The 57,148-nt window shown below is 56.7% G+C and carries 52 protein-coding genes and 6 pseudogenes (1 of these 58 cut by a window edge); 39 read left to right on the top strand and 19 right to left on the bottom strand.

Annotation, left to right across the window (positions count from 1 at the left end; all coding sequences use genetic code 11):
- Positions 1 to 308 (bottom strand): annotated as a pseudogene (locus D460_RS34120) (SDR family oxidoreductase); it reaches 477 nt to the left of the window's first position.
- A gap of 419 nt (positions 309 to 727) precedes the next feature.
- Here D460_RS34120 and paoA point away from each other — a divergent pair.
- From paoA to D460_RS34115, 4 genes are read left to right on the top strand one after another with little or no spacing between them, the layout of a single operon-like run.
- Positions 728 to 1,369 (top strand): aldehyde dehydrogenase iron-sulfur subunit PaoA, encoded by a 642-nt coding sequence (gene paoA, locus D460_RS0129165; protein ID WP_026283673.1) that lies wholly within the window; start codon positions 728 to 730, stop codon positions 1,367 to 1,369.
- Entirely contained in the window at positions 1,366 to 2,316 is a 951-nt protein-coding gene (locus D460_RS0129160; protein WP_018902153.1) for a xanthine dehydrogenase family protein subunit M, read from the top strand. Before paoA ends, D460_RS0129160 begins: the two co-directional genes overlap by 4 nt.
- Before the next feature lie 5 nt (positions 2,317 to 2,321).
- A complete protein-coding gene (gene paoC, locus D460_RS0129155; RefSeq protein ID WP_018902152.1) occupies positions 2,322 to 4,526 on the top strand; it encodes an aldehyde oxidoreductase molybdenum-binding subunit PaoC in 2,205 nt (734 codons plus the stop codon).
- Between the two features lie 47 nt (positions 4,527 to 4,573).
- Entirely contained in the window at positions 4,574 to 5,506 is a 933-nt protein-coding gene (locus tag D460_RS34115; RefSeq protein ID WP_037112326.1) for an XdhC family protein, read from the top strand.
- A gap of 303 nt (positions 5,507 to 5,809) precedes the next feature.
- On the opposite strand, the gene D460_RS0129140 is transcribed toward D460_RS34115, so the two are convergent.
- Complete coding sequence (locus D460_RS0129140; RefSeq protein ID WP_018902149.1) at positions 5,810 to 6,733, bottom strand: LysR family transcriptional regulator; 924 nt, start codon at positions 6,731 to 6,733, stop codon at positions 5,810 to 5,812.
- Between the two features lie 89 nt (positions 6,734 to 6,822).
- On the opposite strand from D460_RS0129140, the gene D460_RS34710 reads away from it, so the two are divergent.
- The gene (locus tag D460_RS34710; protein ID WP_155947885.1) at positions 6,823 to 7,329 is read left to right on the top strand and encodes a DUF1772 domain-containing protein; all 507 of its coding nucleotides are present in this window, start codon (positions 6,823 to 6,825) and stop codon (positions 7,327 to 7,329) included.
- 58 nt (positions 7,330 to 7,387) lie between these two features.
- On the opposite strand, the gene D460_RS0129130 is transcribed toward D460_RS34710, so the two are convergent.
- Positions 7,388 to 8,641, bottom strand: a complete 1,254-nt coding sequence (locus D460_RS0129130; protein WP_018902147.1) for an ROK family transcriptional regulator — start codon at positions 8,639 to 8,641, stop codon at positions 7,388 to 7,390.
- A gap of 232 nt (positions 8,642 to 8,873) precedes the next feature.
- Here D460_RS0129130 and D460_RS34705 point away from each other — a divergent pair, with 232 nt between their 5' ends.
- From D460_RS34705 to D460_RS34100, 5 genes are read left to right on the top strand one after another with little or no spacing between them, the layout of a single operon-like run.
- Entirely contained in the window at positions 8,874 to 11,447 is a 2,574-nt protein-coding gene (locus tag D460_RS34705) for an ATP-binding cassette domain-containing protein (protein WP_026283670.1), read from the top strand.
- The gene (locus D460_RS0129120; RefSeq protein WP_018902145.1) at positions 11,444 to 12,454 is read left to right on the top strand and encodes an ABC transporter permease; all 1,011 of its coding nucleotides are present in this window, start codon (positions 11,444 to 11,446) and stop codon (positions 12,452 to 12,454) included. The genes D460_RS34705 and D460_RS0129120 overlap by 4 nt, the downstream gene beginning before the upstream one ends.
- Before the next feature lie 49 nt (positions 12,455 to 12,503).
- On the top strand, positions 12,504 to 13,511 hold the full coding sequence (locus D460_RS0129115) for a rhamnose ABC transporter substrate-binding protein (RefSeq protein WP_018902144.1): 1,008 nt from the start codon (positions 12,504 to 12,506) through the stop codon (positions 13,509 to 13,511).
- 52 nt (positions 13,512 to 13,563) lie between these two features.
- Positions 13,564 to 13,752, top strand: a complete 189-nt coding sequence (locus tag D460_RS36980) for a hypothetical protein (RefSeq protein ID WP_245267834.1) — start codon at positions 13,564 to 13,566, stop codon at positions 13,750 to 13,752.
- A 5-nt stretch (positions 13,753 to 13,757) separates the two neighbouring features.
- The gene (locus D460_RS34100) at positions 13,758 to 14,327 is read left to right on the top strand and encodes a glutamine amidotransferase (protein WP_348625664.1); all 570 of its coding nucleotides are present in this window, start codon (positions 13,758 to 13,760) and stop codon (positions 14,325 to 14,327) included.
- A 98-nt stretch (positions 14,328 to 14,425) separates the two neighbouring features.
- Here the strand turns inward: D460_RS34100 and D460_RS34095 are convergent.
- The 3 genes and pseudogenes from D460_RS34095 to D460_RS0129090 all read right to left on the bottom strand — a co-directional run bounded on the left by D460_RS34095 (position 14,426) and on the right by D460_RS0129090 (position 17,073).
- Positions 14,426 to 15,394: pseudogene (locus D460_RS34095) on the bottom strand (flagellin).
- A 595-nt stretch (positions 15,395 to 15,989) separates the two neighbouring features.
- On the bottom strand, positions 15,990 to 16,220 hold the full coding sequence (locus tag D460_RS0129095) for a hypothetical protein (protein ID WP_018902139.1): 231 nt from the start codon (positions 16,218 to 16,220) through the stop codon (positions 15,990 to 15,992).
- A 319-nt stretch (positions 16,221 to 16,539) separates the two neighbouring features.
- Positions 16,540 to 17,073, bottom strand: coding sequence for a GXWXG domain-containing protein (locus D460_RS0129090; RefSeq protein ID WP_018902138.1), 534 nt, complete (start codon positions 17,071 to 17,073; stop codon positions 16,540 to 16,542).
- Between the two features lie 236 nt (positions 17,074 to 17,309).
- Here D460_RS0129090 and D460_RS0129085 point away from each other — a divergent pair, with 236 nt between their 5' ends.
- Both D460_RS0129085 and D460_RS35600 read left to right on the top strand, forming a co-directional pair.
- Positions 17,310 to 17,516, top strand: a complete 207-nt coding sequence (locus tag D460_RS0129085; protein WP_018902137.1) for a hypothetical protein — start codon at positions 17,310 to 17,312, stop codon at positions 17,514 to 17,516.
- Positions 17,517 to 17,521: 5 nt separating this feature from the next.
- On the top strand, positions 17,522 to 17,728 hold the full coding sequence (locus D460_RS35600; protein WP_081620006.1) for a hypothetical protein: 207 nt from the start codon (positions 17,522 to 17,524) through the stop codon (positions 17,726 to 17,728).
- A gap of 54 nt (positions 17,729 to 17,782) precedes the next feature.
- On the opposite strand, the gene D460_RS0129080 is transcribed toward D460_RS35600, so the two are convergent.
- A complete protein-coding gene (locus D460_RS0129080; protein WP_018902136.1) occupies positions 17,783 to 18,475 on the bottom strand; it encodes a hypothetical protein in 693 nt (230 codons plus the stop codon).
- Between the two features lie 245 nt (positions 18,476 to 18,720).
- A complete protein-coding gene (locus D460_RS0129075; protein WP_018902135.1) occupies positions 18,721 to 19,761 on the bottom strand; it encodes a phosphatidylglycerol lysyltransferase domain-containing protein in 1,041 nt (346 codons plus the stop codon).
- Positions 19,762 to 19,763: 2 nt separating this feature from the next.
- Here D460_RS0129075 and D460_RS0129070 point away from each other — a divergent pair.
- A pseudogene (locus D460_RS0129070) lies at positions 19,764 to 20,781 on the top strand (NAD(P)/FAD-dependent oxidoreductase); the annotation flags it as partial.
- Positions 20,782 to 21,393: 612 nt separating this feature from the next.
- Positions 21,394 to 21,798: a VOC family protein gene (locus D460_RS34090; RefSeq protein ID WP_018902133.1), complete on the top strand. Its 405-nt coding sequence runs from the start codon at positions 21,394 to 21,396 to the stop codon at positions 21,796 to 21,798.
- 218 nt (positions 21,799 to 22,016) lie between these two features.
- On the opposite strand, the gene D460_RS0129060 is transcribed toward D460_RS34090, so the two are convergent.
- Positions 22,017 to 23,369, bottom strand: coding sequence for a pilus assembly protein (locus D460_RS0129060; RefSeq protein ID WP_280741339.1), 1,353 nt, complete (start codon positions 23,367 to 23,369; stop codon positions 22,017 to 22,019).
- 1,149 nt (positions 23,370 to 24,518) lie between these two features.
- Here D460_RS0129060 and D460_RS0129050 point away from each other — a divergent pair.
- Positions 24,519 to 25,715 carry a DUF2252 family protein gene (locus tag D460_RS0129050; protein ID WP_037112318.1) on the top strand — a complete coding sequence of 399 codons (1,197 nt, stop codon included), beginning with the start codon at positions 24,519 to 24,521 and terminating at the stop codon, positions 25,713 to 25,715.
- Positions 25,716 to 26,033: 318 nt separating this feature from the next.
- On the opposite strand, the gene D460_RS0129045 is transcribed toward D460_RS0129050, so the two are convergent.
- Together D460_RS0129045 and D460_RS0129035 are read right to left on the bottom strand one after the other, a co-directional pair.
- The gene (locus D460_RS0129045; RefSeq protein ID WP_026283666.1) at positions 26,034 to 26,288 is read right to left on the bottom strand and encodes a hypothetical protein; all 255 of its coding nucleotides are present in this window, start codon (positions 26,286 to 26,288) and stop codon (positions 26,034 to 26,036) included.
- Positions 26,289 to 26,478: 190 nt separating this feature from the next.
- Positions 26,479 to 27,390, bottom strand: coding sequence for an EamA family transporter (locus D460_RS0129035; protein WP_018902128.1), 912 nt, complete (start codon positions 27,388 to 27,390; stop codon positions 26,479 to 26,481).
- 75 nt (positions 27,391 to 27,465) lie between these two features.
- Between D460_RS0129035 and D460_RS35595 the strand changes: the two genes are divergently transcribed.
- On the top strand, positions 27,466 to 28,065 hold the full coding sequence (locus tag D460_RS35595) for an ABATE domain-containing protein (RefSeq protein WP_081620005.1): 600 nt from the start codon (positions 27,466 to 27,468) through the stop codon (positions 28,063 to 28,065).
- Between the two features lie 732 nt (positions 28,066 to 28,797).
- Here D460_RS35595 and D460_RS0129025 read toward each other — a convergent pair.
- Positions 28,798 to 29,661 carry an SDR family oxidoreductase gene (locus tag D460_RS0129025; protein WP_018902126.1) on the bottom strand — a complete coding sequence of 288 codons (864 nt, stop codon included), beginning with the start codon at positions 29,659 to 29,661 and terminating at the stop codon, positions 28,798 to 28,800.
- A gap of 203 nt (positions 29,662 to 29,864) precedes the next feature.
- On the opposite strand from D460_RS0129025, the gene D460_RS0129020 reads away from it, so the two are divergent.
- Positions 29,865 to 30,977 carry an NADH:flavin oxidoreductase/NADH oxidase gene (locus D460_RS0129020; RefSeq protein WP_018902125.1) on the top strand — a complete coding sequence of 371 codons (1,113 nt, stop codon included), beginning with the start codon at positions 29,865 to 29,867 and terminating at the stop codon, positions 30,975 to 30,977.
- Between the two features lie 312 nt (positions 30,978 to 31,289).
- Entirely contained in the window at positions 31,290 to 31,766 is a 477-nt protein-coding gene (locus D460_RS34700) for a hypothetical protein (RefSeq protein ID WP_018902123.1), read from the top strand.
- A gap of 361 nt (positions 31,767 to 32,127) precedes the next feature.
- Here the strand turns inward: D460_RS34700 and D460_RS0129005 are convergent, their stop codons facing one another.
- A complete protein-coding gene (locus D460_RS0129005) occupies positions 32,128 to 32,712 on the bottom strand; it encodes a TetR/AcrR family transcriptional regulator (RefSeq protein ID WP_026283665.1) in 585 nt (194 codons plus the stop codon).
- Between the two features lie 134 nt (positions 32,713 to 32,846).
- On the opposite strand from D460_RS0129005, the gene D460_RS0129000 reads away from it, so the two are divergent.
- The gene (locus tag D460_RS0129000) at positions 32,847 to 33,869 is read left to right on the top strand and encodes an NADP-dependent oxidoreductase (protein WP_155947884.1); all 1,023 of its coding nucleotides are present in this window, start codon (positions 32,847 to 32,849) and stop codon (positions 33,867 to 33,869) included.
- Positions 33,870 to 34,004: 135 nt separating this feature from the next.
- A pseudogene (locus D460_RS35590) lies at positions 34,005 to 34,194 on the top strand (SDR family NAD(P)-dependent oxidoreductase); the annotation flags it as partial.
- Positions 34,195 to 34,282: 88 nt separating this feature from the next.
- On the opposite strand, the gene D460_RS36590 reads toward D460_RS35590, so the two are convergent.
- Entirely contained in the window at positions 34,283 to 34,684 is a 402-nt protein-coding gene (locus tag D460_RS36590) for a hypothetical protein (protein WP_113237717.1), read from the bottom strand.
- Positions 34,685 to 35,037: 353 nt separating this feature from the next.
- Here D460_RS36590 and D460_RS0128980 point away from each other — a divergent pair, with 353 nt between their 5' ends.
- The 8 genes from D460_RS0128980 to D460_RS0128945 all read left to right on the top strand — a co-directional run bounded on the left by D460_RS0128980 (position 35,038) and on the right by D460_RS0128945 (position 43,664).
- Positions 35,038 to 35,658 carry a DUF1684 domain-containing protein gene (locus D460_RS0128980; RefSeq protein ID WP_018902117.1) on the top strand — a complete coding sequence of 207 codons (621 nt, stop codon included), beginning with the start codon at positions 35,038 to 35,040 and terminating at the stop codon, positions 35,656 to 35,658.
- Positions 35,659 to 36,972: 1,314 nt separating this feature from the next.
- Positions 36,973 to 37,260 (top strand): PRC-barrel domain-containing protein, encoded by a 288-nt coding sequence (locus D460_RS0128970; protein ID WP_018902114.1) that lies wholly within the window; start codon positions 36,973 to 36,975, stop codon positions 37,258 to 37,260.
- A gap of 949 nt (positions 37,261 to 38,209) precedes the next feature.
- Entirely contained in the window at positions 38,210 to 38,668 is a 459-nt protein-coding gene (locus D460_RS36975) for a CorA family divalent cation transporter (protein ID WP_245267833.1), read from the top strand.
- A gap of 17 nt (positions 38,669 to 38,685) precedes the next feature.
- Entirely contained in the window at positions 38,686 to 39,186 is a 501-nt protein-coding gene (locus D460_RS36970) for a CorA family divalent cation transporter (protein WP_245267832.1), read from the top strand.
- A 135-nt stretch (positions 39,187 to 39,321) separates the two neighbouring features.
- Entirely contained in the window at positions 39,322 to 40,770 is a 1,449-nt protein-coding gene (locus tag D460_RS0128960) for a hypothetical protein (protein WP_018902113.1), read from the top strand.
- Positions 40,748 to 41,578 carry a hypothetical protein gene (locus tag D460_RS0128955; RefSeq protein ID WP_026283664.1) on the top strand — a complete coding sequence of 277 codons (831 nt, stop codon included), beginning with the start codon at positions 40,748 to 40,750 and terminating at the stop codon, positions 41,576 to 41,578. Before D460_RS0128960 ends, D460_RS0128955 begins: the two co-directional genes overlap by 23 nt.
- Positions 41,578 to 42,729 (top strand): hypothetical protein, encoded by a 1,152-nt coding sequence (locus D460_RS0128950; RefSeq protein ID WP_018902111.1) that lies wholly within the window; start codon positions 41,578 to 41,580, stop codon positions 42,727 to 42,729. Before D460_RS0128955 ends, D460_RS0128950 begins: the two co-directional genes overlap by 1 nt.
- Positions 42,723 to 43,664 carry an OmpA family protein gene (locus D460_RS0128945; RefSeq protein ID WP_018902110.1) on the top strand — a complete coding sequence of 314 codons (942 nt, stop codon included), beginning with the start codon at positions 42,723 to 42,725 and terminating at the stop codon, positions 43,662 to 43,664. Before D460_RS0128950 ends, D460_RS0128945 begins: the two co-directional genes overlap by 7 nt.
- Before the next feature lie 816 nt (positions 43,665 to 44,480).
- Here the strand turns inward: D460_RS0128945 and D460_RS0128935 are convergent.
- Entirely contained in the window at positions 44,481 to 45,080 is a 600-nt protein-coding gene (locus D460_RS0128935) for a J domain-containing protein (protein ID WP_018902108.1), read from the bottom strand.
- A gap of 634 nt (positions 45,081 to 45,714) precedes the next feature.
- On the opposite strand from D460_RS0128935, the gene D460_RS0128930 reads away from it, so the two are divergent.
- The 6 genes and pseudogenes from D460_RS0128930 to D460_RS0128905 all read left to right on the top strand — a co-directional run bounded on the left by D460_RS0128930 (position 45,715) and on the right by D460_RS0128905 (position 51,001).
- Positions 45,715 to 47,373 carry an alpha-amylase family protein gene (locus D460_RS0128930; protein WP_018902107.1) on the top strand — a complete coding sequence of 553 codons (1,659 nt, stop codon included), beginning with the start codon at positions 45,715 to 45,717 and terminating at the stop codon, positions 47,371 to 47,373.
- Between the two features lie 202 nt (positions 47,374 to 47,575).
- On the top strand, positions 47,576 to 47,923 hold the full coding sequence (locus D460_RS0128925; protein WP_196809388.1) for a transposase: 348 nt from the start codon (positions 47,576 to 47,578) through the stop codon (positions 47,921 to 47,923).
- On the top strand, positions 47,920 to 48,264 hold the full coding sequence (tnpB, locus tag D460_RS0128920) for an IS66 family insertion sequence element accessory protein TnpB (RefSeq protein WP_018902105.1): 345 nt from the start codon (positions 47,920 to 47,922) through the stop codon (positions 48,262 to 48,264). Before D460_RS0128925 ends, tnpB begins: the two co-directional genes overlap by 4 nt.
- 104 nt (positions 48,265 to 48,368) lie before the next feature.
- Positions 48,369 to 49,625 (top strand): annotated as a pseudogene (locus tag D460_RS34065) (IS66 family transposase); the annotation flags it as partial.
- Positions 49,626 to 49,844: 219 nt separating this feature from the next.
- Positions 49,845 to 50,186, top strand: coding sequence for a hypothetical protein (locus D460_RS0128910; protein ID WP_018902103.1), 342 nt, complete (start codon positions 49,845 to 49,847; stop codon positions 50,184 to 50,186).
- Entirely contained in the window at positions 50,186 to 51,001 is an 816-nt protein-coding gene (locus tag D460_RS0128905; protein WP_018902102.1) for a nucleotidyl transferase AbiEii/AbiGii toxin family protein, read from the top strand. The genes D460_RS0128910 and D460_RS0128905 overlap by 1 nt, the downstream gene beginning before the upstream one ends.
- A gap of 367 nt (positions 51,002 to 51,368) precedes the next feature.
- Here D460_RS0128905 and D460_RS0128900 read toward each other — a convergent pair.
- Positions 51,369 to 51,631 (bottom strand): annotated as a pseudogene (locus D460_RS0128900) (transposase); the annotation flags it as partial.
- A 685-nt stretch (positions 51,632 to 52,316) separates the two neighbouring features.
- Between D460_RS0128900 and D460_RS0128890 the strand changes: the two are divergent.
- The 3 genes from D460_RS0128890 (at position 52,317) to D460_RS36580 (ending at position 53,708) form a co-directional block, all read left to right on the top strand.
- Positions 52,317 to 52,595, top strand: coding sequence for a DUF1778 domain-containing protein (locus D460_RS0128890; protein ID WP_026283661.1), 279 nt, complete (start codon positions 52,317 to 52,319; stop codon positions 52,593 to 52,595).
- Entirely contained in the window at positions 52,592 to 53,119 is a 528-nt protein-coding gene (locus D460_RS0128885; RefSeq protein ID WP_018902100.1) for a hypothetical protein, read from the top strand. Before D460_RS0128890 ends, D460_RS0128885 begins: the two co-directional genes overlap by 4 nt.
- 133 nt (positions 53,120 to 53,252) lie before the next feature.
- Positions 53,253 to 53,708 (top strand): hemagglutinin repeat-containing protein, encoded by a 456-nt coding sequence (locus D460_RS36580; RefSeq protein WP_196809387.1) that lies wholly within the window; start codon positions 53,253 to 53,255, stop codon positions 53,706 to 53,708.
- Here the strand turns inward: D460_RS36580 and D460_RS34690 are convergent.
- A complete protein-coding gene (locus tag D460_RS34690; RefSeq protein ID WP_018902098.1) occupies positions 53,656 to 54,459 on the bottom strand; it encodes a GAF domain-containing protein in 804 nt (267 codons plus the stop codon). The two genes, D460_RS36580 and D460_RS34690, sit on opposite strands and share 53 nt — an antisense overlap.
- Before the next feature lie 184 nt (positions 54,460 to 54,643).
- Between D460_RS34690 and D460_RS0128870 the strand changes: the two genes are divergently transcribed.
- Positions 54,644 to 54,940 (top strand): hypothetical protein, encoded by a 297-nt coding sequence (locus D460_RS0128870; protein WP_018902097.1) that lies wholly within the window; start codon positions 54,644 to 54,646, stop codon positions 54,938 to 54,940.
- A 7-nt stretch (positions 54,941 to 54,947) separates the two neighbouring features.
- On the opposite strand, the gene D460_RS0128865 is transcribed toward D460_RS0128870, so the two are convergent.
- Together D460_RS0128865 and D460_RS0128860 are read right to left on the bottom strand one after the other, a co-directional pair.
- On the bottom strand, positions 54,948 to 55,556 hold the full coding sequence (locus D460_RS0128865; RefSeq protein ID WP_348625663.1) for an SDR family NAD(P)-dependent oxidoreductase: 609 nt from the start codon (positions 55,554 to 55,556) through the stop codon (positions 54,948 to 54,950).
- 172 nt (positions 55,557 to 55,728) lie between these two features.
- Positions 55,729 to 56,541 (bottom strand): DUF1206 domain-containing protein, encoded by an 813-nt coding sequence (locus D460_RS0128860; protein ID WP_018902095.1) that lies wholly within the window; start codon positions 56,539 to 56,541, stop codon positions 55,729 to 55,731.
- 470 nt (positions 56,542 to 57,011) lie between these two features.
- Here D460_RS0128860 and D460_RS35585 point away from each other — a divergent pair.
- On the top strand, positions 57,012 to 57,148 hold a 137-nt coding region (locus D460_RS35585; RefSeq protein WP_155947883.1), incomplete at its 3' end, for a helix-turn-helix domain-containing protein.

The raw sequence follows: 57,148 nt of genomic DNA, 5'->3' as shown, positions 1-57,148 counted from the left end.
GACTTCGTCGCTGGCCTCGAAAAAATCGAGGGGCTGGAAAATGCCAGCGTTGTTGATGAGAATATCAACCTGCGGGACCTTGGAGAACAAAGCTGTGCAGCCTTCAGCGGTGGCTATGTCAGCAGGAGCGGCCAAAACATTGCCCTTGGCACCTTCGCCTCGCAGACGCTCAGCTGCTGCCGCAGTCTTGCCGTCCGAACGGCCATTCACAATGAGTCCGCACCAGCCCTTGCGAGCTGTCGCGCGATCGCATAACCGATGCCTTCGGTTGACCCGCTTATGAGTGCTTTTTTGCCTGTAAGATCAATTCAACATATCAGCGCTTACTGGCATCCCCAAGTGGGATCCCTGAAAAAGCGCTAATGCCTGCCCGCGAGCTCGCTGCGATGGCGTTCTCGGGTCAGCGCTTTTTGCGAGCTGGTCTTCGCGCGAGCGCGCATTGGCGCTGTTCTGGAGCGCGCTCAATCCGCTGGTACCCAGAAGTGGTTCTGCTGCGAGACACTTATCGCGTGCGACATTAGGCGGAAATCCCTCCTACTTTGCGATCGCCTTAGCCGCGTCTCGTGGCCTAGGCCTTTGGCCCGTCATCGAGAGGACAAATGACCTATGTTCAGGAACGAATCAGTCCAGTCGCTCGTTCAGCAATGACGATCTGTTTTGACGGCGATGCGCTTAAGGTGGTGCCGCTCAAACCGCCTTCTGCCCACCTGTCGACCCGGAGCTTGCCATGCGAACCACCAAGCAACTTGAAATCTCTCGACGAGACTTATTTATCACGTCCGCTGCAACTTTGGCAGCGACCAGCGTCGTCGCACCGCTTGCGGCGGCAGCACAATCTTCGGGGAGTACGATGGACCTCACCACCTCTGTGGCATTTTCGGTGAACGGCGCGCAACAGACATTGGTTGTCGACAACCGAACAACCTTGCTTGACGCCTTGCGCGAACACCTGCATTTGACCGGCACGAAAAAGGGCTGCGACCACGGGCAATGCGGCGCCTGCACGGTCATGGTCGACGGCCGTCGCATTAATTCCTGTCTGACGCTTGCCGTCATGCACGACGGCGCCTCAATCACGACGATCGAGGGGCTCGGCCAGCCTGGCAATCTGCATCCAATGCAAGCCGCCTTCGTCAAACATGACGGCTTCCAATGCGGCTACTGTACACCCGGACAGATCTGTTCGTCCGTGGCTGTGCTCGAGGAGATCAAAGCCAACATTCCGAGCCATGTAACCGAAGATCTGACCGAGCAGGCGGCCCTTACATCCGCCGAAATCCGCGAGCGCATGAGCGGCAATATCTGTCGATGCGGGGCATACTCCAACATTCTCGATGCGATCAATGAAGTTGCAGGAGTGCCGGCATGAAGGCCTTTACATATGAACGCGCCTCCTCTGCGGAGGCCGCGGCCAAGGCGGCCGCAAATAATCCCGAAGCCAAGTTCATCGCCGGAGGTACGAATCTTCTCGACCTGATGAAGTTGGAAATTGAGAAGCCGACGCATCTCATCGACGTCAATGATCTCGGACTGGACAAGATTGAGAAAACCACCGAAGGGGGCCTACGCATCGGCGCCCTGGTGCGCAATACCGACCTGGCTGCAGACCAAGTGATCCGTCGTGATTACGGCCTTCTCTCTCGAGCTCTTCTGGCAGGCGCTTCGGGACAGCTGCGCAACAAAGCGACGACCGCGGGCAATCTTCTACAGCGGACGCGCTGTCCGTATTTCTACGACACTGCCCAGCCTTGCAATAAGCGGTCGCCGGGAAGCGGCTGTTCCGCCATTGGCGGCTTTAGCCGCCAACACGCGGTGGTGGGCGTCAGCGACGCTTGCATTGCCACGCATCCAAGCGACATGGCGATCGCGATGCGCGTGCTCGACGCGGTCGTCGAGACAGTCAAGCGGGACGGGACCCACCGCTCGATCCCGATCGCCGACTTCCACCGGCTGCCTGGCGATACGCCACATATCGAGACGGTTCTAGACCAAGGAGAGTTCATTACCGCAGTCGTGCTGCCACCTCCAGTCGGCGGCAAGCATATCTACCGCAAGGTCCGCGACCGCGCGTCATACGCGTTTGCCTTGGTTTCTGTTGGCGCCGTCATTCAGTCTGACGGAACGGGGAGGGTGGCGGTTGGAGGCGTTGCCCACAAGCCGTGGCGCGTCGACGCGGCGGACGCAGAACTCGGTAAGGGAGCAAGAGCGGCCGCCGGGATCCTCCTCGCCGACGCCCGTCCGACCGAAGAGAACAAGTTCAAAGTCGATCTCGTCGAGCGCACGCTCGGTGCCGTGATCGCCGAAGCGAGAGGCTGATCGCCATGAAGTTCGACACACCAGTAACCACCAATCCGATCGATCAGCTCAAGGTGGTTGGCAAGCCGATCCACCGTATCGACGGCGAGCTCAAGACCACCGGCAAGGCGATGTATGCCTATGAATGGCATGATCCGAACACGCCCTATGTCTATGGCTATCCTGTGGGGTCAACCATCGCCAAGGGACGCATCAAGACGATGAACGTCGATGCCGCAAAGCGCGCCCCCGGCGTTCTTGCCGTCGTCACCACCCTCGACGTCGGCAAGCGGGAGAAAGGCAAGTTCAACACCGCTAGCCTGTTCGGCGGTGACGAGATCCAACATTACCATCAGGCAATCGCGGTGGTCGTCGCAGAAACCTTCGAGCAGGCCCGTGCTGCGGCAAATCTTGTGAAAGTCGATTACGCCGAAGACAAGGGCGTCTATGACCTCGCCGAGGCTATGAAGTCAGCGGTGAAGCCGAAGGACGCGGGCGGCGCTCCGCCCGATACGGCGGTGGGCGATTTTGAAGGGGCCTTCAAGTCCGCCCCGGTCGCCTTGGACGAGACCTATTCGACGCCGGACCAGTCGCATTCGATGATGGAACCGCATGCGTCGATTGCCGCATGGGACGGAGAAGAAATCACTGTCTGGACGTCTAGCCAGATGATCGACTGGTGGCGGTCCGATCTTGCAACCACGCTGGGCATCGATAAGGAGAAGATCCATCTGATGTCGCCGTTCATCGGCGGCGGCTTCGGCGGCAAGTTGTTCCTACGAGTTGATGCCGTTCTTGCAGCTTTTGGTGCCAAGGCCGCAAAGCGTCCAGTCAAGGTCGCTTTACCTCGTCCCTTCATCCCCAATAACACGACGCATCGTCCAGCTACGATCCAGCGGCTCAGGATCGGTGCGAGCCGCGATGGAAAGATCACTGCAATCGCGCACGAGAGCTGGTCAGGCGACCAACCCGGCGGCCAGCTTGAGACGGCGGCGATGCAAACCCGCCTTCTGTACGCTGGCGAAAACCGCATGACCGCGATGCGCCTGGCTACGCTGGACCTTCCCGAAGGCAACGCTATGCGTGCGCCCGGCGAGGCGCCGGGCCTTATGGCTCTCGAAATTGCCATGGACGAGATGGCGGAAAAGCTCGGCATGGATCCTGTGCATTTCCGCATCCTCAACGATACTCAGGTCGATCCGGAGAAACCGGAACGTCCATTCTCTCATCGCGATCTTGTCGGTTGTCTCAAGCTGGGCGCTGAACGCTTCGGTTGGGGCGGCCGCGGCCGCCCTGGGACACGTCGCGAAGGGAAATGGATGATCGGCACCGGCGTTGCCGCTGCCTTCCGTAATAATCTGTTGATCCCGTCCGGCGCGCGGGTACGTTTGGACCGGCAAGGCATCGTCACCGTCGAGACCGACATGACGGACATCGGCACTGGCAGCTATACGATTATCGCTCAGACCGCAGCGGAGATGATGGGCCTGCCGATCGACAAGGTCGCTGTGCAACTTGGCGATTCCCGCTTTCCGGTCTCCGCGGGCTCTGGCGGACAGTTCGGTGCAAACTGTTCGACCTCGGGTGTCTATGCCGCCTGTGTTAAGCTGCGCGAGGCAGTCATCGAGAGGCTTGGGCTCAACGCAAGCGACGTTGCCTTCGAAAACGGTGCCGTCCGCTCCGGGACCAGATCGGTCTCGCTGGGTGAAGCTGCCGGTCCAGACGGACTTGTCGGCGAAGACAAAATCGAATGGGAGAAGCTGTCTGAAAGCCATCAGCAATCGACCTTTGGGGCGCATTTCGTCGAGGTTGGCGTCGATGTTGCCACCGGTGAGACCCGTATCCGCCGCATGCTCGCCGTCTGCGCCGCAGGCCGTATTCTCAATCCGATCACGGCGCGAAGCCAAGTGATCGGCGCGATGACGATGGGTGCAGGTCTGGCTTTATCGGAAGAACTCGCGGTCGACACCAGCCTTGGCTTTTTCGTCAACCACGACCTTGCCGGGTACGAGGTGCCAGTGCATGCCGACATACCTTATCAGGAAGTGATCTTCATGAATGAGACCGACCCGATGTCTTCGCCGATGAAGGCGAAGGGTATAGGTGAGCTTGGCCTGTGCGGCGTTTCGGCAGCGATCGCCAACGCGATCTATAATGCGACGGGAGTTCGCCTTCGGAATTACCCGATGACCCTCGACAAGCTGATCGGCGGGTTGCCGGACGTCGCCTGATCAGAGCGGTGGCCCGGTTGGCCACCGCAACCCTTCGAGGACCCGACTTGAACAAGCCTTTAGTCACGACAATACCAGTCCCCGTCAGGGCGAGCTCGATCGACGATCCCGCTTACATCCTTGGCTTTGCAGTCAAGGCCGCGGGATGCGGTGGCGCGGCTCTTGCAACCCTGGTGGAGATCAGAGGCGGAGCCGCTCGGGCTCTTGGCGCGCATGTTGCCGTTGCGGCAGATGGTCGATTTTGCGGATATGTTTCGGGCGGATGTGTCGAGGCGGCAGTGGCGGCCGAAGCTTTACAAGCCATTTCGGAAGGCCGCGATCGGACTGTCAGGTTCGGTGAGGGCTCGCCGTTCTTCGATATCGAACTTCCCTGTGGTGGGGGCATCACCGTTGCTATTCATGTCATCCGCGACACAAGGATTTTGGCTGATGCGCTTGTTGATCTGGCCAACCGTTGCTCAGCCGCTCTAGCTTACACACCCGTATCGCAAACGCTATCTCGGGCTGACACGGTTCCTCGACGATCGAAGTGGTTTGAAGGTACGTTCGTGTCGGTCTATCGTCCCCGGACGCGGCTCGTCATATCCGGTCAAACGGGTGAAGCCGAGGCAGTTTGTCGTCTTGCAGACGTGTCAGGCTACGATGTTCAAGTGGCAGAAAGCACTCGGCTTCGAGTGGATAAGGGCGCTATTCTTATGGATGCGTTTACGGCTGTCGCACTCCTCCATCATGACTTGGATTTGGAAGCAAATGTGCTGAGCGAAGCCTTGGCATCTCCGGCATTCTATATTGGTGCTCTTGGAAGCACTCGGACACATCGCAGCCGCATCGAGCGGCTGCGGTCGCGCGGTACCCCTTCAAAATCCCTCGATCGGATCAAGGCTCCGATCGGGCTATTTGGCCCGACCAGGGACGCCACTTCGTTAGCGCTCTCGGTTCTCGCCGACGTTGCCGCTGCCCGGCTAGAGGTGTTCGGATGACCGTGACACTTTCGCAGAAGTTGCACTAGAATCCTATCCGGTTTTACCTCGATAAAAAGTAGCTCCTATGGTCGACCCGTTCGGGCGCGCGGTGACTTAGCTGCGCGTCTTGAAAGGATTAATCCCGTCATCCCTAACTTCGGTTGCCAGCAACCACCGGCATCTCGGTGTTGGACGGGTTAAGCCCTGCGTAGGGACCGCGCGCCTCCCTGTCACACAGCAGGTGTTACCCGGATGAGGAGATGAGGCGCGAAGATTCCGCCCAAACGGGGAGGGGGCGGTTCGAAGCGCGTTTTAATGGGTTCAAGGACAAGCCGCGCTAGTCATCAGCGGTTCTTGAGACAGTCGCGGCTTCGTGGTCGCGGCGATATAGTTGCGGATGGACTCCATCAGGCTGCGGACCGGCTCGGAGCTTTTGAGCCGCTTGTGGCATACGATCCAGAGCTCAAACTCTGGTACCGGAAGTGCCAAAGGAGCGGCCACCAAGGTATCGTCTCGATCGCAGAGGAATTGCGGCAGAACAGATATCCCAAGGCCGCTACGCACCGCACTCAAGGTGCTGGCGAGCGTGTCCGGCTGGAGAACAATCCGATGTCTCGGCACGTTGCGTTGAAACCAATCGCCGAGCACTTCCGAGAGATTGCTGGTCAAGCTTACAAAATCATGATTGGCGAACTCTGCTTCTGTTGCTGGAAGTCGATGGCTCTCGACGTATTTCTTGCTGGCAGCCAGCATCGGCCGCTCGTAGGCAACCCGCCGGCCGAACAGCGAGGCGTCTGTCCACAAAGGGTTTGTTCGCAAGGCGATGTCGGCCTCGCCCGCCGCCAGATCTAACTTCCTGTCTGAAGCGATCAGCTCGACTTGGGCTTCTGGGTGCTTCTCACGAAACGTGCCCATGATTGTGGGCAGCAGAAATTCCATCGTCACGTCGGGCGCGGAAAACCGGATGACCGTCGTCTGTCGTCTGCGTTCACTCGCCGCAGCCTGGCCAAAGATACCCATGGCCGCTGCAGCTTCCTGAGCAAGTGGCAGCAGTTTGATCCCCACCGAGGTCAACCGATAGCCGGACGCATGCCGATCAAAGAGAGTGACGCCCGTAGACTGTTCCAGCGATGCGATCCGGCGAAACACCGTGCTCTGGCTGGTTTGGCAGACAACGCTTGCCGCCAGTGTGCTGCCGTGCTCCGCCACAGCCAGAAAAAACCGCAGATCGTTCCAATCTTGCATGTGCCCCTTATCCATTTGTGGATAGCCCGCGAGCAAACTTAGTGTTTTTTGCAGGAGAAGCTAGCTGGTAAATCACGCAGCATCAAAGCGTGCAGACCATCACGAAGCGCCGACGGCCGGGTTTGGTGCCGGCTGCCAACGAAAAGGAACCTGAAACAATGTGCCCGTTTCCTGCATGTGTCGAGTTTCTGACGGGCATATTGGCTGGCGTCTTTGTTGGCTCTGCGATGATGGAGCATGCAGCGCGAAAAATGGATGCGACGGCATGGATCTCCTACAACCAGGCCAAGGACGCCGTCTACGGACCAGTAATGCCGGTCTTCTTCGGTGTTACCCTTGTTGTCGTTCTGGTTGGCGCTGTGCTCAGCGGAGGTCAAGTCGAGCAGGTGTGCGCCGCTCTAAGTCTGTTTTTTGCTGGCGTGATCACCGGGCGTATTCACTTGCCGCTCAATAAGGTTTTCGCCGGGTGGTCGGCATCTGCGCACCCACACGGTTGGTCTGCGCCACGTCATCGTTGGCGAGCCTGGAACTTGGTTCGAACGACCTTTGCCATTATTGCCTTCGCGCTGACGATTGTAGGGCGCTTCTGTGCGTAACGGGGTGACCAAGGCCAAATCGGCGAGACCAGTTGAGCGCAGCTTTGTAACATTGGAGTTAGCTGCTGCGCCGCCCATATTCTGACCCAATCATAAGCGGCTTCTTATCCAGGCCCTTTTTCATGAGCACACCCGTGTCTGGTCCGAACATCGAATAAATGGGAAGTAGGCTCGCACCGAGGGCGGACCCACGAGCGCCAAGTGCGCCTGCAGTAATCTTCGGTGGAATAAGTCCAGGCGGTAACATTTCCGAGAAACGCAGCCTTACTCGCTCAACCGTGTCTAAAAGCAGTGGCTCTGGCAGCAGCCCATCTATGACGACGGTCTCAAGGTCGACGACAGCAATGGTTCCGATAATCGCCTGCGCGAGAGCATCTGCGCAATCATCCTGCCACTCTGCAACGAGCAGGCGCGCCGCCTCTGGCATGGGATCGAGATCACGTACCCTGATTATCGGGAATCCGTTATGCCGCAAATGGTGAACCAACGTGTAGATAGAGGCGCGATGAAGCAGCACCTCGAACCTGCCGGCTGGTTTGGGAACCGAATTTAAGTTCGAATGTGTGACGGGGAACGGGCCGTAGGCTGCCGTGTTTCCGTTTGGCCCCGTTTGTAGCGTGCCATCGAGGACGAGGCCTGCACCGACAAATGTTGTCAATGAGACGTGCAGGAAATCGGAAAACTCTTTACCTAAGCCGTAAACCAGCTCAGCCACAGCCGCGGCTGACGCGTCGTTTTCGATGAAGACCGGCAAACCTAAGGTTTCTGAGAAATGCGACCTCAGATCAAAGTTGCGCCAAGCCATCTGAACGTCGGATGGAAAGCCCAACTCCGCATCCCAACCGCCTATGAAGTAAGGTGCGGAGATTCCAATGCCCACAAGGCGGGTCAATTTTTCCTCTCCTAACAGACTCTTAAATCGAGAAATCGTGCCCTCCCCGAGATCTCTAATGCTCTTTGGATCGGGGTGGTCGTACTCATGAGTTTCGAACGCCACAGTGCCACCAGAAAAGTTTATCAAGATGGCATCCATCGCGCGGCGACCGATGTGAACTCCTATTGCATACGCACCGTCGTCAGCCAGTCTATAGAGAGCGGAAGGCTGGCCCCGCTCGCCGAACCGCTTTCCGTTTTCGCTCAGGTAGCCCGCAGCAACGAGAGAATCGACGATGCCCGCGACAGCTGGCGGGGTGAGATGAGCGAACCGGGCGATCTCTGCCTTTGATGCCTCTCCGAAACGACGGACCGCATCTAACACTACACGCTCGTTATAGTGGCGTAGTTGAACAGAATTGCTTCCCTTTCCCGCCATCCCCTCGCTCCGATCTACACGTAATCCTAAAAGTTCCGCTCTTTTACGCGGCCCTCGTTGATTGTCAAAACCATGAATATTACCCCGCTTGACGAGCCGCAAGATAAATTATAGTAAACTGCTTTAATTAATCGCGTGCCAGTGGCGGTTGGTTTCGGGTGAGGAGGCTCCCAAATGAACTATGCAGCGTCGTGCGGAGCCAAATGCTCCGCAGCAATTGGGATCAATCACCATGCCTGATGCTGCTTCCATTTCGCCCGGTGCCGTTCCGGCTAGCAACGATGTTGTCGCGACGTTGTCGAACGTGACGAAGGTTTTTGGTGGAACTGTCGCTGTGTCTGATGTGACAGTCGAGCTAAGGGCAGGGGAGGTTCTGGCGCTTCTGGGAGAAAATGGTGCAGGCAAGAGCACCTGTGTGAAGTTGCTCGCCGGAGTTTATCGTCCCGACAATGGTGCGGTCATTATTGGCGATCAGCCAATTCGCCTCACCTCACCGCTAGAAGCACAGCACGCTGGCATCGCCGTGATGCATCAGCATCCTGGCCTGTTTCCCGATCTTAGCATCGCGGAGAATATCTTCATCGGCCAGACAGGGACGAAATGGAAGCTCGATCACGCAGGGATGCAGTCTGAGGCTAGGCGCCTTTTGAAGACCGTTGGCCTCAACGCCGACGTGAGCATGCCCTTGGGCAAGCTTCGGACCTCAGAACAGCAATTGGTCGAGGTGGCTCGGGCGCTATCGCTGAATGCCCGTGTTCTTATCATGGACGAGCCGACCGCGGCTCTCTCTCAGAGAGAGGTTGAACGGCTGTTTTCGGTGGTCGAGCAGCTGAAGAAGCAGGGCGTGGCCATGATGTTTGTCGGCCATCGAATGGATGAGATTTATCGCGTCGCAGATCGGATAACCGTTTTGAGAGACGGCCGGTTAGTCGGAACCGAGTTGACGGCAAATCTGTCCGGAGAACGTGCGATCCAAATGATGGTCGGTCGTGCTCTGGAGAACCTCTATCCGCGTCACACCAACGTACCTGGTAATGTCGTCCTTGAGGTCCAAGACTTGTCGCTTGAAGGGGTGTTTGAGAACATCTCGTTCCAGCTGCGCGGCGGTGAAATCCTGGGGTTTGGTGGTCTTGTCGGTAGCGGGCGCACAGAGATCGCTCGGGTGTTGTTCGGGATCGATCAGCCCACAACAGGGACAATTGTTTTGGATGGTGAGGAGGTTAAGTTCTCATCTCCACGCGACGCAATGGACCAAGGCATCGCCTACGTTTCCGAGGACCGGCTTGGCCAGAGCCTCGTCATGGACTTCTCCATATTGAACAACGCTTGCCTGACCGTACTCAGTGATGCAACTCGAAATGGTTTGATGTCGCGAACGAAGGAGCTTCAGCTGGCCGAGCCGTCACTGGACCGGCTTCGTCTCCGCTTCAGCTCATACGACCAACCGGTCAGTTCTCTGTCTGGCGGAAACCAACAGAAGGTCGTCTTGTCAAAGTGGCTGGCAACCAAGCCACGCGTGCTCATTTTAGACGAGCCGACCCAGGGCATCGACGTGCAGTCCAAAGCTGGTGTCCACGAAATGATGGCAGACCTTGCAAACCAGGGAATGGCCATCATTCTGATCTCGTCGGAGCTTCCAGAGTTGCTTGGCATGGCCGATCGAATGATCGTCCTTCGCGAGGGTAAAGCCTCGGCTCATTTTGACAGGTCGGATGCGACGCAGGAAAAGATCATTGAGGCCGCCACGGACGCCATTGTGCGCGAGGTCGACGGACAGGTCGTTCCAAAGCCAGCACATCCTCTTGATGGGCAAACAGTGGAATTGCCCGACAAGAGCCCTATAAGAAAGGTCTTCGCTCGCCGTGAGTTCGGGCTCCTTGCGGCGATGCTGGCCGTGATTGTGCCGATCTCGCTCATAAATGTTCGAATGTTAAGCGGATCGAACCTTTCGGCGCTGGCAATGGATGCTGGATTGCTGATGATCGTCGCCGTTGCCCAGATGCTCGTTCTTGTGACCCGAAGCATAGATTTGTCGGTCGCCGCAATTATTGGGCTCGCGGCCTACGGCGCGGCGTCCACGCTGCACTCGCATCCGGAAATCGGAGTGATCGGCGGAGTGTTGCTGGCCGGTGGAATTGGACTGACCGCCGGATTGCTAAACGGCGCAATCATCACTTACGGTCGAGTTCCCGCGATTGTTGTAACGCTTGGCACGATGTCGATTTTCCGGGGGCTTAACAGCCTCTGGGCCGGAGGTACCCAAGTCAGCGCTGACCAGGTGCCACAAGCTTGGCTGGATATGACGAGCGCAAATGTCCTTGGCGCCCCCGCTATTATTCTCATTGCAATCGTTACCCTCTCGGTCGCTGCATATTTCCTTCGATACACGACGCTTGGCCGTGAGCTTTACGCGATCGGGTCTAATCCTGACGGAGCTCGGCTGGTCGGAATTCCAGCTAGGTCGCGGATCCTTCTGGCTTTCGGCGCTGCTGGGTTGTTGGCTGGCTTTGACGGCGCACTGTGGGCCTCACGCTACGCAACTGTTGACGCGCGAGTTGCATATGGCTTTGAGCTGACGGTCATCGCTGCCGTGGTGGTAGGGGGGGTAGCAGTGCGGGGTGGCTCGGGAACCATTCTCGGTGTGGCAGCCGGGGCACTGCTCCTGCTTGTCATCAATAATGGTCTGACCTTGGTTCGAATTGACCCGCTCTGGCTTCAAGGCGTGTACGGGTTGGTCATTCTCGCAGCTATCGCGATCGATGCCTATGTCGCTCGTCGCGCATCCGCTGGAGGAGCAAAGCGATGACATCTAAGCCCAAGCAAACGAAAGACTTTGTCGCGCGGATTGGCAACTGGGATAATTTTCTCGCAGCCATCACCATCGCGGTGATCCTATATGCCGTGTTCGCAGTGCCAAACTTCGCATCGCCCTTCAATATTTCGCAGGCCGTCGCGGGCATATCGGAACGTGCACTGATCGTCTTGCCGATGGTGTTCCTTATCATCGCACGGGAAATCGACCTTTCTGTTGGAAGCATTTTGGCGCTGACGAGTGTGGTCTTCGGCCTCTTAGTCCAAGCGGGAATTCCACTTTCCCTCGCTATACCGCTTACGCTTATAGCTGGCGCGGTGTGTGGGGCGTTCAATGGAATCCTGGTGACAAGGTTGGGTCTTCCGTCTCTCGTCGTCACTTTGGGAACGATGGCGCTTTACCGAGGTGTAGGTTACATCCTTCTCGGCTCCGACTCGATCAACGATTTTCCAGATAGCTTCCTAGATTTCGGCATCGATACCGTTGGCGCAACCCCTATTCCCTGGACAATCGTACCCTTTATTTTCCTTGCGCCGATGTTTGCAGTTGCTCTGCAACGGATGCCGCTTGGACGCCGAATATACGCCATAGGCGGGAGCCCGGAAGCGGCAAGGTACTCCGGGATTGGTTTGGCCCGAACGGTGTTCGGCTTATTCGTCATGTCAGGGGTCGTTTGTGCTGGGGCTGGCATGGTCTACGCTGCACGCCTTGCGAATGCCAGAGCAAACAACGCCCTTGGGATTGAACTTGACGTTATCACAATCGCGCTGCTTGGGGGCATCAGTGTTTTCGGTGGCAAGGGAAAACTGACTGGTGTGCTCTGGGCACTGCTCTTGTTTGCGACGCTTCGCAATGTTTTGGGCCTTCTACAGATCGGGGGCGACGCACAGGGGACTGTCATCGGTCTACTTCTGATCGTCTCACTTCTCATCAGCAACGCGGCCGAGCGCATCTTCGCAGGCGTCAGGATGCGCTACTTTCAACGCAAAACAAACGAGTAGCCCGGCGCCTCGTTTGTCATTGAAGCCGGGTCTTTGGAGGAGAAAATCAATGAGAATAGCTATTCTGACATCAATGCTTCTTGCGACGACACTCTCGGTAGGCGTTGCGGCGGCAAGGGCGGCCGAAGAGTGCGCGAAAGCCCCTGTGACTGTCGGCTTTCTTCCGAAGCTCGACACCGACCCCTACTTCCAGGTAGCTCAGACCGGCGCTGAAGAAGCGGCGGGCGAAGTTGGCGGCAAAGCGATCAAGCAGGCTCCGTCGCAAGCAACCGCTGAAGCCCAGATCGACTTCATCAATAATCTCGTTTCGCAGAAGGTCGGCGTGATAGCGATTTCGGCAAACGATTCTAACGCCGTTGCTCCAGCGTTGCGTCGGGCGCAGAAGCAGGGTGTGAAAGTCGTCTCATACGACTCTGACGTTGCGACGAACGCTCGAGCAGTCTTTCTCAATCAAGCGGCAGGCGACAGCCTCGCTGAGATGATGCTGGAATCCATGGGGCAGCTTATCAATTACGAGGGAGAGTTCGCAATTCTCTCTTCGACCCCAACAGCTACCAACCAGAATGCCTGGATCGACTTCATGAAGAAGAAGATGGCCTCGGAGTCAAAATACTCGAAAATGAAGCTTGTTCAGGTCGCCTACGGACAAGAAAGCGAGCAGGTCAACCAGCAGCAGGCTCTTGGACTTGCGCAGGCCTTTCCGAACCTGAAAGGCATCATCATTCCCGCCGGTATTGGCCTACCGGCCGCCGCTCGCGCTATGGATCAGGCTGGCCTCCTAGGCAAAATCAAACTGACTGGTCTGGCTCCCGCGACCCTGATCAAGAAGTACATCCAGAACGGTTCCGTCCAGGATATCTGGTGGAATGTTAAGGACCTTGGGTACCTGACCTATTACGCAGCCCAAGCGGTCGCCGAGTGCAAGTTAACCGGTAAAGAAGGCGAAACCTTCAAAGCTGGTCGACTTGGCGATTTCAAGGTTGGGCCGAAGGGTGAGGTTCTTCTTGGACCAGCGAAGATCGTAACTCCTGCGAACGTTGAAGAATTCAAGTTCTAAATCTTTCGGGCAACGCTGTCGGCGTTGCCCATCCACCCCAGGAAACGGAACCATGAAACCGGTCTTACTCGCAGGTGAAACTTTCCATGTGACGTCTTTCGCCTCAAAGGGGCATGAGGTAGGTGCGTCTTCCCGCTACTCCAATGGCGCGACGCGCTTTATTCAAGCGCTTGCCGACCACGGTATCGAGGTCACGCAAATTGGCGGTGAGCGTTGTGAAGCAGATTTCCGAAGTCGCTAGAGGCACTGTCTAACTATTCCGCCGTTATCCTCTCAGATGTCGGTGCTTTGTCGCTCCTATACACGCCCGAAACTCGCGCGGGGAAGCGTTCGGTCAATCGCCTTGAGCTTCTTCGAAAATGGGTTGAGGCGGGCGGCGCATTAATGATGGCTGGTGGCTACACCAGTTTCCAAGGGATCGATGGAGCCGCGATGTTTCATGGGACCCCCATCGAAGACTGTCTTCCGGTCCAGATTCAGTACACTCCGGATGGTCTAGAAGCGCCTGAGGGTCTCGATCCGGTGACCTTAAACACGGATCATCCCGTGTTGGCGGGACTAACCACCGCCATGCCCTATGTGCTCGGAATGAACCGTGTCATTCAAAGGACCGATCCGTCATCACAAACCTTGGTTGCGTGCAACCACCGGCAAGCGCAGTTTCCTCTGCTCAGTGTGCGCGAATATGGCGCCGGTAGAACACTCGCATGGATGACAGACATTGGACCTCATTGGCTATCAAGCGATTTCATGGCCTGGGAGGGCTATGATTTGCTGATGGTCAACATGGTCCGGTGGCTTCGATCGAGGTCTTGAGGCGCTCGGAACGGGAATTCATCACGCGAGCTGCTCTCAAGGATTGGCTTACTGGAGGGCGAACGGTTCATCGTCGCAATTGCGAGGCCTGCTAAGCGTTATTGGCCGAATAGACTGAGAAGACTTCTGGGCGAGCTATTTGCGATCGAAAGTGATTGGATCGCTAGCTGCTGCTGCGTCTGTTTAGCAGTTAGTTTTGACGACTCTTGTTCCATATCTGCGTCCACCAACCGCCCAACGCCAGAAGACAGCGCGTCCTGGAGGTCAGCAGCGAAGTCCGCTTGCATGCTTATGCGTGATGATAGCGATCCTAGACGGGAGCCCACCTGGACCATCTTTGACGTCATTGCTTCCGCGACGAGCAGCATCTCCTGGATCTCGGCGTCTGTCGTGTCTGCCGACAAGGCCATTTAGCGATGGGATTGGTGCCTCGCACCGTTGAACAGGACCCAATCGCTTGTGGTCCCAAGCCTGTCGGCAAAAGCCGAATTTGTTGTGATCCCGGAGTCCCCACTCTCATCGTCGATCAGAAAGGAAACGTCGGGCGTGTCCCATAGGGAATATAGCTCAAAGGAAATCGTTTGGACTGCGACCCCGCCATCTTCGTCACGAGTAAACCCAGCGGCTATGGAACGGTCGACGTTGTCTTCGTCGGAGTTCATGTACAGCCAGTTTTGCCCGGAGAACGATCCGGAAACGGCGATACTGCGTAGCTGTTGCTTGCGTTGTGTTAGCTCATCGTTGACCTTAACCTTGTCAACGCCGCTTTCGGTAGCCGCAACGAACTTCGCCTTGATATCTGACATGATGTCGATCGCCTGGCTCATTCCCGAGTAGGCAGTGTCGACCATGGCGGCGCCCAGGCCGAGAGCGTCGCTGGCAGCGGAAAGCGCCTTGTTGTCCGAGCGCATTGTTGTGGCGATCGACCAATAGGCTGCGTTGTCCGCGGCTTGCTCAACACGTAGGCCGGTTGAAAGCCTTTGCTGCGTGCCGGTAAGGTTGGCCCCAGCTTTTCTAAGTGTCTGGAGAGCAACAGTGGCAGACGTGTTTGTAATGATGGATGACATCCGAAGCCCTGATGAAAAAATTGAAATCTTGCGGGGAAGGATGATGCTTCATGCACCTTTGCGGTGAATCTTATCGCGGTTAGTTGCTTAACGTATTCCTACCTGATTAAGCAAAAAATCATGAAAATTTTAAATTAGTAGCTTGAGCTTGCTCATGGCCTTGACCGAGAGTGTCTCGTACACTGACGTCCATACACGGGAGCTCTTCCAGCAGCGTCCTGGGACAGTTTTCCTTACACCCACCCTTGGCGCCGTTGAGGAAGAAGGTATGAAAGGGAGGGTCAAAACTGATGATGGCAGCGCCATCACGCTATTCCCATAAATAATGGATCGCTGGAGACAGCGATTGAGCTGCGGAGGTGATGGCGCAAGCAGGCGCGCCGTGCAGGCCGGTCTTGATTTTGGATACCTCTCTTACCTAGTCGGAATTGGCCGCTCGCGGGACCCGCGTGGTGTCTTCCGCTTCATCGTTCGTGGCATGGGAAATGGTCTTGCGCCCACTTCTGCTTCCGCCATCAGACGGCCGAGGCGAAATCTTCGTCGTCCGCCTGCAGCTCGTCAGTGTTCAAATGTTCTTGGCGTTCGTTCATCGCCTTCAGTCTCGGTTCGCGGTCTGAGGAGCCGGGATATGGCCCTTTGCGTCAGCGCGACCTGTTTCAGGGTCGGCATCGGTTATGTCATCGCCGGCCTCGCGACTACCACCCATGTTGACCGGCGGAGCGCGCCGGTCGTCGATATTGCTTTCGGGAAGCTCGTCATCTTGGGCGTCTTCATTGAGGGACTTCGGAGGAAGCTTTGCCGAACTCGGAATGGTATTGGATGTCATTTGTGTTCTCCTTTTGAAAAAGGGAACTCGCAGCTGCCGCAGCGGTTCCCACACGCTAGAGGGCGTTTGCCAGTTTTAGGGCCGCCCCGTTTCTACCCGTGTTGCAATATACCGATACACATCGATGCGAAGAGCGCGGCACCCCAACAGAAGATTGAAAGCCCTCTCGATTGCGCCACGCTTCATGCAACGGCCCAAGCGAACGCATTCGTGATACCAGTTCGCGTACTGCGTCGTCATCTTGCCATATGGCGCTTGAGGTCGGGCGCTTCGTCCGTCCGCCAAACCGCGCCCATCGGCGTTTCCAGTGTCGCACCGCTCAAGGTCTGGCCTTCTCATCTGGAGCATCCACGCGCCGAAGCCGAAAGAAATACCGCCGCTGGTCGCCTTCGACGACCATCATGCCAGCAATTTCGTCGTCTCCGATCCGCCGAAAGAAGTCGGCGATCGGCTGCCGGTCGTAGACCATGGCCGCCGTCTGATCTTCACCGAACGACCTTAGTGTGACAAAGGCGGTGGTGTCGCGGGCGCGCACAAGCTTGCTCAAATGGGAAAACAACTGTCGAGCGACCGACGTCCTGCCGAAGGCCGCAAAGCGGATCACGGTCCGGATCGGAAAAAAGGACGGCTCGGCGGGTACGAGGCGTCGCGGACGCCATTGAAATAACAGCGCGTCCGCCCTGAAATCGGGGTGAAATTTCTTGCCAAACCACTGCAGGTTTTCCAGCACGCCATCTAACGGATGTCCCGATGGAATGCCTTCGCCGCACCACACGCCAATCAACTCGTCCGGCATGACGGGCGGCAGCGAGGCAAACCAGGCGATCTTTTCAGACTGCAGGCCTCCCGACATGGCAACTCCTGCTGTTGATAGGTGAGGGCGAAGCCGAACAGGTGGTCGCTCGTCTGCCGTTTCATTGGCCATCGCGAGAAATCGGAAAAAACCGCGATGTTCGTCATCCCTGTTGCGTCCGATCGACACGGAGCGCGCCAAAAAACAAATGTCGAACGTTCAAGATGGTTCCCGCAACCGCCCAAGGAACAACGGCGCACTCTCAAGGTTAATCTAAATCAAGAGGAGAATCGATCATGGGTATAGACAAGCCGAAGGACGGTGCGCCAGGCACCACCGACCAGTCGCCAAGATGGGAAGGCCCGCAAGAGAATATACCACCGGGCTACTTGCCTGCTAAGGACGACCCGGACCGGGCGAAGGACGCCAACGGCGAAACCAATAGCGATCCCGAGGTGAAAAAGGTCTCGGATGGCCGCAAGCAAAAGGGTGAGAAAGGGTGAGTGAGATGTCAGATGTTAAAAAGGATGCCAAAGGACAGTTTGCCAAATCGGTAGCGGATAGAAGATCGAGCGGCGTCCACAGTGCCAAGCCGACAGTGATAACCGGGTCGGAAGATGCGACCGAACACAAGACGCCGCCAGGGAAGAAGCCCGTCAAGGATTGGGACATAAATTATGATCCGGCGGATGAAAACGAAGGACAGATGCGATAGCATCCATCGAGTTGAGCCGCGCGATCAGGCGCGGCTCCGGATTGCCTCGGTCGCTCAGCGGCTGCCAGGCAGCATCTGGCTTTGTCGCAGGTCGTCAATAGATTGCTCCTGAAAGGCCCGTTCGTCTAGGGGGCGATCCCCTTCGGACACATCGCGCTGATGCCCAGTCGGGACAACGTCGTCTACGATATCGTCGGGAAGGTTTCCGACCAGATCGTACGCACGCACGCGCGGCGACGTCGCCTGCGAGCTTCTCGCATAGCGTCCAACGCCTGTAGCGCTCACGGCAGCCTCGTCAGCCTGGAAGACGTCCTCCTTCGACGCGCTGGCCTGCTGGTTGCTTCCCGTCGCCCAGCCTTCCTCTCGCCAACGATCCGCACGCTCGTCCATGTCGATCGAGCCTTCAGCATCGAGGATGTCATGCGCCTCGTCGTAGCGCGCCTGGTCAACGGAAACGCAAACGAGAAAACCACCGCGGCGGAGACCTTCCGCGTAGACATCGCGATCCTCGTCCGGGAAGAACCAGTCGCTAAGACCGGACCAGAATCCTGTTTTTTCTGCCGCGGCCGCAGGGCCGTCACCGTTGGCTTCGTATCCTGGCATCAGGCGAACGTCGGAAACACCGGCCGACTTTAGCTTGTCGATGGCCGCCTCGGCATCGCTTCGGCTGTCGAAAAACGCGGTGAGTGTGCTCTTGGCGAGGCCTCTGGCAGCGGTTGGCACGCCTTCATTGTAGATGTTGGTCATCATGCTCCTCCTGTGTCTGGTGAGCAGCCAACGGCTGTCGAAGCTGAATGTTCCGGCAGGCTATATCGCTCGATCATGCTCCTTTGCAGACCATATAGGTCAGGCGCGAAGCGTCGGCAAAAGCTCCACAACCTGTAATCGTCCAGCACGTGCCGGCCGATCTCGTCGAAGGTCGATGAGGCAGGATTTTCCTACCTTCCCAGCTTCCCTGGGCGCCGGAAGCGGCTTCAAACGTTCTCCGGAGCTTAGAGGGTCTTCAGCAACCTCAGAAGGGCTACGATCTCCAAAGGGGTTCTCCGTTTGGAAGCGATATAGGTGGGAATTTCATCGCCATGAAAGCGGCGTTTGAACGCGGCTTGGCCTTTCAAATTGAAGATGTGGGCATTCACCCTCTCCGACTGAAACGCCCGTTGGAAAAGTCCACGCCATATGCGGCTCTCTGTGAACCCGCTGGCCGAAATGGCAGCAAGAGGAGACAGGCCGAGCGTTACGCGTGCGCGGCCTTCTTCTCGAAACCTGTCCGCCGCGAATTTCGTCAAGCCGATTTCTGCATGCGGGGTGGTGCCGGGAAGCTTTCGTTTGAAGGCCGCGGTGTAGCCCGTCACAATGCCACCTTCGAAGATGGGGTCGAAATCCAAAAGCGCGATGGCAGCCCCTTCTGGGCTAAGGATTACAAAGCGTCGCATGTGGGGCGACAGGTCCGGAAAGAAAGGCCGGTTCAAGAAACACATTTCGCGACGGCTGACGATGCGGCCCGATCGCCAGCCGTCGGAAATTGACTTGATCTGGTCCGCTTGTGTCTTCGTGCCATCGCATTCGATGATCGCGTAACCCTGCTTTATCAGCCAGCGCTCCGAGTATCGCACCGTCTCGTTCCGTTTGCCGGAAAAGCTGTGTCGGTCAAACGTAATATGGGTATCCACACCCATGTGATTGACGCGATAACCGAGGGTAGATAGGACGGCTGCGGTCTCTTTGCTGACCTGGACGAAACACGGGCTCGCCGCAGCCTCGATGAACTGGCGAATGTACCGCTCCCGCTCGGCCTTCGGTGCGACTGGATCGCCAAGGACGAATGCGTGTCCCATTTTTGTCGCGTATGCCAAATAACCTGTATCATCCCCAAAGTACTTGAGGTTTGCCTGGACAGCGGTGGAATAGGCAACAGCGAAGTCTCCATGTTGGCGACAAAGGTCGAGCTTTTGATCCGAGGTAGCTTCGAGCGCGGGGATGTGCGCGATCCGACGCTCCATAAAGCTATCGAAAATCCGTCTGATCTTTGGCATCTATGATTCCCCACCTGCATGGGACACTTGCACATGGTTTGCGAAGATGGCACAGCGAAAAGCACGATTTGGCGAGCGCTTGTGTAAGGTTCGTCGGCAGGTGTTGCCATCGGGCATTGTTTTGCCCATGGTCCACCCATGGAAAGATCGAATCCCGAAAAGGCAGTCATTATCGGTGCCGGCCTCTCAGGTCTGTCAGTCGCATATCAGTTGGTCAGGAGAGGAATAAGTCCGCTCCTGCTGGATCAGGGGGTGTCTGTGGGCGACACATGGCGAAGCCGACATCCCCAGCTCTCTTTGAACACCCACCGCAGTGTCTCTCACATGCCGGGCTTTACCTATCCCGACAAGACCCCAGCGTTTCCGAGGCGGGATGACGTCGTGCGCCATCTCGGCGACTTTGCGCGAAAACACGAATTCCGCGTACGAAACGGCGTGGAAGTTGTTTCCGTTGCGCAAGATGGCGTGTTTTCTGTACAGACGATGGAAGAGACGGTCTTTGCAAGGAACGTGATTGTCGCTACCGGACGCGACAGACGTCCGGTCGAACCAGCCATCGATGGCTTCGACACTTTTTCGGGACAGAAGAACCATTCGTCGGCATTTGGTGATGCCACTGCCTATGCCGGTAAGCGCGTGCTCGTGATTGGAGGCGGGAATTCAGGATTCGATATCGTCAACCACCTGGCGCGGGTCCCGGGGACGCGAATATGGCTATCCGTCCGGTCTGGGTCGGCGATCCTGCCCAAGCGCTTTAACGGCCTGGCAGTCCATCGTTTCTCGCCTCTCATGGACATCTTTCCGGCGGTCCTGTCTGACTTAGCGATAAACCTGATCCAGAAGATGGCCTTTGGCAATGTCTCAGAACTAGGCCTTCCAAGGGAAACGAGGGGCGCAGCCACCAGGTTGCGTAACGAGCAGATCGCCATTCCTGTCGATGACGGTGCGATCAGATCGATCAAAGAGGGAAAAACACTGGTCGTTTCCCCGGTATCCCGCATCGACGGTAAGTACGTTAAACTTCGTGATGGGACGCTAATCGAGCCCGATATCATCATTTCTGCTACTGGGTACTCCGCTGGCCTTGAAAGCTTGCTTGGCGGTCTAGGCGTGGTTGACGCAGTGGGAAATGCCGTTCGCCGTGGCAACGGCAGTGGCAGCTCAATTCCCGGTCTTTTCTTCGCCGGCATGACGCCTGGGCTGGTGAGCTATTTTCACAACGCGGGAAAAGAAGGCCGCGATATTGCTAGGGTGATCTCGGCGCGTTGACGAAATGCCCGCTGCTGGCTTCAAAGGCCCATGAAACATCCGCTAAGAGGTCGGCATCTAAAATTTCGTGAGAGGGATGGTGGACGATTCTAGCAAGTGGAAATCACGGTATGAGAGCCGTTACTACTGACATAAATATACCGTTTTGCATAGATGGAATGAGCATTGGAGCAAGAAGCAGAGCTGTGCGGCCCGAGACGAAGATGGTGATCTCGCCTTGCACATGCCGAGACCTCAAGGTTCTTGCAGGTCCGTTACAATATTAAAGCCTGCATGAGGTCAGCCCATTGTATTTTGTCGCCGCACACCGGCGTTTACAGTTTCTAGAGACAGGCCAGTAGGCTGATTGGGTGGAGCAATGTCATGGAACAGCATCTCGGTCGATTGATAGACCATGTCCACATCAGGACTAGAAAGTTTGCTGAGTCCCAAGCATTTTATGAAGCTGTCCTTGGGGCCTTGGGCAGGCGGATTACCAGCAAGGGCGACGGGTATTTCTGCTCGGACGAGCTTTATGTAGACAGGTCAGATGACTACGAGAGCCGAATTTATCTCGCCTTCCAAGCTGAGGATCGTGCTGCAGTTCAGCGTTTCCATGCTGCTGGACTTGCAAGCGGGGGGCGAGACAACGGGCCTCCAGGGGAGCGTCCCTACCACTCGGGCTACTACGCCTCCTTTCTACTGGACCCAAGCGGAAACAACATCGAGGCGGTTTACCATGGTCCGCAGACCCGATCTGCCAGCGATGTAGTCACAATTCGCTCGTGAGTCGCTTGCTGCCTTCCGTGCAAGATCAATAAGGATCAACGTGCACGCTGAGGCACGTCGCTTTAAGTTCGGCAACAGCACAAGGGCAGCCCGCCTTAGAGCCTGCCCGATGTCTTCGCTCATGACCACCACCTGTCAGAACGTCAAACCGTCCGTGAATATCGTGGCCCTGGCCAAGCTGCGCCTTAGTTGGATCAACTTTCGCCTCGATGCGGCAGTCACATAGTAAGCCTAGGCGTCAAAATCTGTCCGGCTATCTTTTTGAAGACCTCCACCAGCTTGGCCGAGTCTTCAATGTTGAAAGCCTTGCCATTGTCGTTCGCACATGTGGCAAGCCCTTCCGCAGTCGATCCGCTGACACCGACAGCAACGGTGTAGATTGTCAGGCCTGCGTTTTTCGCATTGCTACATACAGTCGTCATGAGGCTGTCGGCCTTGGCTGTGTCGGTCCCTGTGTGAAGCATGTAGTTCGATTTATTCGGCGACAGAGTATTGGTGCCATCTGTCATGATGATCAAGAACTTGCTGATGCCAGTTGCCTTCGGCTCTCCCTCTGTGAAGGGTTGCGTCGGCGACAGCATGTTCCAGCCCCACAAGACGCCGGCGGGAATGTAGGTTTCATTGTTCGCGACCATCTTCGAAATGGCGGTCCGTAGGGTTGAATAGTTCGTCGTCAGTGGAACCACCGCTGACCCACAGCTTGTATTGAGTAGTCCTGTGTAGCGAATTGTTGGCTCCGTATCGCTGACGTCAAGCGGGCTGTTTCGTGACCCCACGCATCCAGTCCACGTGTAGGTGCTGGTCTTGTCACTGCACGACGTCACTGGTTCGCCGTAGGTGTAACTATCGCATTGCTCTTTGGTAGACGTCGTCTTCACGCCATCGTTGGTGCCGGTCGTCGTGATAGTCTTGCAGCCGGACTTTGAAACCACCGGCTTCGAGGTGGTGCAGGAATTTTTTGTCGTGGAATAATCGTCCGGAACCGTGAGCCAAAGCTGATTGCGGTTCGCGGTGCCGACATTCACATAGCGGGAGAACGGGACAAGCGCGAACCTGACGTTCGGGTTCTTGCTCTTCTCGAATACGTCGAGAAGGGCGTTGGCCGCGGTCTTGAGGTCTGCAAGCTTTTGCCCTGTCATCGAGTACGTGTTGTCGAGCACCATGGCGACCTCGACCTTCTGGTAATCGGACCGGACCGCTTGTGCGGCTACCTTCAACTGCCAGGAATCCTTAAAAAAGAAAGCCCCGAGCGTCAATGGAATGGAGCTCTGCGCGTTGATCGTGATGTAGTTATCAGCGGAGATATTGATGTCTTCAACGGACGCCGATCCGGCCAAGGCTGGTGAAAGGTTACCCTTGAAAACCTTCGTCAGCTCGGCTCTCATGGTGTCGTTTGACGTCTTTGCCATCGATACCGCGGACAAAACGGCGGAATCAGCGGCGCTTTGAAGCTCGGCTTTACTCACCATGGCTTTAGAAAAGTCGACAGCCAGTCCAGCACATGCGAACAACGGGACGACCAGCAGCGCCGTCATTACTCCAAAGTTACCTGACTTGTCTTTCCACAACACTGAGGAACCCCCATGATTTTAGGGGAATGTGGTGGATAATAATTAAGTAAGCATGAAATCTTTAAAGATTTAATCAAAATATTAATATCAGTATACGTAAATATACTTTAGGTTGCTTGGTGCTAATGGTTCGCTTGGTTGCTTAGCAGCTGCTCGTTCAAGCATTAACCGAGACGTTTGGCGAGGAATCTATAATGGGGCTAAGGGCGTTTTCAGCAGACTAGGTAGCGCGATCATTTCGGGCGGACTTCCTCGGTGAAACCAATGTAGGTCGGCACTGCGTGGCCATGGCAACGACGCTTGAAGTACGCTTGAAGTACGCTTGGCGCTAAAAATTGAAGATATCTCTGTTGACCCGTTCGGAATGGAACGCGCGTTGGACATGCCTCGCCATAGTCGGCTTCCGGCAAACCACTTGTCGCGATGGCGCGGCGAAGAGATACAGCTAGCGTGACCCAACCCAGCAAAAAGCGGTTCTTGCAGCTATAGACGGCCGCCTAAGATTGCTTTCCATGCAAGTCGGATGGCTTGAAGGCGCGTATGGACACGCTTCTGCGTCGGGATCCCGATGCCATTGCGGAAATCAGCGAGAGCTTGAGCTTCCAACCGAGTGGCCCGCTCACCTGAATCACCCCGGAGCGCTAGCCCCGTGTTTTTATCGATGACCACCCATCGGTCGTCCGACATCTCGACTTCGTAACGGGGCATCTCAACTCTCTGCTGTGACTTCGAGGAAGGGCTTAACAGCTTCACATGACAGGAAACTTAATATGCATCGCAGCTCGTTCGGTTCGGTCCAGTCGTGGTGAACAAACCGCTAAAATGCAACGCCAACGTAATGCGTGACCTCGATGCTTTCCCGCTCCATCGGCCTTGGCTCACGTGGGGTGCGAGAATGGGAGCATGTCCTAATGACGCTCGGTAAATTCTGGTGTCGTGAAGCCTTGCAATGCGGATGCCGCAAGTTCGATGCTCGCGGTGGCCATCAGCGAGCGCCGCGCCCGCCATTGAGGGCTGCCGAGGAGCCGCCTTGCAGCTTTCCGCTTGACGCTGCGGCGTGTCCCCGTGTCAACTACACGGAACTGTCGCGAACCACCCCGCGTTATAGACAGCAGCCAATAAATCCCTTCGCAGGTCAAGCACATTCCCATGAGACATACTGTATTGCCGGAAGATCGCGTCCGGGCACTGATCCTTGAACGCAATCGCAAGATGGCAGAATCGGCGCATGCCTACGTGCGCGGGAGCACGAAGCGTTTCTATGAGTGGCTTTCACAAAGTGACCGCGCTGAAATTCCGATCGGGCCTGCGATCTGGATATGCGGGGACTGCCACTCTGGGAACCTTGGTCCTGTAGCGAATGGGGACGGGGCACTTGCGATCCAAATTCGCGACCTCGATCAGACAGTCATCGGAAACCCGGCACACGACTTGATCCGGCTGGCGCTTTCTCTTGCCATGGCGGCTCGTTCATCAGACCTGCCGGGGGTGACCACGGCGCTGATGCTCGAGCGCATGATTGACGGCTATACGAAGGCCTTTCTCATCGACGCCGATAATGCTTCCAGCGTGATGCCAGAAACGGTGAAATCGCTGATGCGGCACGCGGCAAAGCGATCGTGGAAACATCTCGCTGATGAGAGGATCGAAGGCGAGGTTCGACAACTGCCCATTGGTCCAAGGTTCTGGCCGCTGACCCGTTTTGAACGTGAATCTGTAGATGCGATGTTCGCCGAACAGCGCGTGGAGGACCTCGTCTCCGCACTGCCCGATATTCGGACAAGTGGTAAAGTAAGGGTTGTTGATGCTGCTTTCTGGAAGAAGGGGTGCAGTTCACTCGGGAGGCTCAGGGTGGCGGCACTTCTGGTCATCGGCGAAGGCAAGAACGAAGTGTACCGGCTCATGGATATCAAGGAGGCTGTCGCGCCGAGTGCCCCCCGGGCCACTGACGTCGCGATGCCTGTCGATAGCGCAGAGCGGGTCGTCGAAGGAGCGAGGAACTTGTCTCCATACTTGGGCACTCGGATGGTGGCGACAGACCTTCTCGGGAAGTCGATATTTGTGCGCGAACTGTTGCCTCAAGATTTGAAAATCGAGATCGACAAGCTAACAAGGGAAGAAGCACTGACCGTTGCAGAGTATCTTGCGCACACCGTTGGGCTGGCTCACGCACTGCAGATGGATGCAAACGACAGGAAATCCTGGCTGGCCGAGTTAAAAAGCGGCCCAATCCGGAAAATCGACGCACCGTCCTGGCTTTGGGCAAGCGTGGTAGATTTAGTCGCGACCCATGAGGCAGCGTATCTGGAGCACTGTCGCAGGTATGCCTTGGTAGAGCCTGCTTAACGTCTTCCATCGCGTCGGGTACCCGTGATTGTCTTTTGGGCGCCTTTTCCGCGGCCGCAACGCTTCTTATTCCAAGATTCATAGGCCCTAATGGAAGCGTGTGCCAGATCGTGTGCCATGGGCGAGGTGACGCGGGGATGAAGCAAACCGCAGGTTGGCCCGCAAATTTAGGGTTCGCGGTTGCAATTTCATTTGGTTCCGTTGGGGCAAAAAAGATGGCGGCATCGTCCACTTGCAACGGCGGACAAAAACGGAGCCTAACCCATTCTTCGCCATGGCGCTTCGCTCCCTCCAGTTGACCGCAGACCGCATTCTGGTTCAGTGAACGATTCTGGGAATATCTTCGAATGCGCCCATTCCCTCCTCCTCAACGGTCGCCATGAATTCGGCGAAAGCGTCGGCATCCGATTCAAACGGATCCTCCCAGACGGTCGACGTGTTCATCTCGTTGACGACTTCCAAATGCCAGGTTGTCTCAGACTCCATGCGAAAAATGGTCACCTGAACGGTGCGATTGTCCCTTTCGTACGTTGTGCACAACGGCGAATAGATGATTTCGGGGTCTTTTTCCAAACGAGCCACCTTTTTTCTGATGTGCCATGGGATGGGCGCTTTGATCGCACACCTGATGAGAACCTTCAACCAAGCCAGCGCGCTGCTGGTGCAGTATGACACATAGCGGATGTCTTGTTGTTAGCGCCCCTGCATTGCCTTTTGCGTAGTTCCGATGCCCTAAGGCAGCACGAGGCGGAGCAAGGCGACATTACCTGGACATCTTGCTAGGCGCCACTTTTGCGCCGTAGAGGCATACCGCCGCAGACAAGAGCATGAAGCCCATGCCGACGAGGTTGGTAGCGGTCAACGGCTCCTGTGCCAACACTGTCCCGACTGCGACCGCAATAGCTGGTGATACAAAGGCAAACATGCCTGCGCGTGTCGGCCCCGCATCCCTCAGGAGCTGGATGTAAAGCCGGTAGCCAATCAGAGAGCCGAAGATCACTAGGAACAACCAGCCACCGAACGCCTTCATGGTCCAGTTGGAAGCCGCCAAGTCGGTGAAGTCTTCGCCGGAGATTGGGGCCGCAGCAGCGAGCAGCAATCCGCCCAAGAATGTCGTCGCACCGGCGACGGCGGTGCTACCGTGCTTCGCAATCATCGGCTTTGCCAATACCGAGCCAAGTGCTGATGATGCGGCAGCCCAGCATACGGCAATGATGCCGATCCATGCTCCCTCGTCGTAGCTTACGCGATTTCCTCCAACGAATAGAAGATATAGCCCAATCGAACCGACGGCCAGGCCAAAGGCTGCTGGCCAACTCCATGCTTCCTGCCGCATAAAGATCCCAAACACGAACAAGCAGATGGGCGTCAAAGACATTTCCAAGACGGCAGCGGTGCCGGACGGAACCTTTGTCATTCCCCAGAACAGCGGCCCATAGCACAGGGCGATCATCAGCAAGCTGGCGATACAGATTGGCAGCCAGTCCGCGGCCAGTGCCCGCATCGAGGAACGGTGCCAGATCGCTATCGTGAGAAAGACAGCCCCTGCTGTCACAAAGCGTAGGGCCGCAAATAACATGGGTGGCAAGGTCGTCACGCCGATTTTGACAGCGATCCAAGTCAGACCCCATATGGCGCAAAGTATCGCGAATTTCCCGTAGTTTGAAGCTGACATGGTGTGGACCCGATCGGTGTAACGAGTATAATCCGTTTATACCGTTACAACTCACGCAACTGTATCCTGTTCCATATGGCAAATTCAGTAGAAGATATGCGACTGAGCGGCGGCCATCCCGCGCTCGACTTTGTGAACACCGTCGACAGCCGACGAAATCGATGGGGTCCGGATTTCCTTGGCGATTACATTGACGTGATCGCTTTCGGTAGAAGGGTCGATCTCGTTTCGGACGTGCAAGCAGCTGGTTTGAAGCAGATGGCGAAAAAAAATCCTGCTGCGGCAACGAAGGCTCTGGAAGCTGCGGTAGAACTGCGCGAATGTCTCCACCGTGTCTTTCTGCGTGAGGAGATGGTCGGGAAACCAAACATGCATGACGTCGCCTATATCGGCGCAGTGGCAACAGAAGCTCGCGGCCGCCAAGCGCTCGTGAACCGCTCCGGAGACTGGACTTGGGCGCATAGGATCGAAGCACCTAGCGACCTTGTGCACGTTCTTGCCTCATCCGCCGCAGAGCTTTTGACAACACGATCCGAGCGGCGACCTGTGAGGGAATGCAAGGGTGATAACTGCGGCTGGCTGTTCCTCGATAGATCAAAGGGAGGGCGGCGGATTTGGTGCTCAGAAGAGAGCTGTGGCGTCCACAGCCGGGTCAGGAAATTCCGAAGCCATTGAGACGCTGACGCGGATATCCATCCAGTGATAGAGATGCCGCGCAAGAAAGCGTTTGCTGGTTCTAAGCTGGACCAACCGCCTTCTTATATCGGCATCTCGCGGGTGCGGGTTGAATATGCGTCCAGTCCGGCTTACGGAATAATTTGTCTCGACGTCACCTTCTAACTCTCCGTCGACCAATGAAAAAAAGTGTCGTGCTGCTTCCAACCGACTTGCAAGTCTGCGAGCAAGCCAGAACGGCGCAACGAGTCATATTTACTGGGTGAACATTTCGCTTATGACGAGAGACCATCGAACATGATGACTTCTGCACAGATGCCGGCCTTTGCGCAAGAGGTCCGAATTTCCGCAGCGATATTATTGCCGTAACCGGCGGTCGAGAATGCCTTTCGGCGCTACCGCGGGAACCCAACCCGTCACGCCAGCAGAGCTCACTTTGGCGTTGCGCCGGTAGCGCTTTCTGATGGGGACGGTGATATCGTCTGGGTTGGCGATCGCGGGCTGCCCTTGCTGCGGCCCGCGATAGTCGTCAAATGGGGCGCGTCTTCTTCCATGACACAGCCCGCAGCGGTCAGACTGCCTCCTTCAAGCCAATCTGGTTTACGCGACAACTTGCTTGAGTGAACAATCTTGCAGTGCTCGACTGCTGACGCCAAAAAAATTGCCTGTCTAGAAACACGGTTCGAGACTTCGATTGATCGGCATTTTCGGCAAAAGACAGTCAACTGACCGCTAAATCATGATTTCGCCGCCCGTAACGGGAACGACGGCACCCGTCATGTAGCTGCCAAGGTCGGAGGCAAGCAGTACGTAAGCCCCTGCCAACTCTGCCGGCTGCCCAGCGCGTCCGATCAACGTGTTTTGACCAAACTTTGCCGCTTTTTCCGAAGGCATTGTCGATGGTATCAACGGTGTCCAGATCGGGCCGGGCGCGACAGCGTTTACCCGAATTCCTCTTTCGGCCACCATTTCCGCAAGCCCCGCGGTGAAGTTCGATATCGCGCCCTTTGTCGACGCATAGGCGAGCAATTGAGGCGAGGGTTGGCGCGACTGGATAGAGGTCGTGTTGATGATCGCGCTGCCCGATCGCATGTATGGAATGGCAGCTTTTGAGAGGAAGAAAGGCGCGTAAATGTTCGTGCGGAACGTCCGATCCCACTCTTCGACAGAAATGTCGCCGATGTCGGCATATGTCCGCTGAAACGCTGCATTGTTAACAAGGATATCGATGCGGCCGAGCTCTCGGACCGTCCGCTGGATCACCTCGTTGCAGTGGGTCTCCGTTGTCAGGTCTCCTGGGATAAGAACGGCCTTACGACCGGCTTCTCCTACCCACTTTGCTGTGTCCTCGGCATCGTCATCTTCGTTAAGATAGGCAATCGCAACATCAGCACCCTCGCGCGCGAAGGCGATCGCTACAGCTTTGCCGATCCCGGAGTCGCCACCTGTCACCAAAGCAACTTTTCCCTCGAGCCTACCGTTGCCGCGGTAGGACTGCTCGCCGTGATCGGGAGTGGGTTGCATTTGTGCCGTATAGCCGGGCGGCTCTTGCTGCTGCTCGGGGTAGGGAGGGATTGGATATCTGTCATCGCTCATGGAAGCCTCCTGGATTGGTCATGACTTAACAAACATGCAAGGTAACGGTTCCTTGAAAACGCCCCACTGCGGCGGGTAAAGTTTGCTGGGGGCGAATACCCCTGCCGCGGAGAACGTCGTTGCCGTGCCATGCCCTGAAGAACCAAGTTGCTATATTGTCGAGAAGCTTAACCAATGGGTGGACCGACCTTGAAGGAAAGACAATGTCCAAGACCAGACTATTTTCACCCGTCAGTGTCGGTTCTCTTGAGCTTCGCAATCGCATCGTGATAGCGCCGATGTGCCAGTACTCCGCAGTTGACGGCGAGATGAGTGACTGGCATCAAATCCATTTGGGCAACCTTGCACTCTCGGGGGCGGGCATTCTGACTGTCGAGGCAACGGCGGTCTCGCCGGAGGGAAGAATCTCATACGGCGACGTCGGTCTCTATTCGGACGGTTGCCAGGCAGCGATGGCACGCGTGCTAACTAGCGTGCGCAGGTGGTCGGACATCCCGATCGCCATCCAGCTTGGTCATGCCGGGCGCAAGGCCTCGACAGAAAAGCCGTGGCTTGGAGGCCATCAGATCAGTCCGGGTAGCGATAACGGCTGGAAGACCGTAGCGCCAAGCGCTATCCCGTTCAAGGACGAGTACGATCACCCGGAAAGCCTCGACAAAGAAGGACTTGCGCGCGTCAGAAACGCGTTCGTCGACGCCACGAGGAGGGCTTCTGAGTTGGGTATCGACGCCGTACAGCTACACGGCGCACATGGCTACCTCCTTCATCAATTCCTTTCGCCTCTGTCCAACAGGCGCACCGACGAGTATGGCGGTTCTCTCGAAAATCGCATGCGGTTCCCGCTCGAAGTGTTCGATGCGGTCAGGGAGACGTTCCCATCCGGCAAGCCTTTGACGATGCGAGTGTCGGCGACCGACTGGGCCGAAGGTGGCTGGGACACCGATCAGACAGTTGTCTTTGCAAAGGCGCTCGAGTCGAGAGGTTGTTCGGCGGTCCACGTTTCCACAGGCGGGCTGGCATCACATCAGCAGATTGCTCTCGGGCCCAACTATCAGGTGCCGTTCGCTCGCGCCGTTAAGCAGGCCGTCGACATTCCGGTCATTGCTGTCGGTTTGATCACAGAGTTCGAGCAAGCGGAAGGCGTTCTGACGACCGGCGATGCTGACCTCGTCGCTATCGCCCGGGCAATCCTTTATGATCCGCGATGGCCTTGGCATGCCGCGGCCCATTTCGGGGAGACCGTGCGAGCTCCCGATCAATATCTCAGGAGCCAACCAAGGCAGTATCGGGACCTATTCGGTTCACCGGTCAGGTGATGCTTCAGCAAAAACACGACCCAGGCGGCCTAAGCGAAGCTAAAGAAAATCTCATCCCCGCCGAAACAGGGGAAGATGGTCAGACATCACAATGGCCGGAAAAACGAAACCCGCTTTCTTCGGCGCGCCTGCGCGATCGGTTGATGCCATAGTCTTCGAGGCAGAGCACCAAGCTGCCAGTGCCGCCTTCGTGGCGGTGAGGTCGTTAGAGCAAAGCATGTCGTGACGACCAGTATCTAGGCTAATCGCATTCCCTGCAGTAGGTGAACCTAAGGGCTCTTTCGGCGTTAACAACCAAACAGGAGATCACCAATGCATGAGCGCGAAGATATGACGTCGGGTTTCAATGTAGGTTCATTGAATGGAGAGCTCCTGAAAGCTCAGAGTGTAGACGCCGGACCGATTGACCTCCCTACTGGAACGTTTGACGAGGTACCCCAGGAGATCACCGAGGAAGTAGAGCGTAGCGCTCCTCTGGATTACCTTCCCGCGAGCGTGGAGATGCATCTTCGCTACAGCGACACACGTGCGGAACTCGAGATCTTGCGGGGCCGACTTGAGCGCATAAAAGACGACGTCGCGGGTATCGTCAAGGCTCGCATGGAGTGGGCGGACGCGAGTGCACATGCTCAGCTTGGCGATTATCCCTGGGCGAAGCTGGCGGCTGCCATGGCCGCGAGTTTCGTAGCAACGAAAGCCCTGCGCGCCCTCCCACTGGCGGCAGCAGGGTCTGCCGTTTTGCCGCTAATTATTTCGGCTATGCAGCGAAAAGCGCGGAGCAGATCCTGAATGCTTTTGGAGGATGTCGGCTCGGAAAAGGCATAGCGTCATAGTCGGTCAGCCTCGCGGCACCGCAAGGTGACGAACCCTTCATCTGGCTTTGTGAGCATTAATCGATGCCAAGGATGCTGGTCATCGTGGTGAAACGGGTTACCAGTTGAATGAACTCGACCTTAGGCGGCTCTGCCAGCGCCGTTGGGTCTAGATACTAAAGTCTGATCGGACCGATCTAAGTCTTGGAAGTTGCAGTCACCGTCGGATGTGGCAACACAAAATTGCGACCGAAGGGGTTGACGTCGAACAGAACGGCAAACAAAAGTCTGCGGCCGGCCCGAAGGGGTCGAACACTGCCTTGGGATTCAGAACGCATTCAAGCGCTGGGCCACGTGCTTACAGCCTGCCTTGCGATGGCCGTCAATTTTTCCCGCGAAAAGCCGGCTTTTGCCTGAACGGCAATGCCATGGGCGACCGCAAGGATATAGGCAGCAAGAACGGCGGGATCGGCATCAGACGGCAGATCGCCTTCGCGTCTCGCTTTTTCGAAGCGCTCCCTTAAGACGGCCTCACCGTCGGCGCGCCATTTGATCAGAGCCTGGCGGCTGGCCTCGGATTCGTCCGAGCCCGCAAGCCCGCCATTGATGCCGAAACACCCGGCGCGATCTGCATAGCGCGTGTTGAGTTCCACGGCGCCTTCGAGCACCTGCCACGCGACGTCGCGCGATCTGTCATGGCTGACGGCCTCCCAGACGTAATTGCCGTAATGCGATCCGTACCGCTCCAGCGCTCGGAGGAAAAGCATGTCCTTGTTGCCGAAGGCTGAATAAAGCGCGGGCCGCTCGACACCGGTTGCGGCCACGAGGTCGGAATAAGACGTGCCTTCAAAACCTTTGCGCCAGAAAACGGCCAGCGTCGCTTCCAGCGCGTCCTCCACATCAAATGTCCTCGGACGTCCCATGGCCCTGTCGTCCCGTTGCCGATCGTCGTTTTACAATGATCGCTATGTAATGCGCTTGACAGCGCATGTCCAGTTTCATAATTGTCATTACGTAACAACCATTATGAAATGTTGATGAGATACTGAGGACGATGATGGCCGATCATTCCAATCGCCAATTCACGCTTGCAGCCCGCCCCGATGGTCCGGCAAAACTGGCTGATTTCAAGCTCGTGCGGACGCGCATTCCGAAGATAAGCGAAGGGCAGGTGCTCTTCCGCAACGCGCTGTTTTCGATCGATCCATATCAGCGCAACCTGATGGGCAACGGCTCTTCCGAATGGCCCACCATCGCTATCGGCGACCCCATGGGCGGCCCGACAGTCGCCGTGGTCGAGAAAAGCAGGCACCCGGATTTCGCCGCCGGCGATACCATCCAGACCTGGTCCGGCTGGCAGGACTATGCGGTGTCGGATGGCTCGGATATTCGCAAGCTTGATGAAGCAGTCGCACCGCTGTCGACAGCCCTTGGACCGCTTGGCCTGACCGGCTTCACCGCCTGGTACGGGATGACCAAGGTCCATGATTTCAACCCGGGCGGTACGCTTGTCGTGACCGGAGCGGCAGGCGCAGTGGGCTCGACCGCAGCACAGCTCGGTAAATTGCGTGGCCTTCGCGTCGTCGGCGTCGCTGGCGGACCGGCCAAGACCGCTTACCTCAAGGACGTGCTCGGTCTGGACGATGCGATCGACTACAAAGCTGCGGATTTCGAAGAGCAGATTAAACGTGCGTTACCCGATGGCATCGACGCCTTCTATGAAAATGTCGGTGGCCCGATGTTCCCAGTGCTGATGGAATATTTCAATCCGCATGCCAAGATGGTTATCTGCGGCACGATCTCGGATTATAGCGACACAGAGATGCCCAGGGGAATCAACTATCTGCCGCGCCTGATCACGCTGATCCACTACCGTTTCATCGCCATCATGGCCTTCGCCACACCTTATGTCATGGACACGTTCCCGGAGTTTCTGGCCGAGATGACGCCCTTGGTGACCAGCGGCAAGATCCGCTACGGCGAGGAATTCGTCGACGGTTTCGAAAAGCTGCCCGCGACGCTTCTGATGCTGTTCGACGGCAGCCACAGCGGCAAGAAACTGATTGTCAAGGCCGAATGATCTTGTGCCGCCGCTCGGCGGCGGTGCCTTCCCTTGGGAGCAGAGAGATCACTGATCGCTCCTCGCGTTCTTCCCGAAGAGCGCCTCGCCCCACACAATTACGACACGGCCCTGAAAGAGCGAAAGGACACCTTCATGACTGATCTTGCAGGCAAGCATGCGCTTGTCACTGGCGGTTCGCGCGGCATCGGCGCCGCCATCGCCTTGGCCCTTGCCGACCAGGACGCGGATCGCCATCAGCTACGAACGCGCCGAGGATCGTGCCCGGCAGATGGTCCAGGCGATTGAGCCAAAGGCCGACGCAATCAAGGCCGACAGTGCCGAGCGGTGCGGGATATCTCAGAGGCGATGCTCTTTTCTTCCACTGGCCTCTTTAGCGATAAAATGGGGATCAAATAAAGGTCAGATGGGGACTACGAAGCGGTGGCAGATAGGATTCCCGCCCCAACCGCTTCATTATCGAGGCCAGCCAACTTTGCCAGAACGTCTTTGAGGTCGATGGGTGTGAATGGCACTTCCTTTTCGGGCTCTACGCGCGCAGGGCCTTCCGAACTTTGCAATCCGGCTTTAGTGACCTCGTTCACGAGACAGACGGACAGTAGCGAAAAGAAATGGTGGGCCTTTTTTAAGACAGCGGCGCTTGCGATTGGCAAATCTATCACCGGCTCAAGCGTCTTGACCACTCGCCGCGCGCCGCGTCGCAACTCCTTTGGCGCGGTGTTATCTGAGACGATCGCGGTGGCAAGCGCAAACATCGCGCGGTAGCTTCGCGCCACTTGGGCTTTTTCCAGCCAATCGAGGTAACGGTAGGTCATTCACGGATAACGTTCGGTCTGCCGGAAAGTGTCGCCCTCGAGAGCAGTGACGGCGGCGACCGTTAACCGAGCGTTAATGCTGTTTTAGGCGTTGCTCATGTGCGGCGGTTCGCTTGACTTCTGCCTTTTGATTTTGGCGCTTACACCGGCATTTTTTGTCTTTCGGATCTTGTCGATCGCGGATGTTGCATATGTTTTGCATTTCAATTCGATAGTGCCCTTGGCAGCGATGATGCAGATTCTTCTGCTTTCGACGAGCGGCATTGGCATCTTGCCCAAACGCTGATGGCGCGTTGTCGGCAGCGACGCTACTGACCAGTGCCTTCGACAGGCGTCCAAATGGAGTAATGTAAATGATCGAAGTCGAACTGTGGGATTGGCGGCAAACTGTCACAAATCTCTATTTCCAGATACGGCAACTCGAAAACCCTGAAGCAGCATGGCGGATGTGGTGCGACACACGAAGAGCGTTGTTTCGATCCCATCCGCAATCACCTATCGAGCCAGACACTAAGGACACGTACCTGGGCCCCGCAGTATTTCCGTACGATCCGACGCTGCGTCTGACAGTCGGGTTAACTACCCCTCGCGAAGAACGGTTCGCTGTCGCGACGGGCGACGACGGACAGATAAGTTTGCACGCATTCGCCCGAACCAACGGCCTCGCGGATAAAGTCGGCAGCGAATTGACCCTTTATTGGATTGAAGGCTATGGCGGCGGTGTTTTTCTGCCGTTCGCTGATGCCACCTCAGGAACCGAGACATACGGCGGTGGCCGCTACCTGCTCGACACCATTAAAGGTGCGGATCTCGGTTCAATACGCCCAGATCACACCATGGTCCTCGATTTCAATTTCGCTTATTTCCCGTCGTGCGCTTATTCCGCACGTTATGTTTGCCCGCTCGCACCGTCGGGCAATCGGCTGAAAGGAGCCGTGCGGGCCGGTGAGCGAATACCGGCGACGAGTAGATAGACTGCGACTCGTTGGCTGGAATCAAGTTTCTCGCCTTAGAAAAGTGCCCTTCTATCTACCTGGTGCTGCCAAACCGAGATTCCTGCTCCAGTTCATAGATCTACCCGGTTTCTGGCCGTTACTCCTCTCGATCAAGTGCAAGCGTGGACGTCTGCGAGGCATCAGGGCGTCCGTTAGTTTTAGACGGCGCGAGAGACGCGCCGATCTCCGGGATGTCGAACACGCCTGCGTCGGAGCGGCGTGCATGATCGGCCGAACCGCCCGAATTGTCCTTGTATTCGCCCTTTCTACTGAACTCGTGACTTGGGACGAGACCGGAACCATAAGGGCGGGGCTTTCGGCAACCATCGCGTCAAGGTCGGCGGACGGCAGTCCGCTATGATGTCGGGGTGGCGAACGGTGCTCGCCCGCGTCTGGGCGGATGTGTCGCTTGAGATCGTTCGAAGCAAGACTCTGACGGCGGCGCCAGCGAGGAAACAATGCTTAAAAAGGCGAGTCGTAGCCCTGCCTGGCACCAGGTATCATTTCGATGACACAACCGTTTTGCCGCTGATCAATTCAGCTGTGAAGCAACGATCTAACCGGCAGTGGGGGAGCATCAAAGGACAAAGGTCCGGCCACTTGTGTGCTTGTCGTCCGAACCGGGTCAAATAGGATCCAATGGTTCTGACGTAGCGAAAGTAGCATCTCCAGCTAACTCTTTCAGCGCTTTTCGCCAAGATGAACGCAGGATGAACAAAATTCTGAGCTATGCGTTTCTTTTCCAGTCGAGAGGAAATGTCAGATGTTTCAGGCAAATGCATCAAGCTTCGTCAGCCCCTTATCCGGTCTCGCCGGGGCAGCGGCCACACTGTCGTCCGCTTTGGCGTATGCTGTTGAACTCACCGATGCCAGGATATCGGTTGTCGATGATTGTGGTGTCATCGTTCTGGAGGGAGAAGCGCCCTCGAATTGTTTGGGTCGTATCTCAGACATCGCGGCAAGCGTTGTGGGTTCGAGATACTGTAGTCTGATCAAACCGATCTAGGTCCTGGGAGCAGCTATCTCCATCCGATGTGGCAACACCAAGTTGCGCGCGAGAGGTTGGTGGCGACCATGGTGGCGAGCACCGTGGCGAGCGCGGCTACGAGCCTGACGGTGACGACCACCAGGATCTGCGCCTCCATCGAAGATCTGCTGAATCCCGGCCAATGGTGTCTGCTCATAACACTCGGGTCGCTTTGCGGACCGATCTTTAAGGGGATTGACCAAATCATCGGGGAACAATCGGCGTCATATACGATTGTTAGTGCGTAACAGACCAAGGAGATCGTTATGGACCACACCAACCACGTCCGTCTTACCGCTTCCGAACTGACCGCAGACAACCTCGAAGGGGCGACCGTTTACGGTGCGGACGACCATAAGGTCGGCTCCGTCGACCATGTTCACGGCACCAATAGCGTAGTGATCGATGTCGGCGGTTTCCTTGGCATCGGCGCGAAGCCCGTTGCCGTTCCGTTTGCAGACCTCGATTGGATGCGGGACGAAAGTGGCGACGTACACGCGGTAACGTCTTGGACTAAGGATCAGCTGAAAGCAATGCCTGAACACAAAGACTAAGGGTCAGCCATCAGTCGATAGTGACAAGCGTGGCTCGGCATCTGTCGGGCCACGGTTTATTTTCCATACGCTGTCACAGCTCTTTGGGCAGCAGAGCCGTCTTGGGATTGCGAGCGTCGCGTTGAGAGTTGATGATATCGATCGCGATCTCGTCCTAATCTGAATCGATCTCGGCGCTCGGCTTGCGTCATGGAGTGTTTCAGTTAGAAATTACTTGTCCTGTTGCGGCCGCGAACGAGAGTTCAGCTCCATCCTGCCTGGACTGGACGAGACTGATCGCAGCGGTGAGGGCGCACGGCCGTCGCTACTGTCGACCAAGCATCGCACGGCCTGTGTGAACGGTTCGATTTGGTCGTCGGATAGGGACATCAAGCATTGCAACCTGACGAGCCTCCTGCCTTCGATTGTGTTCCCTTTTTGCCGGTGCAGCCTTTACGCTGCCGTACCGACCTGGTGCGGTCGCCAAGTCCAACGAAAACGACAGCGGCGGCCAGCCCCAACCGCGACGTGTCCCGGAGCCGCCGTGACAAAGGGGCCCTGTCGCGTCATACGTCGCGCCCTGCTTTACGAGCGCCGTTACCCCCGCGCCCGAACAAAACTCGAATTGAGCGAGCGACCGGTTATCAAATCCCGTTCGCTCGCTATTGAATCAGGGTGAACGCACGCTAAGTACTTGCGATGAAAGCGTTTCCGACACCAACGAAGAAAGTCGGGTTGTGGTTGTTGAGGCAGTGAAGGGGTCGGGTGCCAGCAGCCACCCCAACCCTTTTGTGTTAGTTAAGCATCATGGAAGACAATGTTGTCGGGAAATTCCCGCGTTCGGGCGTTTACGAGCAGGCAGACCTTCGAAGGCGCTTGAAATCGCTTCAGGAAGAGAAACTAAGATGCCGACCTGCGTACTAAATACGAGCGGGTAACCGAGATTAACCCCGCAGTTCGGAGTAGCAGCGTGCTGAAAGCAATCTCTTGTGGACGCGAGCCAACAGACGTTGAGCTTGCTTCGGTGAGCCTTCCCGAGGGCACGGTTTGGATCGATTTGCTCGATCCCACTAGCGAAGAAATCGGTTGGACTGAAAGGAACCTCGGCGTCCGAATACCCTCTCGTCATGACCTTAGCGAAATCGAGCTGTCTAGCCGATTGGCCAAAGAAGGGGAGAATATGTATTTGAGTGCTCCGGTAATCGGAGCAGCGACGATCGAGCATGCAGACCTCACACCTGCTGGCTTCATCGTCACGCCGCATGTACTGATCACCGTTCGGTTCGAAACCTTGCCAACCTTCGATATTGTTGCCCAACGGCTGGAGCACGACAAAACTTTGACCACCAGCATGGCGGTCTTCGTCGCATTGATGGAGGCTATCGTTGACGTGGTGCCGACGTACTTGAGCACCTGGCTTCTGCCGTAGATGAGGTCTCTAAGGCGGTGTTTCGCGGCAACTTGAGGGGTTCGGGTTCCTCCAAGAGATCCGACTTCACATTGCGGCATGCCCTTTCGAAGCTCGGAAAGTTGGCAGACCGATCCTCTAAGGCCAGAGACGTCCTACTTGGTGTGGGAAGGATGGCCGCCTTCACCTTGGATATGTGCCATAATCAGTTGTCCGATGGCTTTCACGATCAGCTTCACGCGGTTTCCAAGGACATCTCATCGCTCAGCGACTATGAGGGACACCTTTCAGACAAGGCCCAATTTCTTTTGGATGCCGTCCTCGGCTTCATCACGATCGAGCAGAACGACATATTCAAGGTCCTAACCATCGCCTCCGTCGTAGGCGTCCCGCCAACTCTGATGGCAGGAATATGGGGTATGAACTTCAAAGTCATGCCGGAGCTCAACTGGACGTTTGGCTATCCGTTTGCTTGGGCCGTGATCGTAGCGAGCGGTGTTGTTCCACTGATATGGTTTTGGAAACGCGGCTGGTTTTGAACAAGACGCCTGACACACATTAACCGTGGTCAGCGATTAAATCAGCAAACGGCTGTTCCTACTGGACGGCCTACAACCTGTGGGGTAGGCATTGCGCATTAAGATAATCGCAACCATGTTTCCGACGAGGACGCCTTGCCGTTTGAAGCACTGAACAGACTCTGGTCGGGCGTTCGCGAATCCAGCCACGATTTCCGTGCCTCGACGGAGATCTTCCCACAGCTCGATACCGAGAAGCTTATCCAGACGTTGGACGTCCGTGGAAAGGGTGAAGAGAATGGCCGGGTCAATCGTCCGGCAACCTCGGCTCAGTCCTTGGATGAAGTCGAGCAGCGGATTGTTGCTCGTATCGAACAAGAGAAGGCATCGGCGTACCAAATTCTCGAGGACCAGTCACAGACATTCGATGCCAGATTGCGGAACCTGGATTTCGAGGGGCAGTTTGGACTGATCCGTCAGGCCAATGCGTCCAGTCTCTCGGACTTCAAGGCCGAAATTGCCAGCGGGGTCGACGAACTGCATGGGCTGCGACGCGATCTCAAGATCGCGGAGGACGAGATGACGTCGTTCAAGCGAAAGCATAGGCTCGATCGTGCGGCGAAGGTTCCTAGTGCGGGCTCAACAAGTGTCAAAATCGCCTTGCTTGTGGTTCTCGTCCTCGTTGAAATCGTCATGAACGGTACCTTCCTCGCCAAGGGCAGCGAACAGGGTATTATCGGTGGCATCACCGAGGCCGTCGTCTTCGCTGTCCTCAATATCGGCGCAGCACTGCTGTTCGCCATCTTCTGCGTCCGTAATCTTGTGCATCGATCCTGGCTGATGAAGCTGTTCGGTTTGGTGGGCTTGGCTGCCTATGTTGCTGTCGCTCTTGCCGTGAATCTTGCCTTGGCTCACTATCGCGAGGTGTCGGCAACCATACTCGAGGGTGCAGGGACAGAGGTCATCCGCCGCATTCGGGAAACTCCGCTCGGATTGATAGAGATCAATTCCTGGATGCTTTTTGCCATCGGGATTTTCTTCTCGATTTTGGCGTTCATCGACGGCTGTATGTTGACCGACCCATATCCTGGTTTCGCTGGGGTTCAACGGCGATTGGACGAGGCGCGGCAAAATTACATATCCGGAAAACTCGATTTGATCGACAACCTTCGCGAAATCCGCGACGAGCACAATAGTAAGATAGAGGAGATCGTTAGGGACCTGAGCTCACGTCGCCAGGAAACTGCCGCAATCATCGCGCACCGAACGCGGACCATGGGGCTTTTCGCCGAATATCAAAGTCACCTCGAACGGACCGCCAATTCCGTACTCACGGCGTATCGAGAGGCCAACCGTGCCGCGAGAACTGACGCTGAGCCCGCATATTTCGCGGTCGCTTACAAGCTTGAGCGCATCACCCCGGTGGTGAAGACTAGCGATGACTGGGACGATCGCGTTCTCTCCGAACGAATTCAAGTCGCCCAGGCGGAACTGAGCGATCAAATCAACAAAATCGGCTCCGCCTTCGAGGCCGCTGTCGCGCAATATCATAAGCTCGACCATTTATTCCCGGAGGCAGGCGTTGGCTCGCAGCAGGCGGCGTAGCAGTCGGTCAAGAAGACGCGGCTTCTCGGCCGGCGCTGTAATCGGAACGATCGCTCTTTCGACCGTGGCCGTTGCAATGATCGGGGCGTTTGGGTGGATCAAATATCAAGCGATGTCGACGATCTCGTTAGACAAGACTTCTCTTTGCCCGACAACCGGAGCAACGAGCGAGACAGCGATCTTGCTTGATGTGACGGATCCGATCTCCGAAGCTACGTCGATCGATCTCAAAAACCAATTTCAGAGGTTGGTTTCCAGTATCCCAGTTAACGGCGCAATCGACGTTTTCGCTTTGACCGCTGAAGAGGGCAAGCTCGAGCGGACTTTTCATGGTTGCAATCCTGGCAGTGGCGCTCTCGCCAACGAATGGACGAGCAATCCCAAGCTCGTGCAGCAACGTTGGGAAAAGGGTTTCCAGAAACCCTTGGACAATATCGCGGGCAAGCTCGGCTCCGGCGCTTCTGGCGAGTTCTCTCCGATCATGGCGGGCATCCAGCGGATAAACCTCGAGGCGTTTCAGCCCTTGCCTGCGGGTATAAGCAAAACCTTGTACATAGCCTCGGACATGGTCGAGCATACGACGGACTTTTCCAGCTACCGTGATGGGGTTTCGATCACCAAGTTCGAAGCCAGCCCCGCGCGGGAAAAGTTCCGAACGTCCTTAGATGGAGTGCAGGTCAAAATCCTTGCTTTCCAACGGCCGGGCCAGAAGTTCAAGATGGAAGACCTTGCTACGTTCTGGAAATCCTGGGTGGAAAAGAACAACGGGGACTTCGCAGGCTTCACCCGCTTGGAGGGGTTGCAGTGATGGCGACAAGCGATACTGGAAGGACTGCATTTCGAGACTGGGCTCCGATCATGCTGTTCGCAGCTGTGACGATGGGTGGGATGGCGTTTATCTGGTCGGCCAAGCTGGCAGCTTGGTCCACTTTTGTCGTGACCGCAGTTCCGCTGACGCTGATGGCCATCTACTTCCTGGCCTCTATCGCGCTCGCGGGCTTCCGGCTCCACAATGAGCAGGCGGGCGACAACCTATACTACATGGGGTTCCTTTTTACTCTTTCTAGTCTTGGTGTCTCCCTCTACCTGTTTGCGGGAGAGACCTCGATCGAGACGATCGTTCGCAACTTCGGCATCGCGGTGACATCGACAATCGCTGGCGTGACGTTGCGCATCCTGTTCAACCAGATGCGCCGCGATCCGATCGACATCGAACGCAGCGCCCGCCACGAGCTGGCCGAGATGACGAGACGCGTGCGCACCGAACTCGATACCTCGGCCCGCGAGTTCTCGAACTACCGTCGCGTCAGCAACCAGATGCTGACGGAAGGCTTCGAGGAAATCGGTCGTCAAGCCGAAAAAAACGGCGAGGAAATCCGCAAAGTGATCGAGGCGATCTCCAAGGAGGCGATTATCCCGATCCAGGAAGCTGCAACCAAACTCTCGTCCATTATCGAGGACCATAGCAAGTCAGTCACCGACCAGGCAGCGGCAGCCACTAGGAAGCTTACCGAAACGACAGATAAGCTCACCACGATCATCGACAAGTTCGGTGTAGCTGTCGAGGGCGTCGGGACACGCCTTGGTGAAATCAGGAAACCGGAGGACGTGATCCGGTTCGAGCTCACCCCAGCAATCGACGCAATCAAGGACATGACGGACGTGCATTTGCGCAGGATGGAGGAGGGGGCCGCTGAGACCCGTTCCCAGGCAGCGAAGCTAGACGAGACACTCGGGCCACTCGCCAACATTAACGGCAAACTGGATCGAATTGCGCAAGCCATCGAACGCCACAGCCCAACGCTGTCCCCAGCTATGACAGCATCGACTATCGACATTATCGGCCCCACCGTGAGGGAAGACACGGCGGCGGAAGCCACGAGCGACACATCGCAGGAGGCCCGGCCGGGGCCAACGGGTTCGGGCCCTGAGCCGAAACGGCGGCTGTTTAAATGGTGACGAAAGCGGAAACCAGCCCAAGACTTGAACACAAGGGCTACAACCGCGGGCTCATTCTCGGCCTCACGATGGCAGAATCTATGCTGTTGTTGGTGTTCTGTCTGCTTTTGGTTGCTGCCGCAATGATTACCGCCGAGCGAAAGCATCGCTTGGACGCGGAACAGCGGCTGGTGAGGTTTGAGCAACAAAACCAGAAATTGTCGGCACAGCTTGTCGAGGCGCAGGCGAAGCTCGGCGGTCCCTTGACGCCGGCGGACCGGGCAAAATTCGAGAGCGAATGGCGCGAACTTGTCTCCGCTCGCCAGATCATAGACGGGCTCAAAATGAACGACGCGAGCCCCACTGATCTGGAAAAGCTTGCCGCTGTTTCGAAAGTCCTCGCCAACAATAACGTTCCACTAGACCAGGCAGCGCGCAAACTCGAAGAGATGCTCAAGGGCGACATCCAACCGCACGAGTGGCCTCCGATCATCAATCTCTCCGAAGCTGGAGGCTACTACTTTACCTCAGGCAGCGCGGCGTTGACACCCGCGTTCGAGGGGAAGCTCGAAACTTCGATCGCAGAACAGATTTCCGATAACCTCGAACGCTATAAGGTCGACGTAGTCGAGGTGATCGGTCACACTGATGAGCAACGCGTCGCAAGAAGCACCTCCAACCTCGACGACGCGTCGATCGGTGTGATCGACGGCCGGCTCCCGGTCGACGCTCTCCAGCCGGCGGATAATGCTGGGCTCGGGCTTGCCCGAGCAATCGCGGTTGCGAACGTCTTGAAGGCCAATCCAAAACTCAAGGGCGTCACCGTGTTACCGATGTCAGCGGCCCAGCTTGTCGTGCCAGGTGATAAGCTCACCGCGGGACAAGCAGGGGATGTTCAAGAGCGTCGACGCATCGAAATCCGGATCCGCAGACGTGCGCAGTCCCTCCAGCCCTGACTTTAGCGCGAACCCATTCAACTCGCTATTCTCGGCAGGCTAACTCTGCGGCAATCCAGCTGGTGCAACGTAAGCCGAGCAACCGCAATAGCCCGCTATATGACGTCGCCGCTGGGCAACGGTGTCCAACTTCGTCGCCTACGATCTCAAGTTCAATCATCTGTGACGAATACCCAAAGAACTTAGAAGCGATAGATCGGTACGAGGTCCACAGCATCGCTGACACCCGGCGCAAGCCACGTCCAAGTGTTTATTCTCTCTGTTCGACTGGTATCGTCAGGTCCACAAAGCCGCAATTGCGGGCTACCTGATAGACCTGCCGGATTGACTTTAACCGCCGTGCCATCGAGTCCGTGGCCGTTGTGACACGAAAGAGCTGCTTGTTGCTGTCAAATGCGAGCAGCAGCCACACGGGCGCGAACGCCGTCGACTCTGGAGCGAGGACGAAGAGTGGCTTTCCGCCGTCAGCTAGAAAACGTCTAAACTGATACATGTCGCAGGTCGACAGAGACAGAAGCCATTTCTCGTCTGCGTTGTCCGGTATGACGCCCCTCCGATGGGCGATTATCGAATGCTTTTCATTCATTTCCGATTAAATGGCCGACTTTTCAGAATGTTCCAAAGAGGGGGCCGCCGCCACAGTTTTGATTTTGGAAGGGTAATCATCCGAATACAGTCCTATTTAACCGCCACCTGGCGCAGTAGTCAAAGAGGGCGCATTCACGCAAGCGCTTAGAACGTCACATCGGGAGCGGAATCATCGAGCCTGTTTGTTGCGCGTAAAGCCGTCAACGAGCGCTCGCGTGAAGTTCGTCGTCAGCAAAAACCATTTAGCTTGAGGATTTTATAGGCTTCGATCGTCGCGTGGAGCCGGTCCTCTGATTGACGATTACCGCTGTTAACGTCGGGATGGTGTAGCTTCAGCCGCTCTTTGTATCGTCGTCTGATGTCCTCAGGTGTCGCTACCTGCTGAAGCCCAAGCGTTTCAAACGCCTTAGCCTCAAGTGGCTTGAGCGTCCGGCACGATGTTGTCACGCTCGGTTGGCTGGCCTTGCCTCGTGCTTTAAGTGATTTCGCTGATCCCGACGGAACCGACGATGGCAATGGCGCCTCGAATTTTGGCTGGTCCGTCCTTACTCCGCGCGTGGCGATCTTCCCCGCAGCCGCGTTGAGCTGGTACTTCGCAACGACGGGATCCGAATGGCTAGGATAGTAGCTGTAGCCACGACCGTAGGCCTTTGAATGCTCCAGCCAGAAGGTGAGATACAGTCCCTCGGCGGCACTGCCTACTGGCGCTCTTTGGGTTCCCGAATTTTCGCAGCTGTCCCATTGGCACTTAGGCCCGCTCGGCTGGGTGGGCTTGTCACGGCTGCTGCGGATTGGCCTTAGGCCAACGAAGATCTTCGAATCATTCATCGACGTCGTATATGGCGGACAAAGTGTCCTCAGCAAGGTCCGAGCTTGTTAAGATCCCCAAAGCTTCCATGATGGAGCACCAAGCCACGCATGCTGTCCGACCGCCGTCTGTTTTCGTGGGCGCGCATACTTTGTCATTCCTGTCCAGCTTTGTTCGGGGTCGCTTTTCATATCGGTTTTAACAAGCTCAAACCCTGTTACCTCCATCGTCACCTCAATCGCCTAGATGCCTTAATGGACCGGCGCTTCCGAGATTGTAGCCAGATTGATGGGTGTCCCTCAGCATGACGATATTGAAACGGGGTTGGAACGTGTCTGCCCCAAAAATCAAGCGAGGAACAGCCGTAGATTACTTTGCCTGAATCGCCGTTTCTTTGGAGCAAGCAGTGTTTGTTTGGTGGGTTCGGCAGGCAAGATCATCCGCAAGACGAAGGTGGCGAGCGAACCGGAAGCGCTCATTGAACCCTAACATCGCTGGGTTGCTTGTAAGCGGATCGGCGTGGAAGCGGGAACGTGGCGCACCCGCCGATAGAACGCAATAGAGGGCTGCTTGCGCTCCAACCCATCGGTTCAAGTTGGAACCTTTCCCGCACGCAAGCCTTCCGTGAGCAACGTGTTCTGCGGGAGTGAAACTTTGATCAACGACCTTTGGTACAAAAACGCCGTCGTCTATTGCCTTTCGGTTGAAACCTTCATGGACTCCAACGGCGACGGCGTTGGGGATTTCCAAGGCTTACAGCGACGGCTCGATTATCTGGCCGGGCTGGGAGTGACGGCCGTTTGGCTCATGCCCTTCCAGACGTCTCCCGGGCGAGATGACGGCTATGATGTCTCCGACTATTACAACGTCGATCCCCGGTACGGCACTCTCGGCGACTTCGTTGAGTTCACGCACGGTGCCAAGCAACGCGGGATACGGGTATTGATCGACCTCGTGGTCAACCACACATCCGACGAACACCCTTGGTTCAAACAGGCCTGTGCCGATCCGAATTCTCGATACCGCGATTGGTACGTTTGGTCCAAAACCAAACCCGCCAACGCCGACCAAGGGATGGTCTTCCCAGGAGTTCAGAAATCCACCTGGACCCGTGATAGGCAGTCAGGTGAATACTACTTCCACCGTTTTTATGACTTCCAGCCCGACCTCAACACTGGAAACCCGCTCGTGCAGGCTGAAATCCTGAAGATTATGGGCTTTTGGATCCAGCTTGGCGTGTCGGGCTTCAGGATGGACGCAGTGCCATTCGTCATTGCCGAGAAGGGTGCCGACGTAACCAAGCCGAAAGAGCAGTTCGATATGCTGCGTACCTTCCGCGAGTTTCTGCAGTGGAGGAAGGGGGACAGCATCATCTTGGCCGAAGCCAACGTGGTTCCCAAGGAGAACCTCGAATACTTCGGTGATGATGGCGACCGCATGCAGATGATGTTCAACTTCCACGTCAATCAAGCATTGTTCTATGCGATGGCGAGCGTGGACACCCGACCGCTCGCAAAGGCCATGCGCGATACTGAGCAACGGCCAGAAACGGGGCAATGGGGTGTTTTCCTTCGAAACCACGATGAATTGGATCTTGGACGCCTGACCGAGAGCCAGAGACAGACGGTCTTCTCTGCCTTCGGTCCGGACAAGAACATGCAGCTCTATGATCGCGGCATCCGGCGGCGCTTGGCACCCATGCTGGGGGGAGACATCCGGCGCCTGAAGCTTGCTTACAGCTTGATGTACTCGTTGCCGGGAACGCCAGTTTTGCGATATGGCGACGAGATCGGGATGGGTGATGACTTATCATTGCCGGAACGAAATTGTGCGCGGACGCCGATGCAGTGGTCAGACGAACCGCAAGGCGGCTTCACCAAGAGCGAGAAGCCCGTTCTTCCTGTTATATCGGAGGGACCGTACGGCTTTGACCACGTCAACGTCGCGTTTCAGCGCCGAGACCTGGGCTCGATGCTGAACTGGACTGAGCGGATGATCCGGGCGCGTAAGGAAGCGCCGGAGATCGGATGGGGAGGCTTCAAAGTTCTCACCTGCGGTGATCCTGGCGTTCTCATCATGCGATACGAGTGGCGGAAGAACGTCGTCATCACCATCCATAGCTTTCACGACAAACCCTTGGAAGTCTCGTTTGCGGCAAATGTTGATCAAGACGCAGGCGTGCTGATCGACATTCTAGATGGACACGACAGCTGTGCCAAAGACGGGAAACACCACATGGTCCTCGAACCCTATGGCTTCCGTTGGTACCGGGCAGGGGGCTTGGACTATCTGCTGAAGCGAAGCGAGGTCTGACGACAATTCTTGCCGTCGGTACCAACATTTGCGGAATTGCGCAGCAACTGCCACCTGTCTCTATGGCACTAAACTCTCGGATGTAAGCGGCAAGGAGACCCCATCTGGCACGGCTGATGTTGAGTAGGGTATGTCGGGCATAAGAGTTCTTTGAATGTGAGGATCTATGTCTAGACTTGCGGCTAGCCTTGGGTTGATGCGAATGATCGAGGCGGTGCCCGATCGCCTTGACGGGTCGCCGCGACAGTTGCGGCGGTTCTGGTCCGACGAATTCAAGGCCACAGCGGTTGAGCAGGCCTGTCAGCCCGGTGTGAATATGTCTGTAGTGGCGCGGCAGATCGGTATCTTGCCGTCTCAACTCTACCGCTGGCGTAGAGAGCTGTTGGGCAGTGATGAGGCTGGATTAGTAGCGGCAGTTGATCCGCAGAGCCTCGCACCTGACCCCGACCCCGTCGTCGAAATCGACATTGACGGTATCGTCGTGCGGGTTGGCCGGCATGTTGAAGAAGCGCATCTGCAGCGTGTCATCCGCGCGGTTCGCTCAGCATGATCCCCGCAGGTGTAAAGGTCTTCCTGGCCAGCCATCCCATCGACTTCCGCAAAGGGCCGGACAGCCTGCTGTCGCTGGTGCGGGATGCTGGCAGTGATCCATTCAACGGCTCGCTTTATGTCTTCCGGGCCAAACGGGCCGACCGGATCAAGATCGTCTGGTGGGATGGATCCGGGGTTTGCCTTTACGCCAAGCGGCTGGAGAAGGCGCAGTTTTGCTGGCCGCGGATAGGCCACAACCGAGTCCAGCTCAACCCTGCCCAGCTCATGGCGCTCGTTGACGGCATGGACTGGAAACGGGTGCGCTCGGTGGCGGTGAAGCCGCCGGAGCTTGTTGGGTAAATGCCTGCGGCAAAGTGAATCAACCGCCTGAAAGGGCAGGAAAATCGGAGCGAAATATGCTCTAGTAGACGTCATGACGCCGCCCGATCTGCAGCTCCCGGATGCCGCGGCCGCGCAAAGGCTTCGCACCGCATCTGGAACGGGTCGAAGTGGTGATCGAGCCGGATGAACTGCCCGAACACCTCGGCAAACAGAAGGTGCTGATCGGAGAAGACGTCTCGGAGCGACTTGACGTCGTGCCGGCGAAGTTCCGCGTCATCGTCACACGCCGACCAAAGTATGCCTTCAAAAATGAAGACGGCGTCATTAAGGCCGCCGCACCCGCGCACGTTATCGAGGCGGGCATTCCGACGGAAGCGCTTCTCGCCCAGATCGCCGTCTCGAAGTATGCCGATGGCCTTCCGCTCTATCGGCAGGAGGCAATCTATGCCCGCGACAAGGTCGAGCTTGACCGGAAGCTGATGGCTCAATGGATGGGTAAGCTCGGCTTTGAACTTGATATCCTGGCCGACTACATCCTCGCCGAGGTCAAGAAGGCTGAGCGTATCTTCGCTGACGAGACGACGTTGCCCACACTCGCGCCCGGATCCGGATCGGCCAAGACGGCCTGGCTTTGGGCTTATGCCCGCGATGATAGACCCTTCGGTGGCAGTAGCCCGCCGATGGTTGCCTATCGCTTCGAAGATAGCCGTGCTGGCGATCGGGTCGCCCGGCATCTGAGTGGCTATCGCGGTATTCTGCAGGTTGACGGACATGGTGCCTATAACAAGCTTGCCAGATCTGACGGAGGCAATGACGGCGTGATGCTGGCCTACTGCTGGTCCCATAGCAGGCGCAGGTTCTACGAGCTCCACGCCTCAGACAGCTCCAAGATCGCCACCGAGACGGTGGAACTGATGGCGAAGCTCTGGCAGGTGGAAGAAACAGCTCGCGGGCGAAGTCCTGACGCCCGTGTCGCCGCGCGCCAGGCGACATCTGCTGGGGTTGTCACGGAGCTCTTCGCCCTCTGGGAGACGACCCTACCGCGGATCTCTGGCAAGTCGAAGCTGGCCGAGGCGATCCGCTATGCCACCTCGCGTCGCTCCATCTTCGAGCGCTTTCTCACCGACGGCCGCATCGAACTCGACAACAACATAGTCGAGCGTGCAATCCGGCCACAGACAATTACCAGGAAGAATAGCCTCTTCGCCGGCAGCGATGGCGGTGGAAGGACTTGGGCAACAATCGCCACGCTCCTTCAAACAGCGAAAATGAACAATATCGATCCGCAGGCCTGGCTCACCCAGACGCTCGAGCGCATAGCCAATGGTTGGCCCAGCAGCGATCTCGATGCACTCATGCCGTGGAATTACACGCGCTGAACGGTCTCAGCTTGCCGCTTACTCTCGGATCAGCGTGTATTCGTATGATCCTGAATACGTCACAGACCATGCAGGGGCAGCATCTAGGAGTCGATGGGTTTTGTTGTGATACGTTCCTGGTGGTGAATCGGACTGAAATTTCTGCTTTTCACCACAGACATAGATACTTGATGAGTATCCGGGATACGCCTATATTGTCCGCATGTAGGAGTTGTAACCATGTCTGCCAAAGAACGCATCAAGAAGTACCGGGAGACTGGAGGAGCATCTGATCTTGTTAGGGTGGAGGTTCTCGTTCCGAAAGCACGCAGAGATGAGATCGTGAGTGCAGCGGCTAAATTGCGCTCCGCGCATCGGGATGAAAAGAGTCGTTTTGCGGAATTTATCAGGATTGCGACCGAGAGGTATGGACTAAGAGTTTTCGATAACATCGAGCTCGAAAAGCTGAATGATCTACAGCAGAAGGTGCGAGTTGTCGCCAATGCCCTTATGGAGCGCGGCGATGCGAGAGCTTATGCGATGGGACGAAGAATGATCGTTCAGCTAGGAGACGAGCGCTGATGGCACTAACGCGGATCCAGAAAGAAATCATGGCCTCCATCGCCGGAAACAGGTCTGACACCAGTTACGTTGCTGGCGGCTTGGTCTTGAACATGGATTGGCCACGGATGTCCGATGACATTGACATCTTTCATGATACCGACGAGGAAATTGGCGTCTCGGCGGGTACTGACATCGCGAAATTAGAGGCTGATGGCTTCGTAGTATCGATTGAAGTCAACATTTACGGTTGCGTTGAGGCGAGTGTAGTTCGCGACGGAGAACGCACCCTTGTTCAATGGATGAGCGAGACCCGGACACGCTTCTTCCCGCTGGTCAGGGATGATGAGTGGGGATCGCGCCTACACCCGTCGGATCTTGCAGTGAACAAGGTGATTGCCGCGTCTACGCGGACGAAGGCTCGGGACTATGTCGATCTGCTGATGATCGAAAACCACATGTGCCCGTTGGGGCCAGTAATCATGGCCGCAGCAGGTAAGCCTCCCTACTTCTCGCCACTGCGTATAGTCGATGAGATTCGTCGTAAAGCGTTGTCCGTCACGAATGAGGACTACACGACGGTTCGTGGCCTACCTTCTGATTGGACTGCCGCGATGATCCGCGACGAGCTTATTATTGCTCTTGATCACGCGGAGAACTACCTGCGCAATGCGCCCCCAGAACTCGTAGGGATTTTGGCCACAGACATTTCCGGCGTTCCGTTGGAGGTCTATGACCTCAGCGCCCCTGGGGTCGGATATCGAAAAGCAACTTCCGAGCCTGAAGTGATGCTAGATTTGCCTGAAGCAGGCAGTCGCTGGGGGGATCAAGCTTAACCTAGCGCACGAGTGGGGCAGGGTGTGGTCCGCACATCTGTAGGCAGGTGGCCGTTGCTACCTAATTCCGAACATTTGCCGTGTCGTGCCGACTTGTCCAGCGGACTTCGCTTGAGCTGGGAAGAGCAATTGAGTTCTGCAGACGGCTTATGCGTTGCGCCAGAAGCCACTCTGTGTCGTTCGAGGACCGTCACCTACAACGTCCACCGCGTCGCGACCAGGAGCGCTATTGTGGGGAATGGTTTGATCTCATGGAGTGAGGAAAGGGAGTTCACTGGAATCGGTGGTAAAAAGGCAAATATCAAAAGGTAGCGATAGGGTCCGTTCGTTGACGTCTGCGCGGCGGTGTGATTTTCAGTCCATCCATGATGAAGGTTGGGAAGTAAGACCCTTTACGCAGCTTTGGGAACGCAGCTCTACCGTACCTGCACGCGTCTCCCAGTCACGGTCGCGATAACCGTTGCGCTGAGCCAATCGCGATGGACTCTTCTCACCGTGGGCCGCGCCAGTTGCAGCGCTAACTTCCAATTCCATCAGTCGCTCAACAGCAAAACCGATCATGTCGCGCAGAATATCCGCGTCCGGGGTCTTCTCCACAAGCTCGCGTAGGTCCATTATGTCATTGGTCATCGATGTATCCTTCGTATCTGGTTGAGTGTCAGCAACCCAACCATACCGGAGATTATCGATGACCGCCCGCAAAGCCCGCTCACTCGCTACCGCGCGCTGAGGGCACGCTCGCGAGCGGCTTCGCTACCGTCGACCTACACCACGCTACGGGGCACGATCAACGTGATCGTCTTTGACCAAATCGATTATAGGCCTACTTCTAAGAGAGGGGCCATCGACCTGCCATCACCAGCCTTCCTCACAAGTACTGCAACGGTTCGCCAACAACCGGCGCAAAGCCGTTATCAAGCGTTGTCGGGGGACGTCACCAACGATTTCGCCCTTGCGAAGACAGGAAACCTGCTAACGTGTACTGCCAGACGTATGGCTTGATTAACCTCGTGGTGAGAGCACCTGCTGGCAATTAGGCCGATAGGTTGGAGGGTCGCCGCGTCCACGCCAATGCCGCCGCCGGCCACCACCTGCATATATGATTGGAATTAGGCCGCGGCGGCGAAAACCTTGCAAAAGGCCGGCCGCCGCAATCGCTCAAACCAATAATGCCGTCCGGTGATTGCCGCCAAGCCTTGAGGCAACAAGCCAATAGGATATAGAAGCGCGCGCATTTGCCTGTACGCCTTGAAGACGCACACCGTTGACGCCGAGAGGAGTTTCGCTTATATTCGATTGATAGATGGAGGGCGACATGCCGAGTATAGCGAACGAGAACAGTGAGCGTATGAGTTTGAGGGTTCCTGCCACGGCCAAGGCTAAGCTCGTGCGCGCAGCAGCACTTCGTAATACCGATCTGACGAATTTCGTAACCGAATCCGCACTGCGAGAAGCGGAGGCTGTGATCGAAGAGGCCGAAACGATCAAAGTGTCAAAGCGCGATCATCTTCGCATTCTTGAGCTTCTGGAAAATCCGCCCAAACCCAACGCCAAGCTGCGCGCGGCGATTGCCGGTTTGCCTGACAGCCTATGAGTTTACCTGCATGGCATGAGGAGCCGATCGCCAAGTCTCACGGTCGGGCGGAGTTCGATTGCGGCGACGCTCAGATGAACGAGTTCCTGCTCCGTTTTGCCCGACAAAGCCATGAGCAGAATGCCTCAAAGACCTTCTGTGCCATCGATGACGCAGTACCCGACCGCATTTTTGGGTTCTATACAATCGCGCCTTCAGCAGTTGAGCACGCAGCTGTGCCCGATGCAATGACACGCGGTCTTGCCCGCCATGAGGTGCCGGGCTTCAAGCTTGCACGACTGGCTGCCGACCGCGCGGTTGCCGGGCAGGGACTGGGAGGCCTGCTCCTAGCCGCCGCAGCGCTCCGCTGCCTCAGACTTGCAGGAGAGGGCGGGGGACTTCTACTGATCATCGATGCCAAAGGCGAGCGCGCAGCCAACTGGTACGCCTCCTATGGCGCCGAACCGCTGAAGGACAAGCCGCTGACTCTCGTGATGCCGCTCATCACCTTCGCGGCCGGTTTGCGGGCGAAGGGTCTTCTTTAATCCCAGGACACCGGCACTTCTGTGACTCGCCATCGGACATCGTCAAGGGTGGTGCGCCTGGAAGCGACCGAAGCGGTACATTCTTGAGATATGCTATCCGTCGTCCAGTTCAATCCAGACCGGAGCATGGTCGGTGGTGTGGTACCATTCACGCGGGACCTTGTCGACGCCGCCGGTCTGTTATAGGCACAACACCTCCGAGACCGACGCGTCATGGAAGTCGGGCCGCACAAAGCTCCAGGGACATTTCGGAAGCGAAACGACAACCGGTTCTTCGATCTCTGGCGGGGATGGTATAGCGACGAACTCGGGTGGTGACACTTTGGTCTCGGCGTCGAAGCTGCAGGCCGGCGATGACAACCACAGTGCCGACCTGAGCATGACGACCGGTGGCGATCTTCTGATCGCATCCGGCCATGATACCGCGACAACCGACGTTGATAGCCAGAAGAAGGGCTTTCTCTCCAAGAAAACGTCCCATCAAGAAAGCTATGATGAGACAACCGTCGCCTCGGAACTCTCCGCATCGGGCAACATCAAGCTAAACGCAGGCGGCAATGCTGCCATCGTCGTTCGCCCGAGCGAATGAGCGGCATCAGATCATCGTGAAACGTGCCGCGCTCATCGGGCGCCATGAAGAACTCGACGCCTGGCGGAATACTCTCGTCTGGCTTGAGCCCAACGACATTCCTGGCAAATCCGTTGAGGTAAGAAACGTAGCCTTGCGTGTCGACAATCGCGATAAAGCCCGGAGCTTGGGTGATCAGCTGCTCGAACTTCCTCATGAGAAGCCTGCTCTGCCTTACCTCCGCCAACTCGTTCTCCAAACCTTCGTTCGCTCGTTGGCGCTCGAGCAGTCTCATTGTCTGGTTGGCAAGGAACCCAAGCAATTCTAGCTGCGCCTCGGTGAAATCGCGAGCCTGATGGTCAAATACACAGAGAGTGCCGATCGGCATTCCGTCCGGCGCCCTCAATACGACACCAGCGTAAGATCGCAGACCCGGCTCTTTGCTCAAGATGGGAGTGAAATCAAATCTGGAATCATTGGACACGTCCGGAATGACGATGTCGCCCGCCAGTAGAGCACTTACGTGGTCCGATTTCACTGCAGTTGGTCTGGCTGAGACGCCGAAGGCCGCTTTAAAAACCTGCCGATCGTATTCGAAAAGTATGATGGCAGATACTGGTGCTTTGAAGGACTCGGTGGCGAAACGAGCAATCTCTTCCAGGTCTGCGTCTACACCATCACGATTGGAGCCGTAACCGCGCAGAGTTTGAAGCCGCTCTTGCTCAGTCCAGACGGTGGACGCGGAACCTGTCTTCTTCGCTGCAACTGCCATTGGACTTTGCTTCATCGATACCGACCATCCGAAGAAATATCCTGGCGGCGGTCTCGCACGCGCTCGCAGGCTCTGACAACGAGGAATCTAGCTCCGGAGCTGCAGAGTTCGCGGAAGGGTTACCGGAAGGTTGTGTCTTTCAAGCGCACCAGAAAAGCTCAGCTGGTCACGAAGGATGGAGCAAATGAGAGCTTTCTATACCAATGACGACGCATTGAGGATTTTCGAGGCCCATGATCGAGCTATGGATTTGGGCTACTTCATCCTGGCAAGCGACAAGGCGGAGTACACCCGAGATCGGCTCCGCGGTCTGGCAGCGCGCTTTGACTGGCCGGAGGAGATCGCAAACCTGGTCGAGGAGGCTCCGGACCTGGAAATTGATGCACTGGAGCAACGTCTCGCGGAAACAGCCGCGAGTGGACGATGGGACGACCTCATCGAGAGTGCGACCTGGCTTTCACAGGGTCCCTCGCTCCGGTGAGGGTTCCTCACCACTCAACGGTACTTCCGTCATAAGCGATGAACGTACCGGTTTCCCTGACCCCGTCTAGTGCACTCAGGATCGAAGATGCGGCATCCTGCGGGCTCATAGTGAGGTGACCCGCCGAGTAGGGGGCTGAGAGCGTTGTTCTGACGGTTCCGGGATGCACCGCGGCGACAACAGCCTCGGGGTGTGTCCTAGCAACCTCAATCGAAGCCGTCCGGACGATCTGGTTGAGGGCCGCTTTCGAGGCCCTGTACGAAATCCAGCCCCCCAGGCGATTGTCGCTGATCGAACCCACGCGCGCGGAAAGAAAAGCGGCCACCGCCCTAGACTTGCGATCTAGCAGTGGAAGGAAATGTTTGGCGACCAACGCCGGGCCGACCGCATTGACCCGGAACTGCGAAAGCATGATCTCCGGATCTATCTGTCGAAGCGACTTCTCTGGCGGATGCCCGTCGGTCGTGAGCATTCCGGTCGCACATATCAGCAGGTGAACTGGTTTTTGAGAGAAACGTCTTGCTCTGTCGACAATGCTGCTTTCATCGAGAAGATCAAAGCTGTCGCCACTGCGGGACAACGCCAGCAGTTCGCCGAGGTTGGGATCCTGCTCCAAGCGAGAACATAGAGCGCCGCCAATTCCTCCGCTCGCGCCAATGACGACCGCTCGGAAACCATGGGGCAGGGATCGGAGGTGAGGGGACCCCCGCTCGGCTTCGATGGTTCTACCCTCCGACATCGCTTGTACCTCTCCGACGAATTCTTCAGGGGCCGAAGCTTCGGATGCCTCAAACTGGCAGCGCGCGTTTGACATCACCGACCGATGGCCCTCGCACGATCCGGTATCGGGCCTCAACAAGATTGTAGATGCCGAAAGCCGCCAAGCCAACTGCGACGACCACATAGAGGATAGATCCGAACGGTAGCTGCCTCAGCCATGACAAGGCCTCTGAGATGCTCCCGGCCTGCTCGGGATCGACTGTGAAGCCAGCATACGCGAAAAGCACACCAGTGATCGCGAAGACGACGCCACGCGCCACCAGGCCATAGATGCAGACCATACCTACGACACCTTTGGCATCCGGCAGCCGCAGGTACTTCTCGAATTTTCGCGTCAGGCCCTTAGCCGATGTCACCACGCCACCAACGATGAAGCCGATGCCGATCAAGATGGCGATATAGGATCCGAACGGCTGCGACATGACCCATTGGGCGAGGCCTTTCTCACCGGAGCCTTCGCTACCGCCTGCGCCGCCAATTGCGTGGCCAAGCGCGTAGCCAGCGAGCCCGAGATAAGTGATGGCGCTGCCGAGCATCGCCGCTCTGATCACGATGGCTTTCCGATCCGTGCCGTGACCGTCGCTGTCCGCGAGTGACTGCGCCAAGCGCCAGGCAACGAAGCCGAGAAGTCCAAGACCTATGAGACCGACCCAGACACGACCGAACGGTTGCTCGAGCAATGTGGAAACCGCCGACTTCGTGTCTGCCTTACCTCCGGCTACTCCCGATAGAAGCGCGAGCCCGGCAACAAGGAGAAAGACGATCCCGCGAGCGGCGTAGCCTGACCGGGCGAGAAGTTCGAAGTTGGGTTTGCGGGGCATGAGGGCATCCTGATGGGTCGTGTCTCAGGAAACGCGCGGTATCGGAAAAGGTTGTCGGTCGCGATGAAATGTGTGTGCCATCGAACGTCAAGCGGCTGGAAGATGATCAACGACGCGGCGTCGATGACATCATCATTGCAATGACTTGATGCAGAAATCTGTCACCGAAGATAAAGAACTCGGGCGAGCATTGGCTGGACGAATCCAATCAATCGTTCGCCCGTAGCTTGTTCCGTTGGACGCGACAGTTACGATAACATCCAGGCCGAAACGCAACAGCCCGCAAACTGCATGTTAGTTCCATAATGTTGATTATGCGATTTTTGATTGTAAGGGCTATTTAGTAATGCGACAGTTGGGCCAGTTAGAGATGCGACAGTCTCGCCTCTCGACGCACTGGTCAAAGCCAACGTTGGGAGCAAGGATGACGATCTTCAGTCTGGTCGAGACCATGAGCGGTCGGAGTCGTCATGTCCTTTTTGATCACCATGTCGCAGAAAGAATTGCATCGCCTCGAATTCATCCAGAAGATCCGTGACGAACGTCTGAGCGTCGTCCAGGCAGCCGAACGGCTCGACCTCAGTCGAAGCCAGGTCCATCGACTGCT

The organism is Rhizobium sp. 2MFCol3.1 (assembly GCF_000377565.1).
GTDB lineage: Bacteria > Pseudomonadota > Alphaproteobacteria > Rhizobiales > Rhizobiaceae > Rhizobium.
Note: the sequence above shows the minus strand (reverse complement) of the source record. Positions and strands in the feature narration are given on the sequence as shown.

What these genes read in the sequence shown, in the direction of transcription:
- paoA (WP_026283673.1), top strand. Translation starts at nt 728, where the DNA reads ATGCGAACCACCAAGCAACTTGAAATCTCTCGACGAGACTTATTTATC.
- D460_RS0129160 (WP_018902153.1), top strand. Translation starts at nt 1,366, where the DNA reads ATGAAGGCCTTTACATATGAACGCGCCTCCTCTGCGGAGGCCGCGGCC.
- paoC (WP_018902152.1), top strand. Translation starts at nt 2,322, where the DNA reads ATGAAGTTCGACACACCAGTAACCACCAATCCGATCGATCAGCTCAAG.
- D460_RS0129140 (WP_018902149.1), bottom strand. Translation starts at nt 6,733, where the DNA reads ATGCAAGATTGGAACGATCTGCGGTTTTTTCTGGCTGTGGCGGAGCAC.
- D460_RS0129130 (WP_018902147.1), bottom strand. Translation starts at nt 8,641, where the DNA reads ATGGCGGGAAAGGGAAGCAATTCTGTTCAACTACGCCACTATAACGAG.
- D460_RS34705 (WP_026283670.1), top strand. Translation starts at nt 8,874, where the DNA reads ATGCCTGATGCTGCTTCCATTTCGCCCGGTGCCGTTCCGGCTAGCAAC.
- D460_RS0129120 (WP_018902145.1), top strand. Translation starts at nt 11,444, where the DNA reads ATGACATCTAAGCCCAAGCAAACGAAAGACTTTGTCGCGCGGATTGGC.
- D460_RS0129115 (WP_018902144.1), top strand. Translation starts at nt 12,504, where the DNA reads ATGAGAATAGCTATTCTGACATCAATGCTTCTTGCGACGACACTCTCG.
- D460_RS36980 (WP_245267834.1), top strand. Translation starts at nt 13,564, where the DNA reads ATGAAACCGGTCTTACTCGCAGGTGAAACTTTCCATGTGACGTCTTTC.
- D460_RS0129095 (WP_018902139.1), bottom strand. Translation starts at nt 16,220, where the DNA reads ATGACATCCAATACCATTCCGAGTTCGGCAAAGCTTCCTCCGAAGTCC.
- D460_RS0129090 (WP_018902138.1), bottom strand. Translation starts at nt 17,073, where the DNA reads ATGTCGGGAGGCCTGCAGTCTGAAAAGATCGCCTGGTTTGCCTCGCTG.
- D460_RS0129085 (WP_018902137.1), top strand. Translation starts at nt 17,310, where the DNA reads ATGGGTATAGACAAGCCGAAGGACGGTGCGCCAGGCACCACCGACCAG.
- D460_RS35600 (WP_081620006.1), top strand. Translation starts at nt 17,522, where the DNA reads ATGTCAGATGTTAAAAAGGATGCCAAAGGACAGTTTGCCAAATCGGTA.
- D460_RS0129080 (WP_018902136.1), bottom strand. Translation starts at nt 18,475, where the DNA reads ATGACCAACATCTACAATGAAGGCGTGCCAACCGCTGCCAGAGGCCTC.
- D460_RS0129075 (WP_018902135.1), bottom strand. Translation starts at nt 19,761, where the DNA reads ATGCCAAAGATCAGACGGATTTTCGATAGCTTTATGGAGCGTCGGATC.
- D460_RS34090 (WP_018902133.1), top strand. Translation starts at nt 21,394, where the DNA reads ATGGAACAGCATCTCGGTCGATTGATAGACCATGTCCACATCAGGACT.
- D460_RS0129050 (WP_037112318.1), top strand. Translation starts at nt 24,519, where the DNA reads ATGAGACATACTGTATTGCCGGAAGATCGCGTCCGGGCACTGATCCTT.
- D460_RS0129035 (WP_018902128.1), bottom strand. Translation starts at nt 27,390, where the DNA reads ATGTCAGCTTCAAACTACGGGAAATTCGCGATACTTTGCGCCATATGG.
- D460_RS35595 (WP_081620005.1), top strand. Translation starts at nt 27,466, where the DNA reads ATGGCAAATTCAGTAGAAGATATGCGACTGAGCGGCGGCCATCCCGCG.
- D460_RS0129025 (WP_018902126.1), bottom strand. Translation starts at nt 29,661, where the DNA reads ATGAGCGATGACAGATATCCAATCCCTCCCTACCCCGAGCAGCAGCAA.
- D460_RS0129020 (WP_018902125.1), top strand. Translation starts at nt 29,865, where the DNA reads ATGTCCAAGACCAGACTATTTTCACCCGTCAGTGTCGGTTCTCTTGAG.
- D460_RS34700 (WP_018902123.1), top strand. Translation starts at nt 31,290, where the DNA reads ATGCATGAGCGCGAAGATATGACGTCGGGTTTCAATGTAGGTTCATTG.
- D460_RS0129005 (WP_026283665.1), bottom strand. Translation starts at nt 32,712, where the DNA reads ATGGGACGTCCGAGGACATTTGATGTGGAGGACGCGCTGGAAGCGACG.
- D460_RS0129000 (WP_155947884.1), top strand. Translation starts at nt 32,847, where the DNA reads ATGGCCGATCATTCCAATCGCCAATTCACGCTTGCAGCCCGCCCCGAT.
- D460_RS36590 (WP_113237717.1), bottom strand. Translation starts at nt 34,684, where the DNA reads ATGACCTACCGTTACCTCGATTGGCTGGAAAAAGCCCAAGTGGCGCGA.
- D460_RS0128980 (WP_018902117.1), top strand. Translation starts at nt 35,038, where the DNA reads ATGATCGAAGTCGAACTGTGGGATTGGCGGCAAACTGTCACAAATCTC.
- D460_RS0128970 (WP_018902114.1), top strand. Translation starts at nt 36,973, where the DNA reads ATGGACCACACCAACCACGTCCGTCTTACCGCTTCCGAACTGACCGCA.
- D460_RS0128950 (WP_018902111.1), top strand. Translation starts at nt 41,578, where the DNA reads ATGGCGACAAGCGATACTGGAAGGACTGCATTTCGAGACTGGGCTCCG.
- D460_RS0128945 (WP_018902110.1), top strand. Translation starts at nt 42,723, where the DNA reads ATGGTGACGAAAGCGGAAACCAGCCCAAGACTTGAACACAAGGGCTAC.
- D460_RS0128935 (WP_018902108.1), bottom strand. Translation starts at nt 45,080, where the DNA reads ATGAATGATTCGAAGATCTTCGTTGGCCTAAGGCCAATCCGCAGCAGC.
- D460_RS0128925 (WP_196809388.1), top strand. Translation starts at nt 47,576, where the DNA reads ATGATCGAGGCGGTGCCCGATCGCCTTGACGGGTCGCCGCGACAGTTG.
- tnpB (WP_018902105.1), top strand. Translation starts at nt 47,920, where the DNA reads ATGATCCCCGCAGGTGTAAAGGTCTTCCTGGCCAGCCATCCCATCGAC.
- D460_RS0128910 (WP_018902103.1), top strand. Translation starts at nt 49,845, where the DNA reads ATGTCTGCCAAAGAACGCATCAAGAAGTACCGGGAGACTGGAGGAGCA.
- D460_RS0128905 (WP_018902102.1), top strand. Translation starts at nt 50,186, where the DNA reads ATGGCACTAACGCGGATCCAGAAAGAAATCATGGCCTCCATCGCCGGA.
- D460_RS0128890 (WP_026283661.1), top strand. Translation starts at nt 52,317, where the DNA reads ATGCCGAGTATAGCGAACGAGAACAGTGAGCGTATGAGTTTGAGGGTT.
- D460_RS0128885 (WP_018902100.1), top strand. Translation starts at nt 52,592, where the DNA reads ATGAGTTTACCTGCATGGCATGAGGAGCCGATCGCCAAGTCTCACGGT.
- D460_RS34690 (WP_018902098.1), bottom strand. Translation starts at nt 54,459, where the DNA reads ATGGCAGTTGCAGCGAAGAAGACAGGTTCCGCGTCCACCGTCTGGACT.
- D460_RS0128870 (WP_018902097.1), top strand. Translation starts at nt 54,644, where the DNA reads ATGAGAGCTTTCTATACCAATGACGACGCATTGAGGATTTTCGAGGCC.
- D460_RS0128860 (WP_018902095.1), bottom strand. Translation starts at nt 56,541, where the DNA reads ATGCCCCGCAAACCCAACTTCGAACTTCTCGCCCGGTCAGGCTACGCC.